Raw genomic sequence first — 56418 nt, 5'->3', positions numbered from 1 at the left:
GGCTACCGCCACCAGCTCCTGCATGTCGGCCGCATAGGCTTCGCGGTAAAAGATGCCGCTGGACAGGCCCAGCGCGCCGGCCTGCATGGCCTCTTGCATGTCCTCGGCCATGGCCTCGCGCTCGGCCGCATTGGCTGGGCGGCTCAGATCGGCCATGTGCTTGATGCGCAAGGAGGTGTGGCCCAAGAGCGCCGCAATGTTGATGGAGGGTTGCGCGGCATCCACGGCCGCTGCGTAATCCTGCATGCTGCCAAAGCGGAACTGCTGGTCGCCCAGCAGCGACAAGGGTGCGGGCGGGTGTGCGGTCACCACCGGGGCCAGCGATATGCCGCAGTTACCGGCGATCACCGTCGTCACCCCTTGCGAGAGCTTGGGCAGCATGGCCGGGCTATTCAACGCGGCGGCATCGTCATGGGTGTGCACATCGATAAAGCCCGGTGCAACCACCTTGGCCGTGCAGTCAATGTGCAGCGGGTCTTGCGCCTTCCAGTTTTCCAACGCGGCTTGCTGGGCGGCATCCGCCGCGCCATCGCGGGCAAACACGCCCACAATGCGCCCGCCCTGCAGCCAGACATCCCCGACAAACTCCGACAGGCCGGTGCCATCCACCACCGTGCCATTGCTCAACCACACTCTGCGTTCCATTGCTTCATCTCCAGGCGCTGCTACCGGCTGCCATCAGTCGGCGGTTGGGCCTTGTTGCTGGGCGGGGGCCGTTGCATCCGGCGCGGGCCCCCCTTTGCGCTGCTGCGCGGGCTGCTGAAAGCCCATGTATTCATAACTGTCAAAACCATGGGTCTCCAGCAGCCGCTTGTACTGCTGCATGCCGGTAACCACGCGCGGCCCCAGAATCTGCGCCAGGCGCACCATCATGATTTCGATCACCACCAGGTGGGCCAGGTAGGCCTCGGTGCCCACGCGCATCACCGCATCCTGGGGCACGGTCACCGCCAACACATGGTCGGCCATCTCGGCCAGCGGTGTGTCGGGCTGGGTCAGGGCCACCACGGTGGCGCCTTGCTGTTTGGCAAACTGCGCCGCCTCCAGGGTGTAGGGCATGCGCCCCACATGCGAGATCACAAAGGCCACCCCGCTTTTGCCCAGGGTCGAGGCCGACACCAGCTGCTGGTGGGCATCAAAGATGGCGTTGGAGGTGAGGCCCAGGCGAAACAAGCGGCTTTGCAGCTCTTGGGCCATAAAGGACGAGGCCGCTCCGACGGAGTAGCAATCGATGCGCGAGGCGTTCGCCATCTTGGTAGCCACCTCGTCGATCAGCGCTGCATCCAGCCGTTGGCCCAAGGTGGCAATGGCACCGGCGGCGGCATGCACGATCTTGCTGACCACCTCGGCGGTAGAGTCGTCCTGCTGCACGCTGCGGTGTAGGTGCGAGCCCGAGACCGCCAAGGTCTGCGCCAGCGCCACCATGAAATCGCGCACCGAGGCATAGCCAAAGCGGCGGCACATGCGCACGATGGTGGGCATGGACACATGGGCCTGCAGCGCCAGCTGCTCGACCGTCGCCAGCACGGCCGCGCCCGGGTCGCGCAGGATCACATCGATCACCTGGCGCTGGGCCAGCGGCAGCGCGGCCTGCTGCTGCTGCAGCCACTGCAGGCTCAAAACCGAGCGATTCATCACCATGCTCCCCATGGATGGCCTAGCCACTGCTTGGAGCAGTGCCCAAGCGCGGGCAGCCGAGCAAGGGCCGGAGCGGGCCGCGCCGCCCCGCAGCGAGGGCTGCGTCCCTCTTCCCATGCGAAGCATGAGAGAAGGGGGAAGGCGCACAGCGCCTCAGGGGGTTGTGCTCTAAGCATTCAGAACCTTGTCTCAATCGCATCGACCAGGTTCCAAGCATCGTCCACCACCGGAATCCAGCGCCACTTGTCAAACGTGGTGCAAGGGTGGGAGATGCCCAGCGCAATGCGGTCGCCCACCGCTGGTGTGCCTTGCGCGGGATCAAAACGCAGATAGGCATGCTGGTCGTTGAGGGCCGAGATGGTCCAGCCCGCAGGGGCCGGTTGTGCCTCTTGGCTGCCGCGTGGGGCATGGCGTTGCACGGAGGGCATTTCCAGGTCGTAGGAGATATCGCGGCGGCCGCAGGTGAGCAAGGCCAGGCCCGGCTCGGGGACAGACTGCACCATGGCCCAGACCTCCAGCGCGGCCTGCAGAGAATCCGGCACGCCCTCGCGCTGCTCAACCAGCTTGAGCAGGCGACGGTAGTTGCCATGGTCATGCGTGATGTAGCAGCCCGAGCGCAGCACGCCGGTAAAGGGGCGTGACAGGCCCGCGCCCTGCAGCAGCGGCACGACCAGGTCAAAAATAGCCGAGCCGCCCGCGCTCAAGATCGGCGCCTCATCGGGCAGCAGGCCCTGGGCATCGCAGGCCTTGGCAATCTCGACCACGCGGCGCACCAGCTCGGCCACGGCGGGGATGTCATGGGCGCTGTCGCACTGGGTCAGGCCCCCTTCATAGCATTCGATGCCACCCAACTGGGCGCTGCTGCTGGCGTGGATGGCCTGGGCCAGCGCCAGCGCCTCTTCATGGCTGCGCACGCCGGTGCGCTGGCCGGGGATTCCCACCTCGATCAGCACCTCAAAGCGGCGGGCACTGTTGCGCGCGCGGCTCCAGTCCTCGATGCAGCGCAGCTGGCTGATCGAGTCGACCAGGAACCAGACACGCAGATCCGCGTGCCGGGTCAGCAAGGCATCCAGCCCCTCCAGATCGGCGGGCGCCACCACCTGGTTGGCGATGATGGCGCGGCGCGCACCGGCCTCCACACCCACGGCCAGCTGGAAGATGGTCGCAAAGGTGAGGCCCCAGGCGCCGCCCTTCAGCTGCAAATCAAACAGCTGGGGCGACATGGTGGTCTTGCCATGGGGCGCAAACTGGATCTGGCGGCGTGCCGCATAGTCCTGCATCCAGCGGGCGTTGTGCGCCAGCGCCGACTGGCGGATGACGGCCAGCGGGTACGGCAGGTCATCGCGCAGCACGTTCCAGCCGCGTGCGGCCAGGTTAGAGGCCTGGGTGGGGGCAGCGGCCAGCGGGTAGCTCTTGCTGTGCGCGTCAATCAAAAAATCGGGTTGCATGGTTCACTCTCTCAATCTTGGACTTTCCAGCAGGCTTGCAGATGGCCTTCGCCCACCATGCGCAGCTGCATGTCGGCCTGGGCGCAACGCGCCTCGGCCTGCGGGCATCGGGTACGAAAAACGCAACCACTGGGTGGGTTCTTGGGGCTGGGCAGGTCTCCCGAGAGCAGCGGGATTGTGCGCCGCTGGGCCGGATCGGGCACCGGTGCGGCTGCCAGCAAGGCCTGGGTATAAGGGTGACGCGGCCGGGCATACAAGGCCTCGGTCGGTGCCACCTCTACCACGCGGCCCAGATACAGGACCACCACGCGATCGCAGAGGTATTCCACCACATCCAAATCGTGCGAAATGAACAGCAGGGTCAAACCAAGGCGGTCTTTGAGGTCGCCCAGCAAATTGACCACCTGCGCCTGGATGGAGACGTCGAGCGCCGACAGCGGCTCATCGGCCACGATAAAGCGCGGCTGCACCGCCAAGGCCCGGGCAATGCCGATGCGCTGGCGCTGCCCGCCCGAGAACTCATGCGGAAAGCGCTCGGCATGCTCGGGCCTGAGGCCCACCTGGTCCAGCAGCTCGGCAATGCGCTGCTGGCGGGCTGCGCCGGTGGCCATGCCGTGGGTGGATAGCGCCTCGCCCAGCACGTCGCGGATGCGCATGCGCGGGTTCAGGCTGGCATAGGGGTCTTGAAAGATGATCTGGATATCGGCGCGCAGCGGGCGCATGGCGCTCGCACCCAGGTGCGCCAGGTCCACCGTCTCGCCGCCCTGCTTGCGAAAATGCAGTTCGCCGCCCGTCGGCTCGATCAGCCGGGTCAGCAGCCGGCCGATGGTGCTTTTGCCCGAGCCGGACTCGCCCACCAGGCCCAGGGTCTCGCCAGGGAAGATGTCGAAAGAGACGTCTTGCACCGCGCGCACCGGGTGCGGGCCGCTGCCAAACTGCTTGCTCAAATGCTGGATGCGTACCAGCGGCTCGGTCTGCGCCGCAGCCGGCGCGGCCACATTGGCCAAGCGCTCCAGGGTGTCGGTCATGCTCATGCGGCTTCTCCTGCGCGAATGCAGCGCACCTGGCGCTCGGTGGCGGGGGCATCCGTGCCGCTGCGCCATGTCTCCAGGCCAGGCATGGCCTGCTCGCAGGCATTCAGGCGCTTGCTGCAGCGCGGCGCAAAGGCGCAGCCGGGCGGCGGGCTCAAGGGGCTGGAGACCTGGCCGGGGATGGCATCCAAGCGGCGTCGGCCCACAAAGGCGGGCTTGCCACCGGCGCGCAGCGCCGCGGCCTCAGCCAGCTCGCGCTGGCGCGCCATGCCGGGCAGGCAGCCCAGCAGGCCTTGGGTGTAGGGGTGCTGGGGCGCGGCAAACAGCGCATGCACACTGGCCGTCTCCACAATGCGGCCGGCATACATCACGGCAATCGCATCGGCGTACTGCGCCACCACACCCAGGTTGTGGGTCACAAACAGAATGCTCATGCCCGTCTCCTTTTGCAGCCGGCCCATCAAGGCCAGGATCTGCGCCTGGATGGTCACATCCAGCGCGGTGGTGGGCTCGTCGGCAATCAGCAGGCTCGGGTCGCAGGCCATGGCCAGCGCAATCATCACCCGCTGGCGCATGCCGCCAGACAGCTGGTGCGGGTACTCATGCACGCGCTGGGCGGCTGCGGGTATCTCCACCAGCTCCAGCATGCGCTGGGCATGGGCCAGGGCCGCTGCCTTGCCCAGGCCCTTGTGCAGGCGCACCGATTCGGCAATCTGCTCGCCCACGGTCAGCACCGGGTTCAGGCTGGTCATCGGCTCCTGGAAGACCATGGCCAGCTCATTGCCGCGCAGTGCGCGCAAGGATTTGGCATCGAGCGACAGCAGATCGACGGTGCGGCCATCGCGCTGCACAAACTGGGCCTGGCCCTGCACCTGGGCCTGCGAGGTCTTGGCATGCAGGCCCATCAGCGACAGGCTGGTCACCGACTTGCCTGAGCCCGACTCGCCCACCAGGGCCAGGGTCTGGCCCGGCAGAATCTGAAAGCTCACATCGGAGACGCTCTGGATGCGCCCGCCTTCGGTGGCGAACGAGGTGGACAGCGAGCGCACATCCAGCCGGGGCGCAACCAGGGTGGCGGCTGCTGCGGGGGTGGCGGTGTTCATCATGATTTGTTCTTCAGCTTGGGGTCGAGCAGATCGCGCACACCGTCGCCCAGCAGTTGCAGCGACAGCGCCGTCAGCACAATCGCCACGCCCGGGGTCAAGATGGTCCAGAAGGCCTTGTCGGCATACTCCAGGCTGCCAGCAATCATCGTGCCCCAGGTGGGGATATCGGGCGGCACGCCCACGCCCAGAAAGGACAGGCCTGCCTCGGCCAGGATGGCATAGGCAAAGATAAAGGTGACCTGCACCAGCACCGGCGAGAGCAGGTTGGGCAGGATATGGCGCCACAGAATCAGCGGGGTGCGCACACCCAGCGCCTTGGCGGCATCGACAAACAGCAGCTCGCGCAGCACCAAGGTGGAGGCGCGCACCACGCGGGCCACGCGCGGCGTGTAGACGATGGTCAGCGCCAGAATCACATTCCACAGCGATGCGCCCAAAATCGACACCAGGGCAATGCCCAGCAAGATATCGGGGAAGGCCATCATCGCATCGACCAGGCGCATCAGTGGCGCATCGAGCCGGCGAAAGTAACCGGCCAGCATGCCCAGCAAGGTGCCCAGCACCACAGCGCCCAGCGCGGTGAAAAAGCCGATCATCAGCGAGTAGCGCGCGCCGTAGATGATGCGCGCCATCACATCGCGGCCCAGCTCATCGTTGCCGGCCCAGTGCGCCCAGGAAGGGGCTTGCAGGCGCATGCTGATGTTCATGCCATTGGGGTCGGAGTCGGTAAACAGCGGGTAGAGCACGGCGGTGGCCGTGATCAAGAACAGCACCAGGGCGCTGACCAGCACCACCTTGCGCGCAAACAGGCGGCGCAGGGTTTTGAACCAGGGGGACTGGGCCCAGCTGCTGCGCGCGGGCAGCGGCAATGCCGTGGGGGAGGCGTTCATCATTGGCCCTCCAGACGAATGCGGGGATCCACCACCGTGTAGAGCAGGTCGATCGCGAGGTTGATGAAAACGTAGATGGCGGCAATCACCAGCAAGGTGCCCTGGATGACGGGATAGTCGCGCCGCAGCACGGCACGCACCACCAGGTTGCCCACGCCGGGCAGGTTGAACACGGTCTCGGTCACCACGGTGCCGCCAATCATCAAGGCCAGGGTCAGACCCAGCACGGTCACGACCGGCACCAGCGCATTGCGCAGCACATGCTTGACCAGCACCACCGACTCGCCCAGGCCCTTGGCCCGGGCCGTGCGCACATAGTCCTCGCCCAGAATGTCGAGCACCGAGGCGCGGGTAAAGCGGATGATCAATGCCGAGTTGAGCACGCCCAGCACCAGGGCGGGCAGCAGCAAATGCTGCAGGCGGGTGCCAAAGCTGGCGTCCGGGTCGCCATAGCCCGAGGCCGGGAACCAGCCCAGGTGCACGGCAAACACCTGGATCAGGATCAGGCCAAACCAGAAGCTGGGAATGCTGGCGCCCAGCATCGCAATCGTGCTCAGCACCTGGTCGATCCAGCTGCCGCGCCACACGGCAGCGGCCATGCCGCAGGGCACGCCGATCAAGGCGGCAATCGACACCGCAAACAGCGCCAAAAACAAGGTGGGCTCGGCACGCTCAAACAGCGCCTGGGTGACGGGCATTTGCAAAAACAGCGACTGGCCCAGGTTGCCTTGCAGCACCTGGCCAATCCACAGCACAAACTGGGTGGTCAGGGGCTTGTCCAGCCCATACTGCACGCGCGCGGCAGCAATATCGGCGGCGGTGGCCTGGTCACCCAGCAGCAGCGCTACCGGATCGCCCGATGCCAGGCGCGTGAGCAGGAACACCAGCACGGCGACCAGGGCGAGCACCACCACCGCGCCGCCCAGGCGCTTGAGTAAAAAATGCAGCATGGCTGAACTCGGCAGACGCTAGGGCTTACTGGCTCAGCGAGGTGTTCCAGAAGAAAGGCCAAGGCATGGGGGTGTAGCCCTGCAGCTTGGACGAGCGTGCCGACAGCGCATTGAACTTGCCGACTTCGACAAAGGGCACCTCGTCATAGACGAGGGCCTGCACCTTGCCCCAGAGCGGGCCGCGCTTGGCCACATCGGGCTCGCCATTGAAGGCGGCAAGCGCAGCCTTCTTCGTCTCGGTCTCCCACCAGCCGGGCGCGCCGCTGCCCATTTGGGGTGGCGACAGCATCGGCTCGGGGAACAGGCCCGAGTGCGTCATGTACACATCCCAGAGCTTGGCATCGTTGCGGCGCTGCACCAGGGTGGCCCAGTCCACCACCTGCAGCTCGGTCTTGAAGCCGGCGCGCTTCAAGTGCTCGGCCATCACCAGCGCCATGTTGTAGTGGAACTCATACTGGCGGCTGGCCATGATGCGGATGGGCTCGGACTTGTAGCCGGCCTTGGCCGCCTGGTCCTTGGCCAGCTGCGGGTTCTTCTGGTTGTACTGCTTGGCACCCGCGTCCGAGTAGTACGGCGTGCCCTTGGCAAAAAAGTTGGGTTCGGCGGCAAAAAAGCGCTTGTCGCCAAAGCCGGCCTGCAGCATCTCGGCCGGGCCCATGGCGGTCTGTACGGCCTGGCGCAGCTCCTTCTTGGCCAGCACACCTTCCTTGGTGTTGAAGACGATGTAGGGGAAGCCAAAGTTTTGCGTCACGATCGGCACCACGTTGGGCGCAGCCTTCTCCAGGCGGCCCACCGATTCGACCTGCAGCAAATCGGCGTACTGGAACTGGCCCGAGAGCACGCCCTCAACCCGCGTGGTGGCATTGGGCACCGGCACAAAGCGCAGCTCATCGAGCTGGGCCTCGCGCTTGCCGGCGTAGCCGCTGGCGGGCTCGCTGCGCGCGGCGTACTGGTCAAAACGCGCCAGCACGGTGAACTGGTCCGGCTTGCGCTCCTTCAGTTTGTAGGGGCCGGTGCCAATGAAATCCTTGAGCACCGGTGCCACCACCTCCTTGGGCATGATGCCCGCCATGCCGCTGGGCATGGCCAGGTGGGCCAGCAGCGGGGCATACACCGCCTTGAGCTTGATCTCTACCGTCTGCGGGTTCTTGGCGGTCATGCTGGCAATCTCTTGGCCCACGGCCTTGCCGCGTGCCGATACGTCCATCCAGCGCTGCAGCGAGGCGACCACATCATCGGCCACCATGTCCTTGCCGTTGTGGAACTTGACGCCCTTGCGCAGGGTGATGGTGTAGGTCAGCCCATCGGCAGAGATGACCGGCATGGCCTGGGCCAGCATCGGCTGGATGTTCCACTGGGCATCAAAGGTGAAAAGCGGCTCGTACACATGCTGCATGATGGTGCCCACCAAGTCGGTGGAGCTGACCATCGGGTCCAGACTTTGGGGCTCGCCAATCATGGCCAGGTTGGCCGCCCCGCCCTTGTGGGCAGCCTGGGCCCAGGCGCTGCCTGCAGGCAGCCCTGCGCAACCGGCAGCCAACAAGGCTGCGGCAAGCAGTTGGCGACGGGAGGTGCGGACACGCGAGGCAAGGGCGTTCATGGGGCAGGCTTTCATCGAAGGGTGAAGAAATTTTTTTACACCACAACCGCTAAAAACTGCCTTCAAATCGTTTTATTGACAGATTTATGGGTTGTTGATGTAATATCTTTACATACAGGAGCCCCACCACATGACAGTAATTACCCTAGGCCAACCCCCTCTCGCATCCGACCGCCTGGCCCGCCCCCTCTCGCCCGCCGTGCGCGCTGGTGACTTTGTTTTTGTCTCGGGCACCGTGCCCACCGATGACCAAGGCCAGGTCGTACCCGGCGGCATCGAGGCGCAGACGCGCGCGGTGTTCAAGCGCCTGGAAGAGGCCTTGGCCCTGGGCGGCTGCACCTTGGCCGATGTTGCCAAGGTCAATGTCTGGCTGGATGACCCGCGTGATTTCGGCAGCTTCAACCGCGTCTACATGGAGTGCTTTGGCGAGCACCGCCCGGCCCGCTCCACCGTGGAATCGCGCCTGATGATCGACGCCAAGGTCGAGATCGATGTGACGGCCTACAAGCCGCTGTAAACACACCGGCGCGCAGGCGCAGCGGGCGCGTGCAGCGGGCGCGTGCAGCGGGCGCGACAGCTGCCCGCTTCAGGCGCTTCTACAATGGCCCGCGCAGACTTGGTCTGCGCTTTTTTTGGCCCCTACCCACCGCCCATGCCCAAGCCTCCGACCTTTTCCGCCCGCGCGCCGGGAGACCCACGCCCCCGCATGATTGCCATCGACTGGGGCACCACCTCGCTGAGGGGCGTGCGCATCAATGCGCAGGGCCACATCACTGACCAGCGCGCGCTGCCCCAAGGCATCTTGCAAGTGGCGCCAGGCGGCTTTGCCGACGCCTTTGCACAGCACTTTGGTGACTGGCTGGCCGAAGGGCCCCAGCTGTGCCTGCTGTCGGGTATGGTGGGCAGCCGCCAGGGCTGGCAGGAAGCGCCTTACTGCCCCTGCCCGGCCGATTTTGCTGCGCTCTGCAGCCAGCTGCTCTGGCTGGATAACCCCCAGGGCGTACCCACGGCCATCGTGCCGGGCATGAGCAGCCTGGCGCAACACCAGGTCGATGCCGTGAACGGCGTGCCCGATGTGATGCGCGGCGAGGAAATCCAGGTCATCGGCGCGCTGCGGCTGATGGGCAGCCGCGACGGCCTGTTTCTGCTGCCGGGCACGCACAGCAAATGGGTGCAGGCGCAAGGCGGCACCATCACCGGCTTCAAAACCTTTATGACCGGCGAGCTGTTTGCACTGCTGGCCCAGCACTCCATCCTGGGCAAGACCTTGGACAGCAGCGCCGCGCTGGATGAGGCCGCCTTTATCCAGGGGCTGGAGCGGGCCCAAAGCCCTGACAGCCTGAGCCACCTGCTGTTTGGCACGCGCGCGCTGTCGCTGTTTGGCGCGCTCGACCCGGCCCAGTCGGCCAGCTACCTCTCGGGCCTGCTGATTGGCCAGGAGCTGCACACCATGCCCGCGCCCGCCGGCAGCCGCGTGGCGGTGATCGGCTCCAGCACCCTGGTGCAGCGCTACAGCCTGGCGCTGCGCCATGTGGGCTGCGAAGCCATCGCCTTTGGCGACGAGGCCACCTGGGCCGGCCACCACGCCATTTACGACCACCTGACCCAGACCACCACCTCAACCTCGCAATCACCGCCATGAACCTGATCCAACAATTCCAGGCCCTGCAGGCCAAGCTGCCGCTGATCGCCATCCTGCGCGGCCTGACCCCAAGCGAGGCCGTACCCGTGGGCGCTGCCTTGCAATCGGCCGGTTTTGGCCTGTGGGAAGTACCGCTGAACTCGCCCGAGCCGCTGCAGAGCATCGCCGCCATGCGCGAGGCCTACCCGGATGTGCTGGTGGGCGCAGGCACGGTGCTAACACCGCAGCAAGTGCGCGATGTGCATGCCGCAGGCGGCCAACTCATCATCTCGCCCAACTGCAACCCGGCCGTGATCGACGAGAGCGTCAAGCTCGGCCTGATCAGCCTGCCCGGCGTCTTCACCCCCACGGAGGCATTCATGGCGCTGGAGCACGGCGCGCACGGCCTCAAGATCTTCCCAGCCGAGCTGGCCTCGCCCGCGGTCGTCAAGGCCCTGCTGGCCGTGCTGCCCAAGGGTAGCAATATCTACCCCGTGGGTGGCATTGCCCCCGACAACATGGCCCCTTGGCTGCAAGCCGGCGCGGCAGGCTTTGGCCTGGGCTCGGCGCTGTTCAAGCCCGGCAAGACGGCAGCGCAGGTGCGTGTGGATGCGTTGGCGTTTGCAGAGAACTACCGCGCAGTGAAGAACGCTTGATCCACTGATTTCCGCGCCATAAAAAGGCCTGCACCCCGTCAAGGGTGCAGGCCTTTGTTTTTAGCAAAAACGACGGCTTATTGCATCTGCTGCAGATTGCCGATGCGCACCAGCATCTCGGTAAACATCTGCATATCGGCTTGCAGATCCGGCACTTCCTTGTACTCCAGCGCGTTGTGCGCGGTGTACTTCTTGCCGGGCATGGCAGGGCCAAAGTTGATGGCATTGGGCATCAGCTTGGCGGTGGTGCTGCCGGCGGTGGGCACGGGCTTGGCATCGAGGCCAGTGGTGTCGCCAAAGATGTTCAGCAGGGTCGAGAGCCAGGCGCCCTTGGGGTCACGGGCCATCCAGTTGCCTTGGGTGTAGTCGATCTTGACGGGCACCTGGGCGGCAGCGCTCCAGTTGGCGATGCCCTTTTCCACTTCGGCCTTGAGCTGCTCGGGCGATTTGCCGCGTGGCATGCGCGCATTGGCCGTCACCTCCAGCTGGCCATTGCCGGGCTTGATCAGGTTGGGCGAGATGGTCAGCGGGCCCATGAAATCATCGCCATAGGCCACATTCAGGCCCTTGCCAAAGTAATCCAGCCCATACACGCCGTTGATGTAGCGCAGGGCTTCGCTGTACTGGTTCTGTTGCAGCAGCGCCTGGCCCTGGGCGGGCATCAGCGCCGTTTGCAGCAGCAGCGCCAGGCGCGGCACGGGGTTCACGCCTTCTTCGGGGCGCGAGCCGTGGGCGGAGGTGCCGGTCACCTTGATGTCGATCTTGTTGGCGCTGCTCACCAGGTCCACGCTGAACTTGCCAAACTGCTGGTTGCTGGCCACAAAGCTGTCTTTGGCGGCTTGCAGTTGCTGGGCTACGGCCGCCAAGGCTGCGGCATTGCCGGCTTCAATCGTCGCCGTGGCGGTCTGGGCAATCGCATTGGCCGATGCGGCGCCCGCCATCGCGGTGATGGCGGGTTGCTGCGGGTCGGTCTTCACATCGGCAAAGCTGGCCTTGATGGCGCCCGTGCCTTTTTCTGCCACCACCGCCGGGTACTTGCTGTCGAGCACGATGTTGTACTCGGGCAGCTTGGTCTTGTCGCGGTAGTACTTCATCGCGTCGCCCCCGGTCTCTTCGGTGGTCTCGATCATCAGGCGGATGCCGCGCTGCAACGGCAGCTTGGATTGCTTGACGGCCTTCATCGCATACAGCACCGTGGCGATGGAGCCCTTGTCGTCAATGGTGCCGCGCCCGTAGAGCTTGTCGCCCACGCGGGTGACCTTGAAGGGGTCGAGCTGCTGGCCATCCACCACCCATTCGGCGGGCACCACCGGCACCACATCCGCATGGGTGAGGATGCCGAACTCTTCTCCGCTCGTGCCTGGCAAGGTCACCTCAAAAATGCGGTTGTCCACATTGCGGTACTGCAGGCCAAAATCCTGGGCCATCTTTTCCACCATGCGGCCAAAGTCGACGATCGCCGGGCTCTCGTGCGGTGGCACCTTGGGGTCGCGCACCGTCGGCAAGGCCACCATCTGCGTAATGCTGCTGAGCACCTGGTGCTCTTGCGTCAGACGCGTGTACAGGCCCAGCAGGCGCGCCACATTGGCCAGGTCATCGCCCTGCAGCGCCTGGCCTTGCGTGTAGCGCTGCACCGCAGGGGCCAGGCGGGCATCCTGCTTGGCGGCGTTCTGCAAAAACTGCGCAAAGGTGGCAGGCGTCTTCACCGCCTCGGCGGCAATCGCATCAAGCGCCGGCTTTTGCAGCAGCTGGGCCTGGGCGCTGGCAGCGGCCAAAGCAATACCCAAGGCGATGGCGGTGTGGCGGAATACGGTCTTCATGGCAAACCTCGGTCTCTTATTTTGGAAAGACGAAAGAATAGCCGTTTTCCGCCTCGCCCAGCGCCAGATAACTTCGCCAGCGCCACACAGAACTTGCCGAACCTGCCCGCTAGGTTGCGGATGCGGACAGCCAGCTTGCGGCACCCGCTGCCAGCCGCTGTGATCCGCCTGGATCAAGCGTATTTCTTGGCCCCCGCCACGCAGACCACGGCCACCAGGGTGACGACCAGCATCGACCAGCTGACCTGCTCATGCAGCAACACTGCAGCCAGCGCCAACCCCATAAAAGGCTGCAGCAGCTGCAGCTGGCCGACGGCAGCAATGCCGCCTTGTGCAAGGCCCCGGTACCAAAACACAAAGCCGATGAGCTGGCTAAAAACCGCCACATAGACAAAGCTGAGCCAGGTGGACGCGCTGAGATGGGCCAGCGTTGCAGGCGCCAGCCACAGCGCCAAAGGCAGCATCAAGGGCAAAGACAGCATGAGCGCCCAGCTGATGACCTGCCAGCCGCCCAGCCTGCGTGACAGGCGAGCGCCCTCTGCATAGCCCATGCCGCAGACCAGTACGGCAGCCAGCATCAGCAGATCGCCGCTGAGCGAGCTTTGCCCACCCCCGATGGCGGCATAACCCGCCACCACACCAGCCCCTGCCAGCGAAAACACCCAAAACAGCCCCCTGGGCCGCTCACCCCCACGCAGCACCGCAAAAATGGCGGTGCACAGCGGCAGCAAGCCAACGAACACGATGGAGTAGGCAGAGGTCATGCGCTGCAGCGCCAAAGCCGTCAGCAGCGGGAAGCCCACGACAACGCCGGCTGCCGCTATGGCCAACGACGGCACATCCGCCAACGCTGGCCGCTGCGCACGCTGGGCCAGCAAAAAGGCGCCCGCCAGCAGCGCGGCCACCGCTGCGCGTGCACAGGTTAAAAAGCTGGGGTTCAAATCTGCCACCGCAATGCGGGTGGCCGGAAGCGAACCGGCAAAAATGGCCACCCCTAGCAAGCCATTCGCCCATCCGCTGGTACTTTTTTCCATGCAAGCCTCCTTGATCGAGGCTGGAGTACACCACGCAGGCCAAGCGGCGCGCCAGACACAGTGCAGTACAGTTTAAAGAAACTGTTCTCAATAAATAGCAGTACAGGCCACGGCTTTCCTTGCCGTTCTACGCTGCTGACGGGTGGCGCATCGCCCGGGCCAGCACTGCAAAAACACGCTCATCCGCGCACTGCGATACGTTGAAGCGTAAAAAATCACCGGCCGACTGCGACTGGCTGAACGCATTGCCCGGCGCCAGCACCACGCCTTCTTCTAAACAGGCACGCGCCACTGCAGCTGCATCTACGCCTGGGGGCAAACGGCACCACAAAAACATGCCCGCTTGCGGCATCAAGGCCGGCTCCAAGCGCAGCTTGCGCAGCCGGGTGGCCACTTTTTCCATGTTCAGGGCCAGGCGCTGGCGTACCGTGTCCATGTGCTTGCGGTAGCCACTATCGGTGAGGATTTTCAAGATCAGGTCCTGCGCCAGCCTTCCTGCACCAAAGGTGGTGGCCAGCTTCAGGTCCACCAGGCTGTCCATCCACTCAGGCCGTGCCGCCAGGTAGCCGCAGCGCACAGAGGCCGAGACCGTTTTGGAAAAGCTGCCGATCTGGATCACGCGCGCCAGCCCGTCAAACGCGGCCAGCCGGGGCGCATGCTGGTGCTCGAAGTCGGCAAAGATATCGTCCTCCACAATCACCAGCTCCGAGCCCTCTACCAGCTTGAGCAGCCGGTGCGCCACCAGCGGCGAGAGCGCCGCGCCCGTGGGGTTGTGGATGCCGGCATTGGTGATGTAGAGCCGAGGCTGGTGCGCTTGCAGGGCCTTGTCAAACAGCTGCACATCGGGGCCCTGCGGCGTGTAGGGCACGCCCACCGCCTGCACCTGGTGCGCCTTGAGCAGCGCATGGAAGTTGAAATAACAAGGGTCATCGACCAGCACCGTGTCGCCAGGCTTGAGCAAAAAGCGGCACACCAGGTCGATGGCCTGGGTGCCCGATTCCGTCAGCATCACCTGCGCGGGCGAAACCTCCACGCCCGTGGCCGCCATGCGCCTGGCCAGCAGCTGGCGCAGCCCCGGGCTGCCCAGCGGCGTCGCATACTCCGTCAACTCCCCCAGCGGCCCCCGCGCCTGCGCGCGCAGCGCCCGCCGCACGCCCTCTTCAAACATCCATTCAGGTGGCAGCCAGCCGCAGCCCGGCCGCAAGGTGGCATGGTCACTCTCCAAGGATTGGCGCGACACCCACAGCGGATCCACCACCCGGTCGAGCTTGGGCCCCAGCGCCAGCAGCGCCAGCGGTGCCACCGGCCCGTTGACATAAAAGCCCGCCCCCGGCCGCGCCACCACCAGGCCCTCTGCCGCCAGCCGCTCGTAAGCCTCCACCACCGTCGACACCGACATGCCCAGCAGCCCCGCCTGCTGCCGCACCGACGGCAGCCGCGTACCCGGCAAGTAGCTGCGCGAGGCAATCCCTGCACGCACATGCGCCATCACCTGCTGAATTAGGGTACCGTTGCGTGCCATGGCTACCTCCACTGTTCTGGTAAAAATTCCATAACGGTGGAGCTTAATTGTTATTGGGTGAGATGGCCAGGCGTTGCGATGGCATGAGGCTCTGTCGGCAATAGCAATGTGTTCACTCACAGAACATGGCACGACGCTAGGCTGCGTACTTGCTTGCCTACCTTCGACCATAAGCGCTAGACACAGCTGCGGATAGATATAGTCTGCTGAACCTTAGATTTTTTGAGCAGCCGTTTATAAACTCGTCCCCAATGACCTCTCCACCGCTCACGACTCGCGAATACGCTTACTTCCACATCACCGGGCCCGGGACGCATGAACACGTCACCGCACTCCTTGGCGTTAAGCCTTCTGAGGCCTGGAATGCCGGAGACATCAGTCCACGCACGGGAAAGCCACGCAAATTCATGAGTTGGCGCTTACGCAGTGGACTTGATGACACACATCCGCTTGCGGAACATATCGCACAAATCCTGCAGTCGCTACGCCCGAAGGCTGATGCGCTCAGGCAACTCTGGGCAGAGCATGACCTCACATTGCAATGCGTCGGCTACTTTCCGCCTAGCGGCCACGGCATGCATTTCGACCGAGAGCAAGTCAGGCAGGCCTCCATGTTGGGCTTGGCATTAGATCTCGACTTTTACTATGTGGATGACTACGAGCACGAAATCTAAGCGCCTATTCGTCTAAAACTACAACGACGACGGACTTCCGTGCTGAACTACCTGAGCGTGTACAAGCTCAATTGCTTGTCCGGCCCACCAAGCAAGGATGCCCCGGCAGCACCTCCAGCAAATAGTCCACAAAACTGCGCACCTTGGCGGGCACATACTGGCGGTCGCGAAAGCAGGCAAAAAAGTCCAGGGTGACATCCTCCAGCTGCAGCTGGCCCGCTGGCGTTTTGCGGCCTTTGCGTGCGGGCTGCAGCACCAGCGGCACCAGCCGCCCTTCCTGCACATGGCGCTGGGTGATAAAGCTGCCGGCCCAGACCAGGCCGCCGCCAGCGGCTGCCAACTCCACCAGCGCATCGATATCGCTGCCGATGGCGGCAATGCGCAGGGCGGGGTCTACCCGCTGGCCATCGCGCACAAAGGGCCAGCGCATCAGGCGCCCGTCCCGCTCGCGGCGGTACATCAGGCAGGCATGCTGCAGCAGATCCTCGGCCACCTGCGGGCGGCCATGCGCTTCCAGATAGGCGGGAGACGCATACAGCAAGCGGGGCATGGCCGCCAGGGGCCGCACCGACATGCCGGGCTCCAGCACATCACGGTAGCGGATGCTGACATCTACATCCTCCTTGAGCACATCAACATCGCGGTCCGTCACCAGCAGCTCCAGCGCCAGCTGCGGATGGCGCGCCTGGAACGCTGGCAGCAAAGGGGCCAGCACATGGCGGCCAAAGGCAGCCATGCAGGCCACGCGCAAGCGCCCTTGCACAACGCCATGGACGAGAGACACATCGGCCTGCGCCCGCGCCAGCTCACCCAGCACCGGCGCCACCCGGGCCAGGTAGCGCTCCCCCGCTTCGGTCAGCGCCATCGAGCGCGTGGTGCGCGTCAGCAAGCGCGTGCCCAGCTCGCGCTCCAGCCGCGCAATGTTTTGGCTGGCCGCCGCCGGGGAGATGCCCAGCTGGCGAGCGGCCGAGGCAATGGATCCCCCTTCCAGGGCTTTGACAAAGATATCGATGGCGCGCAGATTCATCATGTTTACGACTGTATCGCCAAACCTATTCGTAAATATAAATTACGAGTTCTGCAAGCTTTCGCCCTCTACCGGAAAGGCTGCCGCCTGCGTACAGTCGGCCTTTAAGGTGCTCGGCCATCAGGCCCCACCGCGATTGATTTTGGAGCCAGCTATGCAGAATGTGATTGAGGCCGTGACGCCGCAGGGCGATGTGATTTTTCGGGCAGTGGATGGGAGCTATATCGTCGCCCAGCAGATCGATGCCAAGCCCTTGCAGCAGGCACAGGTTTTGGAAGGTGCGCTGGAAACCATCGGCATTGAAAGCGCAACGGACGTAGCTACCGGCACCACGTATGAGTTCTTCATTGCCGGCTATGGACTGTCGCGTGAAGGGGCCTTTGGGGCGCCGGAATGAGCTGATAGCCTCCACACGTCTTCGGTGACGCACTGCCCCATTCCCGCGGGCATGCGCCAAGCTAAATCTTTTGCCGTCTCAGGGTGAGGATGGCATGAATCCAGCTATTTGCCGCTATTTACCAGCAGCACCGCAAACCGCATTGCGCCCCGTCACTCCCCACCCAACGGCGCCAGCTGCTCCCGCAAAGTGGCCAAAATCTCTTCCGACAAAGCAGGGTTGCCCGCCGCTGTGGCACGGGCCAGCAGCAATGCACCCACCATGCTGCTCAGGGTCACGATGGTCTGGGCCCGCTTGCTAGGCTCTTCTCCCTGCACGACCTCCATAAAGCGCTGGATATTGCGCTCCACCCCTTGGGCAAACACCTCGGACATTTCCGGCCCCGCCCTGGCTGCATCGGTGGCCAAGGCGGCAGCGGGGCAGCCTTCACCGGGGTCATCGCGGTGATTTTCCGACAGGTAAGCATGCACCAGTGCGCGCAGTCTGCTGGCAGGGTCGTCATCAGCGCCTGCTGTATCCAGGCCCTCCAGCGGCGTAATCGTCCAATCAAAGGCGCGCAAACAAGCTTCTCTGGCCAGCGCATCCTTGGAGGCAAAGTGCCGGTAGAGCCCGCCATGCGTCAAGCCCGCGTCGCGCGTGATCTCGGCCACGCCCACGCCACCGAGGCCTTTTTCTCGGTAAAGGCGCGCAGCGGCATCGACGATTCCTTCGCGGTGCTCGGCCGCTTGTGCTTTGCTGACTTTCATGCGTTAGATGATACCCATCATCAAAACTCATTTATGATGACGACCATCATCAATAAGGCTTGATTCTGCGCTTTTGTAGAGAGGCAGTCCAGCCGCGAAAGGTGCAATATGGTTCGTCGCGTCGTCATCACCGGTTTGGGCCTGGTGTCTCCTCTGGGCTGCAATGTAGAGCTGGCTTGGCAGCGCCTGCTGGCGGGGCAATCGGGCGTGCGCGCACTGGCCGCCGAGGTCGGTGCAGGCACCGGCGTCACGGTCGCAGGGCGCGTACCCAGTTTGGAAGAAGACCCGCAAGCGGGTTGGGATGCGGAGGCCACCATCTCCGCCAAAGAGCTGCGCCGCATGGACCGCTTTATCGCCTTTGCGCTGGGCGCGGCAGACCAGGCACTGGCGCATGCCCAGTGGGCGCAGCCCAGTGCCGCGCAGCAAGAGCGGGCAGCCACTATCATCGGCTCGGGCGTGGGGGGCTTTAGCACCATCACCGAAGCGGTGCGCACCACCGATGGCAAAGGGCCCCAGCGCCTTTCGCCCTTTACCGTGCCGGCTTTTTTGGCCAATCTGGCCGCCGGCCAAGTCTCCATCCGCCACCAACTCAAGGGCCCGCTGGGCGCACCCGTAACGGCTTGCGCCGCCAGCATCCAGGCCATTGGCGATGCGGCACGGTTGATTCGCAACAATGAGGCCGACATGGCGCTGTGCGGTGGCAGCGAAGCCACCATTGATCGGGTGGCCCTTGGCAGCTTTGCCGCCGCCAAAGCCGTGGCGACCGGCGGTGACAGCCACCCAGGCCAGGTGTCCCGGCCATTTGATATGGCGCGGCACGGCTTTGTGATGGCCGAAGGTGCCGGTTTGCTGGTGCTGGAGGCGTTGGACCATGCGCTGGCGCGCGGCGCCACCCCACTGGCCGAAGTGCTGGGGTATGGCACCTCGGCCGATGCCTACCATGTCACCTCGGGACCAGAGGATGGATCGGGCGCAGCCCGCTCAATGCGTGCCGCCCTGCGCCAGGCACAGCTGCAACCCGGCGATATCCAGCACCTGAATGCCCATGCCACCTCCACCCCTGTCGGAGACCGGGGGGAGCTGGCAGCCATTCGCCAGGTGTTTGGTGCGGGCCAGGGCCCCTCCATCACCGCCACAAAATCCGCGCTGGGCCATATGCTGGGCGCCGCCGGCGGGGCCGCAGCGGTCTTCACCGTCTTGGCCCTGCGCGACCAGATCGCACCGCCCTTGCTCAACCTGGAGAACCCCGACCCCTTGGCCGATGGCCTGGATCTGATTCGCGCCAGTGCACGCGCCCATGCCATAGAGCACGCCATGCTCAACGGCTTTGGTTTTGGCGGGGTGAATGCGTCCTTGGTGCTGAAGCGGTTTGGGGGCTGAGATACGCTTGCGCCATGGTGAGTCATGGATAGAGGCAGCAATATGCAGATCAGCGTGCGCACGTTTGTAGAGGCCGACCGGGAGGCCCTGCGCCAGCTATTTGTGGTGGCACGCGATGCCGCTTTCTCGTGGGCCGGCGCTGGCGCCCACCAGCTGGAAGACTTCGATGTGGGCACCGCCGGTGAGCAGATTTTGGTGGCAGCGCATGCACACCAGCCCATCGGCTTTGCGTCTATATGGTTGGAAGACAGCTTTCTGCACCATTTGTTTGTGCACCCTCGGCACCAGGGGCTCGGCGTAGGCAAGATGCTGTTGGCGGGCTGCGAGCCGTACTTTTCCGGTGTGCCTACCCTGAAATGCCTGACCGCGAATGCGCGTGCCCAGCAGTTCTACCAGGCGCAGGGCTGGCGCGTGCGCAGCCAGGCTGAGGGCCCGGAAGGCGCGTATGTGCTGATGGAGAGAACCCAGGCGTTCGCGCCCCATCTGCCAGTCGATAGCGTCCATACAGCGTAAACCGACTGCCCACGCCCGCCATCAGAGGCTGAACAGACACGCGTTCTCAAATTTCATAGATATAGGTGCAACGGAGCTCCGCCCCTTTTAACGCGGCTGTAAAGGGTTCAGGTGCCTCTTTGAGGATGGCGCCAAAGCTGGCGTGGAGTTTGCCAGCGCCCATGCTGCCTTTGTGCTTGATGCCCTTGGGCTTGGCTTGCAGCTGGAGCTTGTTTGATGCAGAGAGCGCCGCCTCCAACTTAAAGATGCCACGGCGGAAATCAGTGCGCTCCGAGGTTCTGGCTTCGGGCGAAGCCAGGACTATGGTTTGCCCCCGGTAGGAGAGTTGGAGATTGACCTCCACGATGGAGGCCGGCATATCGCCCACCAAGCTAATCACATGCCCGGCGTGATTGCCGCTGCAGTTCAGTTGTGCCGTATTGGCTCCTGCAATGGCCTGGCCGGCGAAGGCGATTGGCAGCACGAGGGCGCAGAGTGAAAACATTTTTCTCATATCGCCTCCATGGGGCGAACGCCATGCATGGCGTACAAGCTGTGAGACAAGTTGGGCGACATCAATAGTCTGGTCATGGCCTTCTCCACAAAAAATCTTCTTCAACCGAGGCGCAGGGCCCTCTGTAAAAGTCCCTGATCGGCGGGGTTAGCGAAACCTGTCACGACATCATGCATGATGCTCAGTCCTTTTTGCTGTTAGCCTTCCATGGCCGGCAGCCGCACTGCCAGCCAACCTCGGCCATCGCGCCCCTTCTGAAAAGTGAATTCTCTATGACCAGCCCGCTGTACACCGCCTCCATTCCCGTCATGCAGCAGATGTTGCGTGCCCTGTCCGATGTGCTCAAGAAGGCCGAAGACCACGCGGCGCAACGCAATATCGATCCCAATGCGCTGCTGCAGGCACGGCTATTTCCCGACATGTTTCCGCTCGTACGTCAGGTACAGATCGCCTCAGACTTCTCCAAGGGCATTGCCTCCCGCCTGGCGGGTGCCGAAGTGCCCTCTTGGCCCGACTCGGAGACCAGCTTTGCCGACCTTCAAGCCTTGATCGCCAAGGCGCTGGCGCATCTTGACTCCTTCCAACCCGCGCAATTTGATCTCAGCGAAAGCCGCGACATCGTATTGCGCCCCGGCACGCCCAAGGAAAAGAAGCTGACCGCCAGTGCCTATCTTCTGCACTATGGTCTGCCGCAGTTCTTCTTCCATGTGACCACCGCCTATGCGATCCTGCGCCACAACGGTGTTGAGGTCGGCAAGCGCGACTATATGGGTGCCTACTAACCCCAGTGGCAGCACTCGGTCACGGCTGACCGATAGCAACCCGCACCTTCATGGCTACGCGATGCCAGCGAACGGCCAATGGGGGAGCCCTTGGCCCACCATGGCTCCAGCCTCAAAAGCAGTTGTCAGGGGTGCAGCGGCTCTTGGCGAGCGAGCAGGCCCATGAGATACAGGACTTGCGCCCTATCGGCTCATGGATAGCTATTCATGTGCAGTCAATGCAAACGTCGAAAGCGGTAGCAACCCTTGGCCATGCGCCCCCAAAACTTTTTCGAGATGCCTACTTTTCATGATGGATAAATGCTTGGTGCAGCAGCAGGTGATGGAACGGCTCGCTGCGGACTTGCTGCAAGTCGAGCAGGCGGTGAGGGCTGCGCATGAAGCGGCGACCCATGAGGAGAACATTGCCGAAAACAAGTACGACACCTTGGGTCTGGAAGCCGCCTACTTGGCCAGTGGCCAAGCACTCCGAGCAGAGGCCATCCGCCAATCGTTGGCCCATTGGCGACTCTTTTACCCGCAGCCCTATAACGCCAGCAAAGGCATACAGCTTGGTGCGCTGGTCTGCCTGCTGGATTCGGACGGCAAGCAACAACAGCTCTTTCTCGGCCCGGATGGCGGGAACATGAAGTTGGTCATCGGCGCTGAATCCATCCAGGTCATCAGCAGCAAAGCCCCCTTAGGCCATGCGCTCTTGGGCAAGGGTGAAGGTGATGAAGTATCGATAGAAGTTGCGCAAAACAGGCAGCAGTTTGAGGTGCTGTGGGTGCGTTAAGAGCCGCTCAGCAGCCAGCATGTTCATGCGGAATCGAGCAGAAGTTATACGTCCACCACCTTTGGGTTCTTCTATCCGGCAGGCAGCGGACGATATACATTCACCGGGCAGGCATTTGAGGCGAGCGCCAAATCATCCTGCGCCTGGTTTCGGGAACCCATGAAATTGGCGCTTACAGGTACACACTACCTGCATCTCCTAAAACCAGATCGACATCTCAATGCACACACTCAGCACTGGCGCATTTGCGCTGCTCATTGGGGCAGCATTCAGCGCTGTCGCCGCCTTGGCCCACTTGGCATGTATCGCGATAGGTCCGAAAGCCTATCGGTTCATGGGCGCGGGCGAGCGCATGGCCCAAGCGGCTGAAGCGAAGTACCTCAGGCCCAGCCTTGTGACGCTTTCCCTAGCAGGCGTACTTTTTCTTTGGACAGTCTTTGCGTTGTCCGGCGCAGGGGTTCTAGAGCAACGGCTTCCGCTGACCAAATGGGCCTTGCTTGGCATCAGCACGGTCTACCTAGCCAGGTCTGTGGCCTCGCCCTTTCTGAAGGCGAAGTTTCCCGAGAACTCAACGGCGTTTTGGCTCATCTCGTCTGGTATTTGCGGCTGTATCGGTCTGCTGCATGCCTATGGAACCTGGTCACTCTGGCCTACTCTCTAGTACCTATTCCCCGATGACTGCTGCTTCGCCCAGACCGTGAGCGGGTATCGGACTGCAGGCCTTGCTCCCCCAGCGCTGCAGCCAAGCGGGGATACTGGACTTACGCCCGCCCTCCTCTTACCGTGAAAGTGTTGCCATGACAATGCGCCGGATGCCCCCTCTCCACCTGTTTGACACCTACCTCCATCGTTGGAATGCACAGGTCGCTGGCAGTCCTTTCGCCACGCATACCAGCGACCTGCTGCCTGTCACTCTCACAGGGACATGGGCCGATTGCCCTGCAATGATCAAAATCGCACGGGATCTTGATGAGCAGATCGGTGGCCAGGTGCTGCAATGGTGGGGAGGCCATGGTGCGGCGCACGTCTATGCCTACGACCCCGATACGGGAGCGCTGCTGATGGAGCGTGCAACCGGTTCAAGGCATTTACTGCGCATGGCTTTAGCGGACGAGGATGATGCGGCGACGCGCTTTATCTGCCACACCATCCGTCAACTGCATTCGAAAAGATCCTCGGCTCCTCCTGAAAAACTACGCTCCCTCACGCATTTTTTTAAGTCGCTAGCGCCTATGGCGCAGAAGCAAGGGGGATTGATGGCCGAATGCGCGTCAGTGGCAAGGGCGCTACTGAGCGAGCAACGCGAGCAAGTCGTTCTGCACGGCGATGCGCACCATAGCAACATCCTCGATTTCAACCAGCGTGGATGGCTCGCAATAGATCCCAAGCGCGTCACAGGTGAGCGCTACTACGACTACGTCAATGTGCTGTGCAATCCTGACCTGAAGACCTGCACGGACCCTGAGCGCTTCAGGCGGCAGCTCGCCTTGGTCGTCACGCTCACAGGGCTAGATCGTCAGCGTTTGCTCAAATGGGTGATGGCTCAGGCCGCTTTGTCAGCGGCTTGGTTTCTGGAGGACGAAGCGGTCACGAAGGCCAACGAGCAATTAGCGCTTGCGCATCTCGCCCGAGAAGCCATGGATTAAATCCAAACGGAGAGGCGTCCTGGCCCATAGCCAGAAGGCCAGCGGGGCCAGCAGGGCCAGGGCCGTTCCGCTCCGTTCAAGCGCCCTGCAGCATATCCACCACCAGTTTGCCCTGTGCCGTACCGGCCTTGAGAACCCGATAGGCCTCGCACACCGAGTCGACGACGAAGCGCCTGGGGTCCAGCTGGGCAGCGAGCTGGCCTGCGCGCGCCATGCGTGCGGCCTCGCGCAGGATCTCGCCATGGTGCTCGCCGCCTTCGCCGGTGAGCATGGGCAGCAAGGTGAACACGCCTGAATAGGTGGCCGCGCGAAAGGACAGCGGCGCCAGCGCATGGCTGCCCCAGCCCAGGCAGCTCACGACATGGCCAAAGCGGCGCACGGCCTGGAAGGACGCGTCGAGCGTTGCGCCGCCAACCGTGTCATAGACGGTATCGAAACCCAGGCCCGCCGTGTGCTGCGCCACGTACGCGTCCACGGTCTGCGCGCGGTAGTCGATGGCAGTCGCGCCCAGGCTTTCGATAAAGGCGCGCTGCTCGGCGGTGCCAGTCGCGAAGACGTCGGCGCCCCGGGCCCGGGCAATCTGGATGGCGATATGCCCCACGCCACCGGCGCCGCCATGCACCAACACCTTCTGCCCGGCGCTCACACTGGCGCGGTCGACCAAGCCTTCCCAGGCGGTGATGAAGACCAGCGGCAGTGCAGCGGCCTCGCGCATCGACAGGTGCTCAGGCATCGGCGCGAGCAAGGCGGCGTCGACTGCCGCGTACTCCGCCAGCGAGCCCTGCAAGCCGGCGACGCCGCCCGTCATGCCAAACACGCGCTCGCCCACCACAAAGCCCGTCACCCCTGCGCCCACGGCGGCCACGGTGCCTGCCAGGTCGATACCCAGCACAGCGGGCAGCGGATGGCGCGCATGGGGCGCTTCGCCCGCGTGGATCTTCGTGTCGAGTGGGTTGACCGCGCTGGCGTGGATGCGCACCAGCACCTGCCCGGCGCCGGGCTGCGGACGTGCAATGGAGGCAATGCGAAAGGCGCTGCCGTGGGTATCAAGCAGCGCGGCGGTCATGGAGAGAGAGGGGGTCATGCAAGCTTCCTTGGGGATAAGAGATACGCCATTGTTGGACCTACTCAAACGTTTGAAAATAGACAATACTGACGTCTATTCATTCACTTTTGAAGGGACTGCCATGCAGATGGAATGGAGCGACCTGCGCGTGTTCCTGGCGATTGCGCGCACCGGCACGCTGGGTGGCGCGGCACGCAGCAGCGGCCAGAGCCAGCCGACCATGGGCCGGCGGCTCCACGCCCTGGAGCGGGCCTTGGGGCAGACGCTGTTCCAGCGCACCCGAGACGGCTTTGTACTGACCGACGAAGGCACGGCCGTGCTCGCGCATGCTGAGCGCATGGAGGAAGAGGTGCATGGACTGGAGCGCAAACTCTCCGGGCGCGACGGCCATCTCGAAGGCATGCTCCGGCTCTCGTCCTCCGACTGGTTTGGTGCGCATCTTCTGGCCCCTGTGCTGGCCGAATTCGCGCAGCTGCAGCCGCGCGTCACTGTCGAGTTGCTGACCAGCGCCACCCATTTCAGCCTGCCCCGGCGCGAGGCCGACATGGTCTTTCGCATTCAGCCCTTTGACGAGCCCGAGGTGGTCTCGCGCAAGCTCATGCACATCGACTACGGCGCCTACCTGCACGCCGAGCGTGAGGCACCGCAGGCCGGCGACGGCTCCGGCACATCGCTGATCACCATGGACACCGCTTTTGGCGCTATGCCCGATGCCCTGTGGCTGAAGAAGATGCTGCCCAACGCACAGATCGTGTCCCGCAGCAACAACCGCGATGTGCAGGCGCGGATGTGCGCGCTCGGTGCCGGCGTCGCGGTGCTACCCCGCCCGCTGGGCGATGCGCTGGCTGGCGTGCGACGGCTCGATCTCGGGGAAATACCACCCGGGCGCAACACCTGGGTCGGCTACCACCGTGATCTGCGCCGGCAGGCACGCCTGCGTGCCCTGCTCGATCTCGTGGTGGCCCGCCTGGGCAGTTGATACGCAAACCGGCCTGAGCGATGCACAGGCTAGCCGTGGCGCTATACGCCCCCACAAGAACATCGCCGAGGTCTACCTTCCGCTGCTGACTGAACGCAGGATCCGACAGGTAGATCGCTCGGCGATGTGATGGCTGTCTTGGACGCCAGGGAAGACAAGCAGCGCCCAAGAACCGGTTCAAAGGGGCAGGCCTATTTCTTGCCCCCACCTCGCAGCAACCGCAGCCCATTGAACACCACCAACAAACTCGCCCCCATATCGGCAAACACCGCCATCCACATCGAGGCATTGCCAAACACGGCCAGCGCAAAGAACACGGCCTTGATGCCCAGCGCGAAGATGATGTTTTGCCAGAGGATGGCGTAGGTGCGCTTGGACAGCAGCACGGTCTCGGGCACCCGGCGCAGGTCGTCGTTCATGATGAGGATATCGGCGGCCTCCTTGGCGATGTCGGTGCCGGCGCCGCCCATCGAGAAGCCGATGGAGGCAGCAGCCAGGCTGGGCGAGTCGTTGACGCCATCGCCCACCATGCCGGTCGGCTGCTGGGCTACCAGCGCGTTGATGACCTGGAGCTTGTCCTCGGGCAGCAGGTTGGCCTTGACCTCGTCGATGCCCACCTGGGCGGCAATGGCGCGGGCAGTGGCTTCGTTGTCTCCCGTCAGCATCACCGTGCGTATGCCCAGCGCCTTCAGCTCGGCAATGGCCTGCTTGCTTGATTCCTTGGTGGTGTCGGCCACCGCAAACAGGCCCAGCACGCCTTGTTCGCTGGCCAGCACCGAGACGGTCTGCCCCTGCTGCTCCATCGCCAGCATCAACGCCTCCACCTCGGCAGAGCACTGGCCGCGCTCATGGATCCAGCGGTGGTTGCCCAGCACATAGCTTTGGCCGGCGATATCGCCCTTGACGCCTCGGCCCAGCTCGGCGGCAAAGTTGTCGACCTCCAGCGCTTCGGCGTCAATGCCGGTGGCAACGGCCTTGGATACCGGGTGGTCCGAGCGGGCGGCCAGGCTTTTGGCGATGCGCTCGATCTGCGCGGCATCTGTACTGGTCGACAGCATGCGGGTCTGCACCAGCTGAGGGGTGCCAGCGGTGATGGTGCCGGTTTTGTCCAGGGCCACCACACGCAGTTTGCGGGCTTCCTCCAGGTAGGCGCCGCCCTTGACCAGGATGCCTCGGCGGGCCGCTGCCGACAGACCGCTGACAACGGTCACCGGCGTGGAGATGACCAGCGCACAAGGGCAGGCAATCACCAACAGCACCAAGGCCTTGTAGATGGCGGTCAGCCAGGGCCAGTCCAGCATCAACGGAGGCAGCACGGCCACTGCCACGGCCAGCACAAACACAGCGGGCGTGTAGATGCGGGCAAAGCGGTCGACAAAGCGCTGCGTGGGTGCGCGCTGGCCCTGCGCCTCTTCCACCGCATGGATGATGCGGGCCAGCACGGTGTCAGTGGACAGCTTGGTGACCTTGAACTCCAGCGAGCCGCTTTGGTTGATGGTGCCGGCAAACACGGCATCACCCGGCGCTTTGTCTACCGGAATGCTCTCTCCGGTGACGGAGGATTGGTCCACCGCGCTTTGGCCGCTGGTCACCTCGCCATCCAGCGCAAAGCGCTCGCCGGGTTTGACCCGCGCCAAGGTGCCGACTGCCACCGTTTTGGCATCCTGGCTCTGCCAGCTGCCATCGGCTTGCTTGGCCTCGATCTGCGGGGGTGACAGCGCCAGCAGCTGGGCAATCGCATTGCGGGCGCGGTCTACCGAGCGCGCTTCAATCAACTCGGCCAGCGAGTACAGCGCCATCACCATGGCCGCCTCGGGCCACTGGCCGATCACAAAGGCGCCGATCACCGCCACGCTCATCAACGCATTGATGCCCAGCTGGCCGCGCAAGAGCGCAGACAAGCCTTTCTTGAACACGCCTAGGCCGGACAACGCAATGGCCACGGCGGCCACCGCCATACCGACCATGCGCCAGACCGATGTCTCGGGCGTCAGCAGGTGCAGCAGCTCGGCCGTGGCTGCCACCACCAAGGCGGCAATCAGGCGGAACAGCTCACGGCGCTGCGCCTTCTGCACATCGGCAACGGACGGGGGCGCTGACAAGGTCTCGGTGCTGAAGCCGGCGGACTGGATCTTCTCGGTCACTGCCGCCCATTCTTGCGGGTCGGCCTCCACCCGCAAGGTGCGGGCAGGCAGGTCAAACTGCAGCAGCTTGACGCCGGCTGCCCCTTCCAGAATCTGGCGGATCTGCCCCTCTTCTACCGGGCAGTCCATCGCGGGAATGCGCAGCAGCAAGGCCCCGTCATCGGCCTTCAAGGCCGAGCTGGCCTGGGCAGCGGGGCCCAGGTCGGGGGTGCAGCAGTCGGTATGCACATGCGCCGCTGCGGGGGCATGGGAATGCGTGTGATCGTGACCATGGCTGTGGTCGTGATCCTGTCCGTGATCGTGTTCGTGACTCTGGTCACGTCCATTGGCGGCCACGGCGGTGGATGGCTGGCCCTTGCCTGCGCAGCAGGATGCCTCTGCGTGGTTGTGGTGCTGCACGGTGTCGGAATGGGCCGTATCTGGTTTGGAATTTGTTGGGGTCATAAAGCGTGTTTCCCTGTTGCATCGATTAGAAACCCTGTAGTAACTACAATGTCAAGCGCTTAACGCTAGACTCCATGTGGACATGAAAGCAATGCCATGAAAATCGGTGAACTCGCTACGGCCTCGGCAACCCCGGTGGAAACCATCCGCTACTACGAGCGCGAAGGCCTGCTGCCGCACCCCACGCGCACGGCCAGCAACTACCGCGTGTATGAAGCGCAACACCTGGAGCGCCTGCAGTTCATCCGCAACTGCCGGGGGCTGCAAATGTCGCTCGATGAAGTGCGCGAGCTGCTGCGCTACAAAGACGAACCCGCCCAGGACTGCGCTGAAACCGTCGACAAGCTGCTCGAAGCCCATATCGGCCATGTGGCGCTGCGCATCCAGGAGCTGCGTGGGCTGGAGGCCCAGCTGATTGCGCTCAGAGATCGCTGCCGAGGCACCGAGGATGTCGAGCACTGCGGCATTCTGGCCGGCCTGGCCGAGGCGCCTACTGCCGCCCCTGTGAAGCAACAGCTGCATGTGCGCTAGGCACCAGGCACTAGGCGCTGGGCTGCTGCAGCACGAGGGGCGCAACAAAAAAGGTGGCTACATGGGCCACCTTCTTGCGCCTGCAGGGCTTAGCCCCGGAACATTTGCAGGCGTGCCTTGCGTTGCGCCGGCGTTTCGCTGGTGTACTCATCCATCACCTGCTGGCGCGTCTTGGTCGATCCCGAGGTATCGGGCATGGGCGGGTAGTTGCTGCTGCGCAAGGCGTTCGGGCCGCGTTTGCTGAGCGCCTGGGCGGTCTCGGCCTGCACTTGGGCGCGGCTCTTGCCGGGCTGGGCATGCTCGGGGACAACCGTATAGCCTTTTTCGGTAGGGGCAGAGTGCAAGGTGCTGCTGGCCGAAGCGGGGTTCAGCATGCCCAGCGACAGGGCGGCGAAAGCCAGGGACAACAGGGTGGAGGTACGCGTGTTTTGCATGGTTGCAATGCCTTTCGGTGAGGTGGAAATACTCTCGATGCGCTTGCATTCGAGATGGCTCCATTGTTGAAAAAACACGCTGACCAAAGGCACACAGCAAGATGACATTGCTGCAATGCGCGCTGCGCGCATGGGGCAGAAGCCACAAAGCCATGGCAGCGGGCCATGGCTTTGTGTTCCGTGCCTGCCGGCCCCTTAGGCCGGGTGCGGCGCAGCGCCCTCGGCGGTCTTGCGCTCCTCCAGCTCGTCCTCGGAGAGATCACGCCGGTGCACCAGCCGGTACAACAGCGGCAGCACCAGCAAGGTCAACACCGTCGACGACAGAATGCCGCCAATCACCACGGTGGCCAGCGGGCGCTGCACCTCGGCCCCGGTGCCGGTGGCAATGGCCATCGGCACAAAGCCCAGTGATGCGACCAGCGCCGTCATCAGCACCGGCCGCAGGCGCGAGAGGGCACCCGTGTGCACAGCATCGGGCACGGCCATGCCGCCTTCTCGCAGCGCGCGGATCGACGAGATCATCACCAAGCCGTTCAGCACAGCCACCCCGGACAGCGCGATAAAACCGATGGCCGCAGAAATCGACAGCGGAATATCGCGCAGCCACAGTGCCAGAATGCCGCCGGTCAGCGCAAACGGGATGCCGGTAAAGACGATCAGGCCATCGCGCACGTTGTTGAACATGGCAAACAACAGGGTGAACACCAGCAGCAGCGCCACGGGCACCACAATCTGCAGCCGCTGCTGGGCGGACTGCATGTTTTCAAAGGTGCCGCCCCAGCGCGTCCAGTAGCCGCTGGGCAGGGCCATCGCGCCCAGCTCCTGCTGTGCCTGCTCAACGAAGGAGCCGATATCGCGGCCCCGCACATTGGCGCTCACCACAATGCGGCGCTTGCCGTCCTCCCGGCTGACCTGGTTGGGCCCGGGCGACAGCGCAAAGCTGGCCACGGACGACAAGGGCACAAAACCCAGGCGGCTGCCCTCTTGCTGCGGCAGCGCAATGGGCAGGCGCTCCAGCGCGGCCAGGTCGCTGCGCAGCGCCTCAGGCAAGCGCACCTGTATGTCAAAGCGCCGGTCGCCTTCAAACACCGTGCCCGCCTCCTGCCCGCCCACGGCCGTGGCAATGGTCTGCTGCACATCGCCCATGTTCAGGCCATAGCGCGATGCCTTTTCCCGGTCCACCTGCACGGTGAGCATGGGCAGGCCCGTGGTCTGCTCTACCTTCACTTCCGATGCGCCTGGCACTTTTTGCAGCATCGCGGCAATGGACTGCGCCGTGCGCTCCAGCACCTGCATGTCATCGCCAAACACCTTGACCGCCACATCGCTGCGCACGCCCGATATCAGCTCGTTAAAGCGCAGCTGGATGGGCTGCGAGAACTCGTAGTTGCTGCCCGGTATCGCCTCGACCACCTCCTGCACCTGGGCCAGCAGGTCCTCGCGGCTGCGCTTTGGATCGGGCCATTGCGCACGCGGCTTGAGCATGATGTAGCCGTCCGAGATGTTGGGCGGCATCGGGTCCGAGGCAATCTCGGCCGTGCCGGTGCGGGCAAACACGCGCTCGATCTCGGGCACCTGGTCCTTGAGCGCGCGCTCGATCTGCATCTGCATCTCCAGCGATTGCGTCAGGCTGGTGCCCGGCACGCGCAAGGCCTGGATCGCGAAGTCCCCCTCGTTCAGATTGGGCGCAAACTCGCTGCCCAGGCGCGATGCCAGCAGCAGGCTCAGGGCCACGGCCACCACGGCCGCCGTCAGCACCACCACCGGCATGCGCATCACCCGCGAGAGCAAAGGCTCGTAGGCCTTGCGCGCCCAGGTCATCAGGCGGTTTTCCTTCTCGCCCACCTTGCTGCCGATGAACAGGGCAATCGCCGCCGGGATAAAGGTGATGGACAGAATCATCGCGCCCACCAAGGCCAGCACCACGGTCAAGGCCATGGGGTGGAACATCTTGCCCTCCACGCCCGTCAGCGCAAAGATTGGCAGGTAGACCACCATGATGATGAGCTGGCCGAACAGCAGCGGCCGGCGGGATTCCTTGGCGGCGGCAAACACATCATGAAAGCGCTCGCTGCGCGAGAGTGGGCCGCCCTTGCGCTCTTGCGCATGCGCCAGGCGCCGCACGCAGTTCTCCACAATCACCACCGCGCCGTCAATGATGATGCCGAAATCCAGCGCGCCCAGGCTCATCAGGTTGGCACTGATGCCGTACTTCACCATGCCGCTGAAGGTGAAAAGCATCGACAGCGGAATGATCAGCGCCGTGATCAGCGCAGCGCGGATATTGCCCAGAAACAGAAACAGCACCACCACCACCAGCGCCGCCCCTTCGACCAGGTTTTTCTTCACCGTCGCAATGGCTTTTTCCACCAAGGTGGTGCGGTCGTAGACGGTCACGATCTTCACCCCCTCGGGCAGGGTTTTGCGGATGGACTCCATGCGCGCATCCACCGCCTTGGAGACGATGCGGCTGTTCTCGCCGATCAGCATGAACACGGTGCCCAGCACCACTTCGCGGCCGTTGTCGGTGGCAGCGCCCGTGCGCAGCTCGCGGCCCAGGCTCACCTCGGCCAGGTCGCGCACGCGCACGGGCTGGCCTTGGGTGCTGCCCACTATCACTTCCTGGATGTCCGCAATGCCCTTGACCTGGCCGGGCGCGCGGATCAGGTACTGCTCGCCATCGCGCTCGATGTAGCCCGCGCCCACATTGGTGTTGTTGCTCTGCAGCGCTGCCACCAGCTTGTCCATCGAGATGCCATAGGAGGCGAGCTTGTCCGGCCTGGGCGCCACCAGGTACTCCTTGGCAAAGCCGCCGATGGAGTTGATCTCGGTCACGCCGGGCACATTGCGCAGCTGGGGCTTGATGACCCAGTCCTGGATCTCGCGCAGGTCCATGGGGGTGTAGGGCGTGCCATCGGGCTTTTTGGCGCCCTCCTCGGCCTCCACGGTCCAGAGGTAGATTTCGCCCAGGCCGGTGGAGATGGGACCGATGCTCGGCGCAATACCGGGCGGCAGCTTCTCGCGCGCTTCCTGGATGCGCTCATTGACCAGCTGGCGGGCAAAGTAGATGTCGGTGCCGTCCTTGAAAATCACCGTCACCTGCGACAGCCCATAGCGCGACAGCGAACGGGTTTGCTCCAGATTGGGCAGGCCCGCCATCACCGTCTCAATGGGGTAGGTGATGCGCTGCTCGGTCTCCAGCGGGGAGTAGCCCGGCGCCTGGGTGTTGATCTGCACCTGCACATTGGTGATGTCGGGCACGGCATCGATGGACAGGCGCTGGTAGCTGAAAACGCCAAGTGCCGCCATGGCAAAAACTGCCAGGATGACCAGCCAGCGCTGCTCGATGGAAAAACGGATGATGCGTTCAAACATGCAGACTCCCGATCAATGCGCGTGCTCGGCAGAGGCCTTGCCCAGCTCAGCCCGCAGCAGGAAGGAGCCCTCCCGGACATAGGCCTGCCCCGCCTGCAGGCCGGACAGCACCTGGGTGGTCTTGCCGTCGCTGGCGCCCAACTGCACCAGCTGGGCCTTGTAGCCGCCCTCGGCCGGGACAAACACCACGCTGTCCTTGCCATCCGGGCGCTGAATGGCCTTGGCATCCACCGCAATGGGGACGGGCGATTCAGATGCGAGCACTTCCACATCCACAAACAGGCCAGGCCGCCACACCCCTTGCGGGTTGGCCAGCGCCACGCGGGCCGGTGCCGTGCGGGTTTGCGCGCCAATCAACGCACCCACATAGGCAATCCGGCCTTCGGCCTGGGAGTCAAACGCCGTGGCACGCACCACCACCGGCGCGCCCATGCGCACATCGGGCAGCTGCGGGGCGGCCACGCTGATCTCGGCCCAGACCGAGCGCAGATCTGACACGGTGAACGAGGCGGTGCTGTCGGTGACCGACTCGCCCACGGTCAGGTGCTTCTCCACCACCATGCCGGCCAGCGGCGCGCGCAGCTCATAGCGGCTGGAGCCAGCCGCGCCAGCCCCAATGGCCGTGAGTTTTTGCGAGGCATTGGCCACGGCGATTTCTGCCTCCTGCAGCGCTTGGCGGGCCGCCTGGTAATCCTGCTCGGCAGATATCCGCTCCTGCCACAGCTGCTTCTCGCGCGCGTAATTGCTCTGGGCAAAAGACAGCCGCCTTTGCGCCGTTTGCAGCTCGCTGCGCTGGTCCGACACTGCCGGGCTTTGGATGACGGCCAGCAACTGCCCCTTGGCCACCTGCTCGCCCAGCTGGGCGTGGACGGAGGCCACCACCCCTGCCACACGCGGCACCACGTGCGCGGTGCGGTCTTCATCAAAACGGATCTCGCCGGGCAGCAACACCTGCTTCTTGATCGATGCCGGGCCCGCCTGGGCCAGCACCACGCCAGCCGTTTTGGCCTGCGCCGCACTGAGCTTGACCAGACCCTCGGCCTCTTCTTCGCCTTCGGAATGTTGCCCACCTGCGGCGTCGGCATGTCCATCTTGGCTGCCAGCCTCGGCCTTTTCATCGTGGTGCTCCCCATCGGCATGTTGGTCCGACTCCTGGTGCGCCCCCTCCTTGGCAGCGGCTTCGCCATGGTGCTCGCCATCCTTGTGGGACTGGGCATCGGCATGGCCCGATGCCGCTGCAGCCGGCGCGGCCGCCGTGCCAGGGCCCCGCAACAAATAGGCGCCACCGGCAACGCCGGCGACAGCAAGCACCCCTGCCGCAATCCACTGTTTGGACGACGAGAGCGAGGTATCGAATGTGGTTTTCTCGGACATGGGTTCAGATTCCTGTAGCGGCAGCGGCCAGTGCTGGCGTGCCAAAGATGCGTTCAATCTCAGCACGGGCCCGGTGCGATGCCATCAGCTGGTCCAGCAGTTGGCGCTGGCTGTCAAACAAGCTGCGCTGGGCGTCGAGCACCTCCAAAAAGCCAAACTTGCCCAGCGAGAACCCGCGCACGGCCAGGTCATAGGCCGACTGCGCCGTGGGAATGACCTGGCTTTGCAGCAGCGCCACCTGCTGGTTGCTGCTGAGCCACTGCTGACGCGCGGCAAACACCTGCGCCTGCAGCTGCAGCCGTTGGTCCTGCAGTTGCTGCTCGGCCTGGTCCACCTTGCGCAGTGCCTGCAGCTGGTTGCCGGCATTGCTGTCAAACAGCGGCAGGGGAATGCTCACCCCGACAAACACCTGGTTGCGCCCTACATCCCGGGCGCGTTTGACGCCCAGGCTCAGGGTCGGGTCCTGCACGCGCTTGGCGCGCTCCACCGCAGAGGCGGCGTGGCTTTGCTCCAGCGCGCGCCGTGCCAGCAGCATCGCAGGCGCATCGTCCAGGCGCTGGTCCAGCTGCTCGGCCGTGGGGGCCTGCACGGTGGCCGAGAAATCACCACTGGCCAGCCCCAGCTCTGCACCGCGCCCGCCCCAGAGCGAGGCCAGGTTCTGCTGCGCCACCCCTGTCAATGAGCGGGCCTGCGCCAGCTCCAGGGCAGCATTGGCCTGCGCCACTTGCGCACGGCTGGCCTCCAGCGGCGGCACCTTGCCTGCCTGCACGCGCTTGTTGGCGGCATCCAGCGCCTGCGTGGCCAGCGCATGGGTTTTGGTCGCAAAGTCCACCCGCTGCTGCGCCAGCAGCAACTCGTTGAAGTTGACCAGCACCTGGTAGCGCAATGCCGCCTGGCTGGCCACTACGGTCGCCTGCGCTGCCGCCTTCTCGCTGTCGGCCAGCTGCATGCGCGCCTCGCGCTTGCCGCCCAGCTCAATCCGCTGGCTGATCTGCACGGTGTTGGTACGCGTCTCGGGACGGGTGTCTTCGACGTTGACAGAGACCTCGGGGTTGGGGCGTGCCTGGCTTTGCAGGACCAGGCCCTCGGCCGCAGCCGCGCCGAAGCGGGCGGCCTGCAAACCCGGGTTGGCCGCCAGGGCCTTGTCCCAAGCAGCGGCCAGCGTGATAGCGGGTGTCGCCCCGGCAGGCAGGGTGGTGGTCGCCGTGGCTGGGCCTGGCACAGGTATCGGCTCTGCATGGGCCAGGGGCCCCAAGGCGCTGGCCAAGGCCGCAGCCAGCAACCATGCGGGCCAGGCAGGCCCGAGCGGCCGTGGAGGATGGGTGCCAGCCCGCGTGGGGCCCGGCAACGGGGTGGTCATAGCTGCTTCTCCTGTGGTGGCAGGTAACGCCCAGGACGGCCTTGGCAGTGCCGGGCCAAACAGGGGCGGCCAGCACCGCAGCGGCCCCCATGCAGGCGGTATCCATATGCGATGCAACGGACTGTAGAAAGCAGCAACGAACACAATGCCGTCGGGAAAATGACAAATTTGTAATCGCCGCCAGCCGGCACCATCAGGGACAATGGCGGCCATGAGACTGCTGCTGATTGAAGACGAAGCCAAGCTCGGCGAGTACCTGCGCAAAGGTCTGGCCGAGGAGAGCTACACGGTCGATGTCGCCACCAACGGCATCGATGGCCTGCACCTGGCCATGGAGCTGGACTACGACCTGATCGTGCTCGATGGCATGCTCCCGGGCATCGATGGCTTTGCCGTGCTGGCCGCGCTGCGCCAGTCCAAATCCACCCCGGTGCTGATGCTGACGGCCCGCAGCGATGTGCAGGACCGGGTGCGCGGCCTGCAAAGCGGCGCCGATGATTACCTGATCAAGCCCTTTGCTTTCTCCGAGCTGGTGGCCCGCATCCAGGTGCTGCTGCGCCGCACGCAGGCGCACCCGGCATCGCCCGAGCCCACGGTGCTGCGCCAGGCCGATCTGGAGCTGGACCTGATCCGCCGCAAGGCCGTGCGCGCCGGTGTGCGGCTGGACCTGACGGCCAAGGAGTTCAACCTGCTGGCCTTGCTGCTGCGCCGCCAGGGTGAGGTGCTGTCCCGCACCGAGCTGGCCTCGCAGGTCTGGGATATGAACTTTGACAGCGAAACCAATGTGGTCGAGGTCGCCGTGCGGCGCCTGCGCATGAAGGTGGACCAGCCTTTTGCATCGCCGCTGATCCACACCGTGCGCGGCATGGGCTATGTGCTGGAGAGCCGGGCCCAGCCATGAACCCAGCGCAAGCCGTACCGCACCTGGGGCGCCGGCTCTCGCGCTGGATGGCCCTGCTGTCCATGCTGGGCCTGGGCGCTGTGAGCCTGGTGGTGTTTCTGGTGTTTGACAGCACCTTGTCGGCCCGCCAAAAGGAGATGCTCGACCAAAAGCAGCAGTCCTTGGTGCATGTGCTGCGCGATGACAGCAGCGCGCACCGGGACAAGGCGCTGGACCATCTGCTGACCGACTTTCTGGCCGGCCATGGCGACTACGCCATCCGCGTGGTGGACAACCAGGGCCATGTGCTGTTTGACAACGTCCCAGCGGACTGGAGCAACGACCACACCCTCAGGCGCAGTTTTGCCGTCGGTATCACCGCCCCGCAGTACCACCAGGCACGCGCGGCCACCGCCACCTTGGTGATGGACCTGCGGCCCGACGAGGCCTTGCTGCGCGGACTGGGCTGGACCTTGTTTGCCGCCATGGTGGCGGGCTCCTTGCTGCTGGCCTTGTTTGGCGGCCTGCTGGTGCAGCGCAGCCTGCGGCCCATCGCGTCGCTGGTCTCGCAAATCAGCATGCTGTCGGCCCGGGATTTTGAGCGCCGTCTTGACGGCAGCGGCCTGCCCCAGGAGCTGCTGCCCATCGTGACGCAGTTCAACGCCTTGCTCGATCGCCTGGCCGACGCCTACCGCCAGCTGGAATCGTTCAACGCCGATGTGGCACACGAGCTCAACACGCCGCTGGCCACCCTGATCTCCAGCACCGAAGTGGTCTTGCGCAAACCCCGCACGGTCGAGGACATGCGCGAGGTGCTGGAGTCCAACCTGGAGGACCTGCGCCGCATGGCCGCGATGGTGGGCGACATGCTCTTTCTCTCGCGGGCCGACCAGGGCGTGGGTGCGCGCGAGACCGGGGTGGTCAGCCTCGCCGCCGTGGCCCAGGATGTGGTCGAGTTCTATGAAGCGGTTGCGCTGGAGGCCGACCTGCGGCTGGAAGTGGTGGGCGACGCGCAGGCCCAGGTCGATGCGCCGCTGATGCGCCGCGCCCTGTCCAACCTGCTGAGCAATGCCACCCGCTACGCCCTGCCAGGCTCCAGCATCCGCATCGATATCCGCAACCGCTGGCAGCACGAGCATGCCCATGCCGTTATCTCCGTCACCAACATCGGGGCCGACATCGCAGCCCAGCACCTGCGCCATCTGTTTGACCGCTTTTACCGCGCTGATGCCTCGCGCCATAACTCCGAGCGCAACCACGGCCTGGGCCTGGCCATTGTCAAAGCCATCGCCAAGATGCATGGTGGCTCGGTCTTTGCCCAATCGCAGGGGGGCGCCACCACCTTTGGGCTGATTCTGCCGGTAGCAGCGCTGGATTGACGGCGGCTGGCGCTACCAGCGCTGCAGCGCTTTGTGACCCACCCCCAAAACCAGTAAGCCGAGTGCTGCGCCCATCAGCACCAGCTTGATGGTGTGGAGTGGCAGGGCCCGAGGCGGGTCCGGATCCGGCTGCGCAGCTGTGACGCCCAGGCTGGGGGAGGCACGGCGCGAGCCCATGTCGTTGGCAGTTGTAAAACCGGCGGCGCTATGGTCCCACATGGTGGATTGACCTGCGCCCCTTTGAAGCAGCACAAAATCCTGGAGCCCCGATACCCATGCATATTCAGCGCCCCCTTGCCTGAGCGCCGCCCACTGGGATGGGTGCCGGCTCGAACGCAGCGCAAAGGGTAATTTGCAGTCGATCTCTGTCGTGATGGGCAAGGCGGACAAGGCCGGGGATCTACCCAAGCCTTGCACCGAACACGGCGGTGAATATGGCAAAGAATGGCCTGCGGAACCATCCGATATCCGCTGCGCAGATACCTGCTGCATCCCCAGCAACAGAAAAAAGGCCAACCCCGACAGCTTGACGAAAAACAATAGGCTTTTCATGGCTTTCTCCTTGAGACCTTCTGCATATTCCCCACCTCAGTATCGATGCGGGTAATCTGTATCTTTCTCTATGGTCAGCGATCTGATAACAGCCTTTGAATTCATTGATCCCGGCATAACCACCACGGGGATATGTTTCAAGACAGAAAATAAAGACAAAATTGTCACCACGCACCGGTCAGCATGCCTCACTCAATGCCAAATCGCTGATAATTTTCGGCTTTGCTTGCGAGAGCTCACTATGCGCCAGCCTTGCCACAAAGAAAAATATTAATTCCAAAACTTATTATTAATTAATCCAATAAATAAGCCTTCATCAAGCCCGCATCTATGAGTCCCCATAAAAATTATCGCCAGGGATTTCCATCATTTTCCGCAGGTATCCCTGCAAGTCTTCCCACCTGGCCCATCAGCGGCAGCGAACGATTCCGGTGACAAAGAAACAGAAATATCAAAATCCCACAACCAATATTTTCTTTTGGCGAAGCGGTTGGCTTCCGCATCCGCCCAGTCGCAGGGATACGGCACGCAGACGAAGGCCGAAGCTCCAGGGGAGACACACGCAGCGGATTGACAGCCCACCGTCGTGTATATAATTAGCCACCTTACTATCAGCCGCCACCATGCAACTCGCTCAAAAGTACAACGCCCTGCTGGACGAAGCCCAGCGGCGCGGCATGCCCGATGTGGCAGGGATTCGCCTCTGCTTCCAGACCCTGTCGCTGGCAGCGGATATTGACCGAGACTGCGCCCGCTTGCTGGCGCCGCATGGCCTGTCGGAAGGGCGCTTTGTGCTGCTGTTCCTCCTGGACGCGGCACCCGATGGCCTGGCGCCCAACATGCTGGCCGAGCGTGCAGGCGTGACCCGCGCCACCGTCACCGGCCTGCTCGATGGCTTGGAACGCGAAGGCCTGGTCGCCCGCCATGCCGAGGCCAGCGATCGCCGTGCCTTGCGCATACGGCTCACGCGCAAAGGCCAGCAAGTGGCACAACAGGTGTTTGCCCAGCACAGCCACTGGATCGCAGGGCTGTACGGCGGGCTGTCTGCCAGCGAGCGCCAGCAGCTGGCCACGCTGCTGGACAAGGTGGCCGCCAACCTGGGGCGCCCAGCGCCATGAGCACTGCCCGCAAAGGCGCCAACCGCGCTGCCGATATCCCCGCCGATGTGCTGCAAGCGCTGTCCAACGGCGAGATCGCCACCGCCACCTTGGCCGAATGCACGGCGCTGGACCAGGCGCAGCTGCTGCGCAAAGTCTTTCCAGACCTCTCTGCCCAGACCCTGCAACAGGCCGATGCGGCTTGTTCGTTGGGCATTCTGGCGCGCATGGGCCGCATGGGCGCGCTGCTGCTGCCTGCGCTGGGCCCCGAAGGCATCGCAAAATGCCGCAGCCAGCGGGCGGATACGGTGCGCGGCTGGGCCTGCTTTATGGTCGGCGCCCAGCCCGGGCTGGCATTGCCAGCGCGCCTCGCCGCCATCCGCAGCTTGGCGGACGATGGGCATTTTGGAGTGCGCGAATGGGCCTGGATGGCCTTGCGCCCCCACCTGGCGCTCGACTTGGACAACGCCCTTGCGCAGCTGACGCCCTGGACCGCCTCAGCATCAGAGCGCCTGCGCCGCTTCGCTTGCGAGGCGCTGCGCCCGCGCGGCGTCTGGTGCGCCCATATCCCCGCCCTCAAGCAAGCGCCGGAGCAAGCCCTGCCCCTGCTGCAGGCGCTGCGCGCAGACCCATCCGTCTATGTGCAGGACTCGGTGGCCAACTGGCTCAACGACGCCGCCAAGGACCAGCCCGACTGGGTGCGCCAGCTGTGCCGCCAATGGCTGCGCGATGCGCCCCCGCCCAGCACCCAACGCATCTGCCAACGCGCGCTGCGCAGCCTTTGCTGAAAGAAGCCCAAGCCATGTCCTGCTACCTTGTCGAACTCTATACCCCCAACGCCGCCTGGCAGGCGCTGCCCGCCGCGCAGCGCCTGTCGTTTCTGGCCGCTATCGGCCAGGGCCTGGGCCAGCTCTCCAGCCTGGGCATCGAGCTGCTGTCTCTGGCAGAAACGGATACCGCCATTGCACAAGCCAGCCAGCACCAGTTCCTGGGCATCTGGCGCTTTCCCCACCCGCAGGCGCGCGATGCCTTGCTCGCAGCCATCGAGGCCAGCGGTTGGTACCAGTACTTTGCACATCTGAATGCGGCCAGCAGTGCAGGTGCGGTGGACACCCACCTGGCAGCGCTGGCGGCGGTCTGACGCGGGTGTTGTGCGTCCTGGTTGCGAACACCATCGTGGGTATGGAGAGCAGCCAAAAGAAAAGCCCGCCTCCTATACAGCGCCCCGTCTGAATCAGCATCCAGGCGGAGGCTACACACGAGGCGAGCCATAGAGCGGTTCAACAAGCCGAGGGACCCTCTGCAAAACTCCCTGCCGTGGTCTGAACGCGGGCTCGGGCGATCCGCTGCGTTGTCTTCCTTGTCAATAGCTACAGCTCGACTGCAAAAGACGCCTTGCGTCTCATCCCGATCCGCGTCCATCCCGCTTGGCGAGGGTTATGCAGAGGGTCCCTAGGACTTGCTGACCTCTGCGCCGTTAACGTCGGCTGTTCGCTTTCAGCCCCTCAGCGGCGCTGTGCGCGGCGCACCGCCAGCATGCCCAGCAGCGCCATGGCGGCCATCATCAGCAGCAGCTTGAAGGTATCCAGCGCAGGCACCGCAGCGGGCACCACCGGCGCGGTACGCACAAGGGTGTTGACGAAGGAGGCGGTATTGCCCGTGGCGGCAGTCACCAAACTCACCGGGGCGGGCAAGCTGCTGCTCCAGGCATAGCCGGCCGGGGCGGCCGGCATCGCAGGCGCCTCGCTCACGGTGCAGCTCGCACCCTGGGGCACATTGGTGATGGCGATCGCACCCGCGTTGCTGCCGCTCAAGGTTACGGCCGTCGTGAAGCTGCCGTCTGCACCGCAGTTGGCGGTAAAGCTGAAGCTGCCGGTAACGCCCGCTGCCGGGCCGCCTGCCACGCTCTTGCTGATCGTAATGTCGGTATTGGCGCGCGCCAGGGTGTTGACCAGCTGCACGCTGTTGGCAGCTGGAGGCGCCGCCATGGTGGCTGTGGCGCTGGGCGCAGGGTCTTCCACCCAGATATGGTTGGCCGGAGGCGCAGGGCGTGTCCCCTCGGTCGCCACACAGCTGCCGCTGGAGATCACGGGCGTGACGGAGACGCTGCCGGTGGTGGGCGTGGTCAAGGTGATGGACGTGTTGATGGCGGGCAGCGCAATGCCATCGCTGCCGGTGCAAGCGACAGAGACCGGGAAGCTAGTGCCCGTCAAGTCAACCGGCGTCACGTTAGCCGGCCAGACCACTTGCTTGGCGATGCTCAGCTGCGCGGCATGGCAGGCGAGTGAAGCCGTGGCAGGGATATTGACCTGGCCAGTGGGCGACACAAAGTCGGTGCCCGGAGTGATGGTGTTGGTCACCGAGGGGGTATTGATGCAAGCCTGGCGGCCGGCATCGGTATTGGGCCATTGCACAGGCACGGTGATGGTGCAACCGCCCGAGGGGATGGTAAAGCCGCTGTTACTGATGGCATTGCTGCCGACTGCGGCGCTGAGGTTGCCTGCCAAACAGGTGTTGCCCACCGCACCTGCAGCCACTACCAGAGGAGCGGGCAGGTTGTCGCTCAGGTTGACGTTGGGGATGGGGTTCGGGGTGCCGTTGGACAGAGAGATGGTCAGCAGCGTGCTGTTGTCGCTGCCGCCCAGGTAGACATCGGTCTTGTCAAAGCTCTTGCTGACCTTGGGCAGGCCGCAGGCGCCGGTCTCGGAGGTGGCGGCGCTCAGGAAGGCTGGACCTACCTTGCCTCGATTCGCCGTCCAAGACTGGTACTGAGCAACGTCAATGAAGGGAGAAACGTCTACCACGGCAAAAACACATGCGCCTTGGCCTGCATTGGACTGCACCGTAGGAATCAGAAGACCGTATACGTTACTCGTAGGGGTTGCGCCAGCAGGAGGAAAGCTAGCTGGTGGTGTCCCCGCCGCCAAATAAAGCGCATTGTTGGCGGGAACATTGTTGATATAAGTAATTGCAGCGCCCGTAAATGGATTCAACCCGGTGAAGGATGGTGAAAAGGGGGAATTGGTATTGAGGGGGAACTGTGTATTATTTTCTGGAGGGCTGATACCCAAGGCAAATGTAGATCCGGTGCCTGCATTCAACCTCGCCACCATCTTGGCGGCATTTCCGGTATTCAGTGCTTCGCAGCAGCCATCCATGAAAAAGACGACGGTGTTGGCCCAACGGTTGGCCACCGCATTCTGGATAACCGCCCAATTGCTGTCGTCGATAGGACTGTAGGTGCCAGCAACAATAACGATGTCATAAGGGCCAGGGGCCGCCGTGAACGTGGTCTGCGAGATGGCATTGGCGTTCCCCAACACAGACATACGCGTGAGGTTGGCTGCGCCCACCACCGCTTCGAACTCAGCCTGCATGTTCTCGTAGGCCGCAATGGCATCTGATCGCTCGACATTCGTCCCCGCAATATTGGTGGTCAGCATCAGAACCTTCTGCGCCATGGCCTGCTGTGCACCTGCGCACAGCAGAAAAGCCGCCATCAGCAGCCTGAAAAACACCAAGAGATTTCTCATTTCATTCCCCATTGAATCTGGTAAGCCACGAGTCGGATGCGCAGGTATCTTCTTTGGAGAGATGGCCAGCATCCGTTTAATCGCATCAAAATGCATCAAAGCTCACAGGCAGGGCGTGCCCCATTCACATCCCCAAGGCTTTGCTTCTCTGAGTGGCATGGCATTGCTCAATGGAATGTCAATTATTGTTATGAGCTATTTTATTTTGACTATGCAAATATAAATGCTATTGACTTATCGATCGTATCTTTTGCACCAAGCAGCCCCAGGGCGTTGCAAATAATTGTCACTTCGGGGGGGAGGTGCTGGCGTTGGGCCAATCGCGTGCAGTGGGCTCAGGGTCCGCAAGCTGCGCAGGGGAAGTTGTCGGGGGGGGGGTTGCAGATACTCCGGCCACCGGGCGGCCAGGCCCGGTGTGCCAACGCGTCTGTTTTGGACCGATTCCCGTTAAAGAGGGCCGCGCCCCTGCCCCGGGGTGCAGCCTTGGTCCGTCAGGCGTAAGCGAGTCGGTCCTGGTCCGTGATGGCCCGCAGCACCCGCGCCGGATTGCCCGCGCTGACCACGCCTTCGGGGACATCCTTGGTGACGACCGCGCCTGCGGCAATGACGCTGCCTGCGCCAATACGGACACCGGGCAGAATCTGCGCGCCCGCGCCGATCCAGACGTTGTCGCCAATGGTGATGGGGAATGCGTACTCCAGGCCCTGGTTGCGCCGCTCGGCATCCAGCGGATGCCCGGAGGTATAGAGCCCGACATTGGGCGCAATAAAGACGTTGTTGCCGATGCAAACCTTGGCGGCATCGAGGATGACCAGGTTCACATTGGTGTAGAAGTGGTCGCCGATCTCGATGTTGAAGCCGTAGTCGCAGACAAAGGCGCCATCGAACACCGGGTTGCGGCCCAGCTTGCCCAGCAGGCTGCGCAGAATCACTTCGCGCTCGGCACGCCGGTGCGCGCCAATTTGCTGAAAGGCAAACAGCTTTTCCTTGGCCGCATCGCGCAGCTGCAGCACGCTGGGGTCATGGTTGGCGTCATACAGCAGGCCGGCTGCGGCTTTTTCCATCTCGGTCATGGGGGTCTCTTGTACAGGCAATGACAGCGTGGCTGGGGGTGGCGGCCTTCAGGCCTGCGCTGCGGCTGCAGCTGCCGGGGGGATGCGCAGCGGAATCGTTACCGGTCCGTCGTTCATCAGGTAGACCTTCATGTCGGCGCCAAAGCGGCCCGTCGCCACCTCCGGGTGCAGCAGGCGTGCCTGCGCCACCACATAGTCGTACAGGCGCTCGCCCTCGGCCGGGGGCGCGGCCTGGGTAAAGCTGGGGCGGTTGCCGCCGCTGGTATCTGCGGCCAGAGTGAACTGGCTCACGATCAGCAGGCCACCGGCTACATCGACTACGCTTTTGTTCATCTTGCCGGCCTCGTCCTGGAAGATGCGCAGCTTGAGCATCTTGGCCAAGAGCTTGTCGGCTTCGGCCTGGCTGTCGCCGCGCTCGGCACAGACCAGGGCCAGCAGGCCATGGCCAATCTGGCCAATCACCTGGCCGTCGACTTCGACGCGCGCTTCACGCACGCGTTGCAATAGGCTGATCATGGGGTGTGGATGTCCGCGCTAGAGGCTGCAATGCAGCAGGTTGTTAGGGTGCTGCGTCGCCAGCATTCTGAGACGCAGTCTCGGTCTGGGTTTGCACGCCCAGGGGCAGCACTTCCATGCTGATGCGCGCTTGGGGCAGCTCGCGCAGCAAGGCCGCTTCGAGGGCCATGCGCAGCTGGGTGGCATGGGCCAGGGTCCAGTCGCCAGGCATGTGCAAATGCATGTCGATAAAGTGCAGGGCACCGGCGCGGCGGGTGCTAAGCTTGTCGCAGTGCACGGCACCACCGGTTTGCGCTTCGAAGCCGCGCACGCAGGCCTCGATGCTCGCCAGCGTTTGCGCATCAATGGCCTCGTCCATCAGCCCTTGCGACGAGCGCCAGACCAGTTGGCCGCCCTCTTTGCAGATATGCAGTGCCACGGCAATGCCCAGCACCGCATCCACCCAGTGCCAGCCCGTGAGCATGGCCAGCAGCAAGCCCACGACGACGCCCAGCGAGGTCCAGACATCGGTCATCAGATGGCGGCCATCGCCTTCCAGCGCTATCGAGCGGTGCGCGCGCGCCGCCCGCAGCATGACCCAGGCCAGCCCGCCGTTGAGCGCCGTGCTGAACATTGACAGCGCAATGCCCCAGCCCAGCTGCTCCAGCGGCTGGGGGTGGATGAGGCGATCCACCGAGGCCCAAAGAATGGCCATGGCCGCGCCAAAGATCAGCAGGCCCTCAAAGCCGGCCGAGAAGTACTCGGCCTTGGAGTGCCCGTAAGGATGGCCCTCGTCCGCCGGGCGCTTGGCAATGGTCACCATGCCCAGCGCAAACAAGGCGCCCACCAGGTTGACCAGGGATTCCAGCGCATCGGACAGCAGGCCCACCGAGCCGCTGACGGCCCAGGCGGTGGTCTTGAGGGCGATGGTGGCAATGGCCACCACCACCGAGATGCGCAGCAGGTTCTCGGGCGTGGTCCAGCGGCTATGCGTTGCAGGGGCTGCGGTGGGGCTCATCGGGTGCCGTGTTGTGGGCGTTTAATTAGAGCAAGCGCGCCTTCACGCTCTTGCCCTTGACCCGGCCGCTGTTGAGCCGGTCCACCGCCTGGTGGGCAATGTCGCGGCTCACGGCGACATAGGTCGAGAAGTCGTTCACATTGATCTTGCCGATCTGCTCTTTGGTGTAGCCAAAGTCGCGCGTCATCGCGCCCAGCACATCGCCGGCGCGGATTTTTTCCTTGCGCCCGCCAATGATCTGGATGGTGCGCATCGCCGGCACCATGGGCTGGTTGGATGCGGGGGTCAGCTCGCTCAGCGGGTGCCACTGCGACTCGCGCCCTTGCAACACTTCGATCTTGCCGACCGAGCCCATCTCGTCCATGCTGGCCAGGCTCAGCGCCAGGCCTTCGGCATCGCCCCGGCCGGTGCGGCCAATGCGGTGGATGTGGACTTCGGCATCGGGTGTGGTGTCCACATTGATGACGGCGGCCAGGTTGGCGATATCGAGGCCGCGCGCGGCCACATCGGTGGCCACCAGCACGCTGCAGCTGCGGTTGGCAAATTGCACCAGCACCTCGTCGCGCTCACGCTGCTCCAGCTCGCCAAACAGCGCCAAGGCGCTCACGCCCTGGGCCTGCAATACCTCGACCAGGTCGCGGCACTGCTGCTTGGTGTTGCAAAAGGCGATGGATGATTCAGGCCGGAAATGCGCCAGCAGCTGGGAGACGGCATGCAGGCGCTCGGATTCCTTGACCTCGTACCAGCGCTGTTCGATCTTGTGGGCGCTGTGCTGCGAGGCGACCTTCACCGTTTGCGGATCGCGCATAAAGCGCTCAGCCAACTGGGCAATGCCCTCGGGATAGGTGGCCGAGAACAGCAGGGTCTGGCGCTCGGCCGGGCACTGGCTGGCGACGGTGACGATATCGCCGTAAAAGCCCATGTCCAGCATGCGGTCGGCCTCGTCCAGCACCAGGCTGTTGAGGGCAGCCAGGTCGATCGCGCCGCGCTCCATCAGGTCCATCACCCGGCCGGGGGTGCCAACGATGATGTGGGCGCCGTTTTCCAGGCTGGCAATCTGGTTGCGCGAAGGCACACCGCCATAGACGGTGACCACCTTGATGTTCTCTTCGGCGCGCGCCAGGCGGCGGATCTCGGTGGCGACCTGGTCGGCCAGCTCGCGGGTGGGGCAGAGCACCAGCGATTGCACGGCAAACCAGCGCGGGTTCAGGCGGGCGAGCAAGGCCAGGCCAAAGGCGGCCGTCTTGCCGCTGCCGGTGCTGGCCTGGGCAATGACATCCTTGCCTTGCAGCGCAAAGGGCAGGCTGGCCGCCTGGATCGCCGTCATCTGCGTGTAGCCCAGCTGCTGCAGATTGGCCTGCATGGTCTGGCCCAGAGGCAGTTGGCTGAAAGAGCTGGCGTCCGCTGCGTTGGCGGTGGTGTTGGTTGCGTTCATGGCGCAATTATCCCGCGCCCGGCCTGGCAGCCGCTGGCGGCCCTGCGGGTACCCCTGAATCCGGCCTTGACGCAGCCCGCCACCCGTGCCGACCGCCAGCAACACCGGGCCTTGATTTGTCACGCCAGGGCCCAAAAGCAGATGCACAATGGTGCATGACCTTTACCAAACCTGCTTTTACCGCACCGACCAGCCACCGCACGGCTTCCTCCGCGCTGGCGCAGGTCCAGGCCATTTATGCCGAGCAAATCGGCTTTCTGCGCCAGGCCATGCAACGCTTTGTGGCCGGCGAAACCCCAGCCGCCCCTTACCGCGCCTGCTACCCCTTTGTGCGCCTGCACACCCGCACGGTGGCCCGGGCCGACAGCAAGCTCGCCTATGGCTTTGTCGAAGGCCCCGGCCACTACGAGACCACGCTCACCCGCCCCGACCTGTTTGCCGGCTACTACGCCGAGCAGTTCCGGCTGCTGATCGAGAACCACGGCGTAGAGCTGGAAGTGGGCACCAGCAACCAGCCCATTCCCATCCATTTCTCGTTTGCCGACAACGACCATATCGAAGGCCAGCTGAGCGCCGAGCGCCGCATGCTGATGCGCGATGTGTTTGACCTGCCCGATCTGCATGCGATGGACGACGGCATCGCCAACGGCACCTGGGAGCCCAAGCCGGGCGAGGCGCAGCCGCTGTCGCTGTTTACCGCGCCGCGCATGGACTATTCGCTCCAGCGCCTGCGCCACTACACCGGCACCCTGCCCGAGTGGTTCCAAAACTTTGTGCTGTTCACCAACTACCAGTTCTATATTGACGAGTTCATCCGCCTGGGCCGCGCCGAGATGGCCAAGCCCGACAGCGAGTACATCGCCTTTATCGAGCCGGGCAATGTCGTCACCCGCCGCCAGGGCCTGGCGCCCGAAGCGGTGGACGCGCTGGGCAACCCGCCGCCACGCCTGCCGCAAATGCCCGCCTACCACCTGGTGCGCGCCGACCAGTCGGGCACCACCATGGTCAACATCGGCGTGGGCCCGGCCAATGCCAAGACCATCACCGACCACATCGCCGTGCTGCGCCCCCACGCCTGGATGATGCTGGGCCACTGCGCCGGCCTGCGCAACAGCCAGCAACTGGGCGACTATGTGCTGGCCCACGCCTATGTGCGCGAGGACCATGTGCTGGACGAAGAGCTGCCGCTGTGGGTGCCCATCCCGGCGCTGGCCGAGATCCAGGTCGCCCTGCAGCAGGCGGTGGCCGATGTGACCCAGGTGCCCGAGGACGACCTCAAGCGCTTTATGCGCACCGGCACTGTGGCCAGCACCGACAACCGCAACTGGGAGCTGCTGCCCGACAACACGCCCCAGCGCCGCTTTAGCCAGAGCCGGGCCGTGGCGCTGGACATGGAAAGCGCCACCATTGCGGCCAATGGCTTTCGCTTCCGTGTGCCCTACGGCACTTTGCTGTGCGTGAGCGACAAACCCCTGCATGGCGAGATCAAGCTGCCCGGCATGGCCAACCACTTCTACCGCGAGCGGGTGGACCAGCACTTGCGCATCGGCATGCGGGCGGTCAACATCCTGCGCGAAGGCGGTGTGGACCGCTTGCACAGCCGCAAGCTGCGCAGCTTTGCCGAGGTGGCATTCCAATAAGTTGCGCTCCCCAGCGGCGCTTCGCACCGCCCCCTACTCCAATGCCAGCACGACCGTGCTGGCTTTTTTACTTATGGGGAACTACCTAACTGCAAACCCTGTGGATAACTGGGCGCCTCACTTCCACAATGGTCGGCGGGCCGTAAAGAAGCCTTTGCGCCCGCACCATAACAACCAGGAGACACAGTGACAACAGCCATCCTCCCTTCACTCAGGCGCCTGATCCCCCTCACCGCCGTTGCCAGCGCCGCCCTCACCCTGGCCGCCTGCGGCAGCGGCGGCTCCCACAGCTTTAACTTTGACGAGGCCAGCCAGGCGCTGGCCAAGCAGCAGGTGGCCGCCAGCCAGATCGGCCTGCCCACCAGCGGCGCCACGGTGACCTCGACCGAAACGCCGAGCGCCGCCACGGGCGCCCAGCCCCCCGCATCGGTGCGGGCCAATATCTCCATCGCCCCGGTTGACCCTGGCGCCCCCGCCATCAAGATGGGCCTGCTCTTGCCCAAGGAATGGAACGGCAAGGTGGTGATGGTGGGCGGTGGCGGCTACAACGGCGTGATGCCCAGCCTCTACAGCTACCCCGCAGCCCCCGCCAGCCAAGGCGCCTATCCGCTGCTGAACCAGGGCTATGCGGTGTTTGCGAGTGATTCCGGCCACCAGGCGGGTGCGGCCGGCAGCCGCGATGGCAGCTTTGGCACGAATGACGAGGCCGTCGCCAACTTCTCGGGCGCTGCGCTCAAAAAGGTCAGCGATGTGGCCGATGTGCTGGTCACCCGCTTTTACGGCAAAAAGCCGGACAAGCGCTACTTTATGGGCGGCTCCACCGGCGGGCGCGAGGCGCTGGCCGTGGCCCAGAAATGGCCGTCCGAATGGGATGGCGTGGTGGCCTGGTACCCGGCCTGGAACGCCGCCAGCCTGGATCTGCAGTTTGGCCGCATCAGCCGCGCCTTTGCCCAGCCCGGCGCCTACCCCAGCCTGGGCCAGCGCAAGCTGCTGCGCCAGGCGGCGCTGGAGAAGTGCGATGCGCTCGACGGCGTGCAAGACGGCGTGGTCAGCAATGTGGCCGCCTGCAACAGCCAGTTTGACCCGGCCACTGCCACCGTAGGCGGCCAGCCGCTGCGCTGCGCCGGCGGCGCCAGCCAGGACGGCTGCCTGTCCGACGCGATGATCAGCGCGCTCAAAACCTACAACAGCGAAATCCGCTTCAGCGCCCCGCTGGGCAGCGGCGAGACGCAGTACCCCGGCTTCAACGTCTGGGGCTCGGAGCTGGGTGAGGAAGGCAGCAGCCCGCTGCAGCCCACCGTCAACCTGCTGGCGATGAACACCACCGCCCCGGCCAGCCCCGCGCCGCTCACCGCCCCGTACTGGGCGGTGTTCTGGGACCAGTGGGTGCGCTACTTCGTCACCCGCGATGCCAACTTTGATGCGCTGTCGCTGGACCCGCAAAACCCCGGCCCCTGGACCGACCGTATCAACCAGCTCACCAAGCTGCAGGACATCAACAGCACCGACCTCTCCGCCTTCAACAAGCGCGGCGGCAAGCTGCTGATGGCGCATGGCACCGCCGATGTACTCGTCAGCACCCGTGCCACCGCGCAGTACTGGCAGCGCCTGGAGCAAACCATGGGCGCCCCTGCCGTTAAAAGCTTTGCGCGCTACTACGAAGTGCCCGGTTATGGCCACGCGGCCAGCACCGCCTTCAATGCCAACTGGGATTCGCTCAAGGCACTGGACCAGTGGGTGACCGCCGGCACCGCCCCGGGTGCCCAGGTGGTCAGCGACACGGCCGGCGTGCCAGGCCGCACCCGGCCGCTGTGCGAGTACCCGACCTGGCCGCGCTACAAGGGCAGTGGTGATGTGAACCTGGCCGACAGCTACAGCTGCCAAACCAACTAAAGCAAAGTAAGTAAGCAAGCCAGCAAAACAAAAGCATCTGGACGCCCTTCTTCAGGGCAGCCAGATGCTTTTTTATCGAATAAATCCAACGCGGTGCTGAGCGGTCGCTCAGCAGCCGCTTACTCCGCCACGCGGGGCTTGACCAGCGCAGCCGCCTTTTTGGCATTGTCACGCGCCGCATCGGTATCGGCCGCACGCGCCAGCGCCACACCCATGCGGCGGCGCACAAAGCTCTCGGGCTTGCCAAACAGGCGGACTTCTGTGCCGGGGATCTGCAAGGCCGCATCGACACCGTCAAACACAATGCCTTGCGCATCCACACCGCCATAGATCACGGCGCTGGCGCCAGCCGTCTTCAGGCTGGTGTCCACTGGCAGGCCCAAAATGGCGCGGGCATGCAGCTCGAACTCGTTTTGCCACTGGGTGATCATCGTCACCATGCCGGTGTCATGCGGGCGGGGACTCACTTCGCTGAACCAGACCTGGTCGCCCTTGACGAACAGCTCCACCCCAAACAGGCCCAGGCCGGCGGGCTCGCCGTTCAGGCCGGTGCCCAGGTCGCTGGTGATGGCGCGGGCGATATCTTGCGACAAGGTCAGCGCGGCAGGCGCCATGCGCGCGGGCTGCCAACTCTCCACATAATCGCCCTGCACCTGCACATGGCCGATGGGATCGCAGAAATGGGTCTCAATCTGGCCAGCGGCATTCTTGGCGCGCACCGTCAGCAAGGTGATTTCGTAGTCAAAGTCGATAAAGCCCTCGACGATGATGCGCCCGCCCTGCACCCGGCCGCCTGCCATCGCGTAGTCCCAGGCCTTTTCCACATCGGCCGGGCCATCGATCTTGCTCTGGCCCTTGCCCGAGCTGCTCATCACCGGCTTGACCACGCAGGGGTAGCCAATGCCGCCATCGATGGCCGCTTGCAGCTCGGCCAGGCTGTCGCAGAACTGGTAGGGGCTGGTGGGCAGGCCCAGGGTTTCGGCCGCCAGGCGGCGGATGCCTTCGCGGTCCATCGTCAACCGGGTGGCGCGGGCCGTGGGCACCACGCGCACGGTGCCGGCCGCCTCCAGCGCCTGCAGTGCGGGCGTGGCAATGGCTTCGATCTCGGGCACCACCAGGTCGGGCTTTTCGGCCTCAATCAGCGCCGCCAGTTGGGCGGGATCGCTCATCGTGATGCTGCGGGCATGGTGGGCCACTTGGTGACCGGGTGCGTTGTCATAGCGGTCCACCGCCACCGTCTCCACGCCCAGGCGCTGCAAGGCAATCAGCACCTCCTTGCCCAGCTCGCCGCTGCCCAGCAGCATGACTTTGGTTGCGTTTTTGGTGAGCGGAGTGCCGAAGGTGGTCATATCAGGTCTTGTCAACAAAGGGGCTGCGGCGCAGCGATGGGGGGCATTTTAGAACCCCCGCCTATCCCCCCGCAGCGTGTCACCGAGTTTGTGTGGCAGTGCACCACCTGCCGCTATGATCCTGCCACCGGGCTTGCCGATAGGCACTGCAGGGCGGATGCAGGCCAGCCCCTCTCCCAGCAACAGGACCCAAGGAAGACAGATGACGATCCAGACCGTAGGCGTAATTGGTGCAGGCACCATGGGCAACGGCATTGCGCAGACCTGCGCAGTGGCGGGGCTGAATGTGGTGATGGTGGACATTTCGGAAGCCGCCGTGCAAAAGGGCTTGGCAACGGTGGGCAGCAGCCTGGACCGCCTGATCAAGAAAGAAAAGATCACTGAGGCCGACAAGGCCGCCGCGCTGGCCCGCATCCAGGGCAGCACCCGCTATGAAGACCTGCAAAAGGCCCAGCTGGTGATTGAGGCGGCCACCGAGAACTACGAGCTCAAGCTCAAGATCCTGCAGCAGGTCGATGCGCTGCTCGACCCTTCGGTGATGCTGGCCTCGAACACCTCGTCAATCTCGATCACCCAGCTGGCAGCGGCCACCAAGCGCGCGGACAAGTTCATCGGCATGCACTTTTTCAACCCCGTGCCGATGATGGCGCTGGTGGAAGTGATCCGGGGCCTGCAGACCAGCGATGCCACGCATGACGCGGTCAAGGCGCTGGCCGAGGGCCTGGGCAAGTCGCCGATCAGCGTGAAGAACTCGCCCGGTTTTGTAGTCAACCGCATTCTGGTGCCGATGATCAACGAGGCCTTCTATGTGCTGGCCGAAGGCATTGCCTCGGCGCAGGATATCGATGACGGCATGAAGCTGGGCTGCAGCCACCCGATTGGCCCGCTGGCTCTGGCCGACATGATTGGCCTGGATGTCTGCCTGGCTGTGATGGAGGTTTACCTGAAGGACTTTGGCGACAGCAAGTACCGCCCCTGCCCGCTGCTCAAGGAAATGGTCGCCGCCGGCCAGCTGGGCCGCAAGACCGGCAAGGGCGTTTACAGCTACGCCTAAACGCAGGCTCCCGCGCCACCCAGCGATTTCTGGCCCATGCCCGCGCTACGCAGCACCCCGATCTGGAAAAAGGCCTTGCCGGTAACTGCACTAGTGCTGGCCTTGGTGGCCTGTATGGCGGGCTTTCGCATCTGGAAGCAAAACCTCGAAGACGCGCCGGTCGATGCGCTTTACCGCGACTACCTGGCCTATGTGGCCGCAAGGGTGCCCGCCGCTGATTTGCACCTCAAGCGCTACTACCAGCGCTACGGGCGCGACACGGTGGCGGCCAAGCACTTCAAGCCCCTCTGCCGCAGCGTGACGGCCATGGCAGACCAGCAAGCGCTAGACCTGGGCGCCAGCGAGTGGCACACCCTGGCCGGGAGCTGCCGCAGGCCGCTGGCCCAGGAAGAAATCCATATCCTGCCCTGACGGCACCACCATCACACACACAACACAGAGACAAGCATGCCAACACCCAACCTCTTCAAAAAAGCCATGGCCGCTGGCCAGGCCCAGATCGGCCTGTGGTCGGCCTTCCCCTCGCCCTATATCACCGAGCTGCTGGCCGGCAGCGGCTACGACTGGATCATGCTCGACACCGAGCATTCGCCCAACGATGTGCCCCAGGTGCTGCAGCAGCTGCAGGCGGTGGAGGCCGCTTTGCAGCCCCGCCCCACCAGCGCCGTGGTGCGCCCGGCCTGGAATGACCCGGTGCTCATCAAGCGCTACCTGGACATTGGTGCCCAGACCATTCTGATCCCCTTTGTGCAAAACGCCGACGAGGCCCGCGCCGCTGTGCAGGCCATGCGCTATGCACCCCAGGGCATTCGCGGCATGGGCGGCTCGATGCGCGCCAGCAACTTTGGCCGTGATCTGCAGTATGTGGACGATGCTGACAAGGAACTGTGCCTGCTGGTGCAGGTAGAAACCGCGCAGGCGCTGGACCAGATCGAGGCCATCGCAGCCGTCGATGGGGTGGACGGCATCTTCATCGGCCCGGCAGACTTGTCGGCCAGCATGGGCTACCCCGGCCAGCCGCGCCACCCGGTGGTCAATGCCGCCATTGACGACGCCATCACCCGCATCCGCGCGGCCGGCAAGGCGCCCGGCATCCTGATGGTGGACGAGGCCCGCGCCCGTGAATGCCTGGCGCTGGGCGCGCAGTTTGTCGCCGTCTCCATGGACCTGATCCTGCTGCGCACGGCCGCCGATGCGGTGGCGGCCAAGTTCAAGGACAGCAGCGGCCAGGTGGTGCAGACCGCCTACTGATGCAGCGGGCTGCATGCGGGCCGAGAGCGCGTCTGCGCAGGCAGACCGCAGGTGCAGGCTGCGCCGCCAGCAGCAGCGGCACCGCCCAAGGCTGGGCCTATCACCCCCATTATTCAAATGGGTTTTCGCTCTCCCCCTCCGTTCAATTTACAACAGCAGCCCGTCCATGCCTGATGCTGCAGCCCATCACGGCGCACATCGCGCTGATGCTGGCCCTGCGGCTGTTTTGCGGGGTGTGCCAACACCGGGTTATGGGCCAGGTTGTACAACCTCTTACTTGAACATTTGGGTTTGTCATTCACCTGCGCTGGTGCTGTTGGTACTATGGGGGCGCGATGACTGAATGATTTAAAACTATTGGAATAGACGACACGATAGCTAATTTGAACGTCGTGTGCGTGTACGTTTGACCGATACCGGCCTGTAGCTGCAGCTGCAGGTAGCCACCATCCCCGCATGCATGCTGGAGCTCAGCCACTGCACGCTGGAGATGCAGCCAATGACCCGACAGATCCACCAGCTGCGTGGCCCCCTGGCCGCAACGCTACCCGCCGCTTCTAGCCGAAGCACGTTTAACCTACCCTCAACCAGGATCTAAATATGACTACTCTCGAAAAAGTTCTGTACACGGCCAACGCACACACCACTGGCGGACGTGACGGCGCATCGCGCACCGATGATGGCCGTCTGAATGTGCAACTGAGCTCCCCCGGCACCAGCGGCCAGGGCACCAACCCAGAGCAGTTGTTCGCTGCAGGCTATTCCGCCTGCTTCATCGGCGCCATGAAGGCCGTCGCAGGCAAGCAAAACCTGGCACTGCCCGATGGCCTGTCCATTGACGCCGAAATCGACCTGGGCCCCATCCCCAATGCCTACGGCATTGCCGCACGCCTGAAGATCAACCTGCCTGGCATGGACAAGGCCGTTGCAGACAAGTTGGTGCACGACGCCGACCTGGTCTGCCCCTACTCCAACGCTACCCGCGGCAACATCGATAAGACCCTGACCGTGGTGGTGTAAGCCTCCTTGCTGATCGACTGACCAGCTCCAGTACGGCCGGCGCATGCCCTGCATGCCCGGCCTTTTTTTGCGCCCCCAGGTTCAAATGGGGCGTCACAGGAAGGGCGCACAATGGCAGCTATGCAAGACATTGACGACCATCCGCCCGGCCCGCAGGCCGACCACGCCTACGCCGCACTCACCCCCGATGTGGTGCTCGATGCCCTCGCCTCCGTGGGCCTGTGGGGCGATGGACGCTTGAACCCCCTGTCCTCTTACGAAAACCGCGTCTACCAGGTCTGGCTGGAGGACGGCAGCAAGGTGGTCTGCAAGTTCTACCGCCCTGGCCGCTGGAGCGACGAGGCCATCGCTGAGGAGCACCAGTTCTCGCAGCAGCTGGCCGATGCTGAAGTGCCCGTAGTCGCGCCCCTGCAGCTGGGCGGCCACAGCCTGCTGCAGCATGGCGGTTTTCGCTTTTCGGTATCGCCCTGGCGGGGCGGGCGCCAGCCCGATCTGGACGATTGGGAAGTGCTCGAATGGGTGGGCCGCTTTCTGGCCCGCATCCACACCGTCGGCGAGGCCCAGCCCTTTGCGCACCGCCCCAGCATCAACGCCCAGGACTTTGCCCGTGAGCCCCATGACTGGCTGATGCAGCACGAGTGCATTCCGCTTGGCCAGCGCAGCGCCTGGAGCGATGCCTGCCGCCGCGCCACCGACAAGCTCTGCCAGATCATCGACCCGGACAGCGCCAGCGGCCATTTTGCAGCGGGCAGCTACCGCAGCCTGCGCCTGCATGGCGACTGCCACCCGGGCAATGTGCTGTGGGTGCCGCCCGAGCACCAAGGCGGCGGCCCGCATTTTGTCGACCTGGATGACACCCGCAGCGGCCCAGCGGTGCAAGACCTGTGGATGCTGCTGTCGGGCGACCGCCAGCAGCAAAGCGCGCAGCTGTCGACCTTGGTGGAAGGCTATGAACAGTTCCGCCCCTTTGACCGGCGCGAGCTGCTGCTGATCGAGCCACTGCGCACGCTGCGCCTGATCCACTACAGCGCCTGGCTGGCGCGGCGCTTTGACGACCCGATCTTTCCGATGCACTTTCCCTGGTTTGGCAGCGAGGCCTACTGGCAGGAGCAAACCCAGATGCTGCAGGCGCAGATCATCGCCATGGATGAGGCGCCGCTCTCCGTTTGATCGATGGTGCCTAGGGATCCTCTGCATCACCCTCGCCAAGCGGGATGGACGCGGATCGGGATGAGACGTAAGGCGTCTTTTGCAGTCGAGCTGTAGCTATTGACAAGGAAGACAACGCAGCGG

At 64.2% G+C, this 56418-nt stretch carries 53 protein-coding genes (1 of these 53 only partly in view); 26 read left to right on the top strand and 27 right to left on the bottom strand.

The annotated features are described in order from the left end of the window. The 8 genes from M2375_RS21790 to M2375_RS21755 all read right to left on the bottom strand — a co-directional run. A protein-coding gene (locus M2375_RS21790; RefSeq protein WP_259170361.1) for an amidohydrolase family protein crosses the window boundary here: on the bottom strand, window positions 1-645 show its 5' end (the start). It extends 837 nt beyond the left edge of the window; the window shows 645 of its 1482 coding nt (coding positions 1-645); its start codon is at window positions 643-645; the stop codon falls past the left edge of the window. Window positions 646-678: 33 nt separating this feature from the next. Next, a complete protein-coding gene (locus M2375_RS21785) occupies window positions 679-1635 on the bottom strand; it encodes a MurR/RpiR family transcriptional regulator (protein ID WP_259170360.1) in 957 nt (318 codons plus the stop codon). A 179-nt stretch (window positions 1636-1814) separates the two neighbouring features. Further along, entirely contained in the window at window positions 1815-3086 is a 1272-nt protein-coding gene (locus tag M2375_RS21780; RefSeq protein ID WP_259170359.1) for an amino acid deaminase, read from the bottom strand. A gap of 11 nt (window positions 3087-3097) precedes the next feature. Continuing rightward, window positions 3098-4114, bottom strand: coding sequence for an ABC transporter ATP-binding protein (locus tag M2375_RS21775; RefSeq protein ID WP_259170369.1), 1017 nt, complete (start codon window positions 4112-4114; stop codon window positions 3098-3100). A 2-nt stretch (window positions 4115-4116) separates the two neighbouring features. Next, window positions 4117-5220, bottom strand: coding sequence for an ABC transporter ATP-binding protein (locus tag M2375_RS21770; RefSeq protein ID WP_259170368.1), 1104 nt, complete (start codon window positions 5218-5220; stop codon window positions 4117-4119). After that, entirely contained in the window at window positions 5220-6113 is an 894-nt protein-coding gene (locus M2375_RS21765; protein WP_259170357.1) for an ABC transporter permease, read from the bottom strand. The genes M2375_RS21770 and M2375_RS21765 overlap by 1 nt, the downstream gene beginning before the upstream one ends. Next, the gene (locus tag M2375_RS21760) at window positions 6113-7063 is read right to left on the bottom strand and encodes an ABC transporter permease (RefSeq protein ID WP_259170355.1); all 951 of its coding nucleotides are present in this window, start codon (window positions 7061-7063) and stop codon (window positions 6113-6115) included. Before M2375_RS21760 ends, M2375_RS21765 begins: the two co-directional genes overlap by 1 nt. 25 nt (window positions 7064-7088) lie before the next feature. Continuing rightward, window positions 7089-8663, bottom strand: a complete 1575-nt coding sequence (locus M2375_RS21755) for an ABC transporter substrate-binding protein (protein WP_259170353.1) — start codon at window positions 8661-8663, stop codon at window positions 7089-7091. Window positions 8664-8793: 130 nt separating this feature from the next. Here M2375_RS21755 and M2375_RS21750 point away from each other — a divergent pair, with 130 nt between their 5' ends. From M2375_RS21750 to M2375_RS21740, 3 genes are all read left to right on the top strand, one after another. Then, on the top strand, window positions 8794-9180 hold the full coding sequence (locus M2375_RS21750) for a RidA family protein (RefSeq protein ID WP_259170352.1): 387 nt from the start codon (window positions 8794-8796) through the stop codon (window positions 9178-9180). Window positions 9181-9315: 135 nt separating this feature from the next. Next, window positions 9316-10305: a 2-dehydro-3-deoxygalactonokinase gene (locus M2375_RS21745; protein ID WP_259170351.1), complete on the top strand. Its 990-nt coding sequence runs from the start codon at window positions 9316-9318 to the stop codon at window positions 10303-10305. Beyond that, window positions 10302-10940: a 2-dehydro-3-deoxy-6-phosphogalactonate aldolase gene (locus tag M2375_RS21740; RefSeq protein WP_259170350.1), complete on the top strand. Its 639-nt coding sequence runs from the start codon at window positions 10302-10304 to the stop codon at window positions 10938-10940. The genes M2375_RS21745 and M2375_RS21740 overlap by 4 nt, the downstream gene beginning before the upstream one ends. Before the next feature lie 77 nt (window positions 10941-11017). Here the strand turns inward: M2375_RS21740 and M2375_RS21735 are convergent, their stop codons facing one another. The 3 genes from M2375_RS21735 to M2375_RS21725 form a co-directional block, all read right to left on the bottom strand. Then, complete coding sequence (locus tag M2375_RS21735; protein WP_259170349.1) at window positions 11018-12760, bottom strand: dipeptidase; 1743 nt, start codon at window positions 12758-12760, stop codon at window positions 11018-11020. Between the two features lie 173 nt (window positions 12761-12933). Further along, window positions 12934-13794 (bottom strand): DMT family transporter, encoded by an 861-nt coding sequence (locus M2375_RS21730; protein ID WP_259170348.1) that lies wholly within the window; start codon window positions 13792-13794, stop codon window positions 12934-12936. Window positions 13795-13921: 127 nt separating this feature from the next. Then, window positions 13922-15316 carry a PLP-dependent aminotransferase family protein gene (locus M2375_RS21725; RefSeq protein WP_259170346.1) on the bottom strand — a complete coding sequence of 465 codons (1395 nt, stop codon included), beginning with the start codon at window positions 15314-15316 and terminating at the stop codon, window positions 13922-13924. A 251-nt stretch (window positions 15317-15567) separates the two neighbouring features. On the opposite strand from M2375_RS21725, the gene M2375_RS21720 reads away from it, so the two are divergent. Beyond that, window positions 15568-15990: a DUF4279 domain-containing protein gene (locus tag M2375_RS21720; RefSeq protein WP_259170344.1), complete on the top strand. Its 423-nt coding sequence runs from the start codon at window positions 15568-15570 to the stop codon at window positions 15988-15990. Window positions 15991-16057: 67 nt separating this feature from the next. On the opposite strand, the gene M2375_RS21715 is transcribed toward M2375_RS21720, so the two are convergent. After that, window positions 16058-17020 carry a LysR family transcriptional regulator gene (locus M2375_RS21715; protein ID WP_259170343.1) on the bottom strand — a complete coding sequence of 321 codons (963 nt, stop codon included), beginning with the start codon at window positions 17018-17020 and terminating at the stop codon, window positions 16058-16060. A 151-nt stretch (window positions 17021-17171) separates the two neighbouring features. On the opposite strand from M2375_RS21715, the gene M2375_RS21710 reads away from it, so the two are divergent. Then, window positions 17172-17414 (top strand): hypothetical protein, encoded by a 243-nt coding sequence (locus M2375_RS21710; RefSeq protein WP_259170342.1) that lies wholly within the window; start codon window positions 17172-17174, stop codon window positions 17412-17414. A 152-nt stretch (window positions 17415-17566) separates the two neighbouring features. On the opposite strand, the gene M2375_RS21705 is transcribed toward M2375_RS21710, so the two are convergent. Next, window positions 17567-18160, bottom strand: a complete 594-nt coding sequence (locus tag M2375_RS21705) for a TetR/AcrR family transcriptional regulator (protein WP_259170340.1) — start codon at window positions 18158-18160, stop codon at window positions 17567-17569. Window positions 18161-18268: 108 nt separating this feature from the next. On the opposite strand from M2375_RS21705, the gene M2375_RS21700 reads away from it, so the two are divergent. Both M2375_RS21700 and M2375_RS21695 read left to right on the top strand, forming a co-directional pair. Beyond that, window positions 18269-19540: a beta-ketoacyl-[acyl-carrier-protein] synthase II gene (locus M2375_RS21700; protein WP_259170339.1), complete on the top strand. Its 1272-nt coding sequence runs from the start codon at window positions 18269-18271 to the stop codon at window positions 19538-19540. A 54-nt stretch (window positions 19541-19594) separates the two neighbouring features. Then, a complete protein-coding gene (locus M2375_RS21695; protein ID WP_259170338.1) occupies window positions 19595-20053 on the top strand; it encodes a GNAT family N-acetyltransferase in 459 nt (152 codons plus the stop codon). Between the two features lie 46 nt (window positions 20054-20099). Here M2375_RS21695 and M2375_RS21690 read toward each other — a convergent pair whose 3' ends face one another. After that, window positions 20100-20546 (bottom strand): hypothetical protein, encoded by a 447-nt coding sequence (locus tag M2375_RS21690; RefSeq protein WP_259170337.1) that lies wholly within the window; start codon window positions 20544-20546, stop codon window positions 20100-20102. 272 nt (window positions 20547-20818) lie between these two features. Here M2375_RS21690 and M2375_RS21685 point away from each other — a divergent pair, with 272 nt between their 5' ends. The 4 genes from M2375_RS21685 (at window position 20819) to M2375_RS21670 (ending at window position 23749) form a co-directional block, all read left to right on the top strand. Then, window positions 20819-21328, top strand: a complete 510-nt coding sequence (locus tag M2375_RS21685) for a DUF1993 family protein (protein ID WP_259170336.1) — start codon at window positions 20819-20821, stop codon at window positions 21326-21328. A gap of 292 nt (window positions 21329-21620) precedes the next feature. After that, on the top strand, window positions 21621-22103 hold the full coding sequence (locus tag M2375_RS21680; protein ID WP_259170367.1) for a GreA/GreB family elongation factor: 483 nt from the start codon (window positions 21621-21623) through the stop codon (window positions 22101-22103). 220 nt (window positions 22104-22323) lie between these two features. Next, on the top strand, window positions 22324-22764 hold the full coding sequence (locus M2375_RS21675) for a hypothetical protein (RefSeq protein WP_259170335.1): 441 nt from the start codon (window positions 22324-22326) through the stop codon (window positions 22762-22764). Between the two features lie 136 nt (window positions 22765-22900). Next, complete coding sequence (locus M2375_RS21670) at window positions 22901-23749, top strand: aminoglycoside phosphotransferase family protein (RefSeq protein ID WP_310473195.1); 849 nt, start codon at window positions 22901-22903, stop codon at window positions 23747-23749. Between the two features lie 76 nt (window positions 23750-23825). Here M2375_RS21670 and M2375_RS21665 read toward each other — a convergent pair whose 3' ends face one another. After that, window positions 23826-24833: a zinc-dependent alcohol dehydrogenase family protein gene (locus M2375_RS21665; RefSeq protein WP_259170334.1), complete on the bottom strand. Its 1008-nt coding sequence runs from the start codon at window positions 24831-24833 to the stop codon at window positions 23826-23828. A gap of 109 nt (window positions 24834-24942) precedes the next feature. Here M2375_RS21665 and M2375_RS21660 point away from each other — a divergent pair, with 109 nt between their 5' ends. After that, window positions 24943-25794 (top strand): LysR family transcriptional regulator, encoded by an 852-nt coding sequence (locus M2375_RS21660; protein ID WP_259170364.1) that lies wholly within the window; start codon window positions 24943-24945, stop codon window positions 25792-25794. Between the two features lie 191 nt (window positions 25795-25985). On the opposite strand, the gene M2375_RS21655 is transcribed toward M2375_RS21660, so the two are convergent. Further along, the gene (locus tag M2375_RS21655; RefSeq protein WP_404979365.1) at window positions 25986-28382 is read right to left on the bottom strand and encodes a heavy metal translocating P-type ATPase; all 2397 of its coding nucleotides are present in this window, start codon (window positions 28380-28382) and stop codon (window positions 25986-25988) included. Between the two features lie 96 nt (window positions 28383-28478). Between M2375_RS21655 and cadR the strand changes: the two genes are divergently transcribed. Beyond that, on the top strand, window positions 28479-28913 hold the full coding sequence (gene cadR, locus M2375_RS21650; RefSeq protein ID WP_259170333.1) for a Cd(II)/Pb(II)-responsive transcriptional regulator: 435 nt from the start codon (window positions 28479-28481) through the stop codon (window positions 28911-28913). Between the two features lie 89 nt (window positions 28914-29002). On the opposite strand, the gene M2375_RS21645 is transcribed toward cadR, so the two are convergent. From M2375_RS21645 to M2375_RS21630, 4 genes are all read right to left on the bottom strand, one after another. Then, on the bottom strand, window positions 29003-29347 hold the full coding sequence (locus M2375_RS21645) for a DUF4148 domain-containing protein (RefSeq protein WP_259170332.1): 345 nt from the start codon (window positions 29345-29347) through the stop codon (window positions 29003-29005). 195 nt (window positions 29348-29542) lie between these two features. Next, entirely contained in the window at window positions 29543-32722 is a 3180-nt protein-coding gene (locus tag M2375_RS21640) for a CusA/CzcA family heavy metal efflux RND transporter (RefSeq protein ID WP_259170331.1), read from the bottom strand. 12 nt (window positions 32723-32734) lie between these two features. Continuing rightward, window positions 32735-34096 carry an efflux RND transporter periplasmic adaptor subunit gene (locus tag M2375_RS21635; RefSeq protein ID WP_259170329.1) on the bottom strand — a complete coding sequence of 454 codons (1362 nt, stop codon included), beginning with the start codon at window positions 34094-34096 and terminating at the stop codon, window positions 32735-32737. Between the two features lie 4 nt (window positions 34097-34100). After that, window positions 34101-35456, bottom strand: coding sequence for a TolC family protein (locus tag M2375_RS21630; RefSeq protein WP_259170328.1), 1356 nt, complete (start codon window positions 35454-35456; stop codon window positions 34101-34103). A 211-nt stretch (window positions 35457-35667) separates the two neighbouring features. On the opposite strand from M2375_RS21630, the gene M2375_RS21625 reads away from it, so the two are divergent. Next, window positions 35668-36357 (top strand): heavy metal response regulator transcription factor, encoded by a 690-nt coding sequence (locus tag M2375_RS21625; RefSeq protein ID WP_259170327.1) that lies wholly within the window; start codon window positions 35668-35670, stop codon window positions 36355-36357. Continuing rightward, complete coding sequence (locus tag M2375_RS21620) at window positions 36354-37715, top strand: heavy metal sensor histidine kinase (RefSeq protein WP_259170326.1); 1362 nt, start codon at window positions 36354-36356, stop codon at window positions 37713-37715. The genes M2375_RS21625 and M2375_RS21620 overlap by 4 nt, the downstream gene beginning before the upstream one ends. Before the next feature lie 12 nt (window positions 37716-37727). On the opposite strand, the gene M2375_RS21615 is transcribed toward M2375_RS21620, so the two are convergent. Continuing rightward, window positions 37728-38267 (bottom strand): hypothetical protein, encoded by a 540-nt coding sequence (locus tag M2375_RS21615; protein ID WP_259170325.1) that lies wholly within the window; start codon window positions 38265-38267, stop codon window positions 37728-37730. A 623-nt stretch (window positions 38268-38890) separates the two neighbouring features. Here M2375_RS21615 and M2375_RS21610 point away from each other — a divergent pair. From M2375_RS21610 to M2375_RS21600, 3 genes are read left to right on the top strand one after another with little or no spacing between them, the layout of a single operon-like run. Next, complete coding sequence (locus M2375_RS21610; RefSeq protein ID WP_259170324.1) at window positions 38891-39385, top strand: MarR family winged helix-turn-helix transcriptional regulator; 495 nt, start codon at window positions 38891-38893, stop codon at window positions 39383-39385. Then, complete coding sequence (locus M2375_RS21605) at window positions 39382-40152, top strand: DNA alkylation repair protein (protein WP_259170322.1); 771 nt, start codon at window positions 39382-39384, stop codon at window positions 40150-40152. The genes M2375_RS21610 and M2375_RS21605 overlap by 4 nt, the downstream gene beginning before the upstream one ends. A 14-nt stretch (window positions 40153-40166) precedes the next feature. Next, window positions 40167-40505, top strand: coding sequence for a DUF6616 family protein (locus M2375_RS21600; RefSeq protein ID WP_259170321.1), 339 nt, complete (start codon window positions 40167-40169; stop codon window positions 40503-40505). Between the two features lie 364 nt (window positions 40506-40869). Here the strand turns inward: M2375_RS21600 and M2375_RS21595 are convergent, their stop codons facing one another. Continuing rightward, complete coding sequence (locus M2375_RS21595; RefSeq protein WP_259170320.1) at window positions 40870-42168, bottom strand: DUF5979 domain-containing protein; 1299 nt, start codon at window positions 42166-42168, stop codon at window positions 40870-40872. A gap of 589 nt (window positions 42169-42757) precedes the next feature. Between M2375_RS21595 and M2375_RS21590 the strand changes: the two genes are divergently transcribed. Beyond that, on the top strand, window positions 42758-43120 hold the full coding sequence (locus M2375_RS21590; protein WP_259170319.1) for a hypothetical protein: 363 nt from the start codon (window positions 42758-42760) through the stop codon (window positions 43118-43120). 268 nt (window positions 43121-43388) lie between these two features. On the opposite strand, the gene M2375_RS22500 is transcribed toward M2375_RS21590, so the two are convergent. From M2375_RS22500 to dbpA, 4 genes are read right to left on the bottom strand one after another with little or no spacing between them, the layout of a single operon-like run. Then, window positions 43389-43970 (bottom strand): sugar O-acetyltransferase, encoded by a 582-nt coding sequence (locus M2375_RS22500; RefSeq protein ID WP_310473194.1) that lies wholly within the window; start codon window positions 43968-43970, stop codon window positions 43389-43391. Window positions 43971-44018: 48 nt separating this feature from the next. Continuing rightward, complete coding sequence (dtd, locus tag M2375_RS21575) at window positions 44019-44486, bottom strand: D-aminoacyl-tRNA deacylase (protein ID WP_259170318.1); 468 nt, start codon at window positions 44484-44486, stop codon at window positions 44019-44021. 43 nt (window positions 44487-44529) lie between these two features. Continuing rightward, complete coding sequence (locus tag M2375_RS21570) at window positions 44530-45483, bottom strand: cation diffusion facilitator family transporter (protein ID WP_259170317.1); 954 nt, start codon at window positions 45481-45483, stop codon at window positions 44530-44532. A gap of 25 nt (window positions 45484-45508) precedes the next feature. After that, window positions 45509-46918 carry an ATP-dependent RNA helicase DbpA gene (gene dbpA / locus M2375_RS21565; RefSeq protein WP_259170316.1) on the bottom strand — a complete coding sequence of 470 codons (1410 nt, stop codon included), beginning with the start codon at window positions 46916-46918 and terminating at the stop codon, window positions 45509-45511. A 155-nt stretch (window positions 46919-47073) separates the two neighbouring features. Here dbpA and M2375_RS21560 point away from each other — a divergent pair, with 155 nt between their 5' ends. Together M2375_RS21560 and M2375_RS21555 are read left to right on the top strand one after the other, a co-directional pair. Next, window positions 47074-48558, top strand: a complete 1485-nt coding sequence (locus M2375_RS21560; RefSeq protein WP_259170314.1) for an AMP nucleosidase — start codon at window positions 47074-47076, stop codon at window positions 48556-48558. Between the two features lie 186 nt (window positions 48559-48744). Continuing rightward, a complete protein-coding gene (locus M2375_RS21555; protein ID WP_259170313.1) occupies window positions 48745-50451 on the top strand; it encodes a tannase/feruloyl esterase family alpha/beta hydrolase in 1707 nt (568 codons plus the stop codon). Between the two features lie 119 nt (window positions 50452-50570). On the opposite strand, the gene purT is transcribed toward M2375_RS21555, so the two are convergent. Beyond that, window positions 50571-51800 (bottom strand): formate-dependent phosphoribosylglycinamide formyltransferase, encoded by a 1230-nt coding sequence (gene purT, locus M2375_RS21550; protein WP_259170312.1) that lies wholly within the window; start codon window positions 51798-51800, stop codon window positions 50571-50573. A gap of 157 nt (window positions 51801-51957) precedes the next feature. Between purT and M2375_RS21545 the strand changes: the two genes are divergently transcribed. The 5 genes from M2375_RS21545 to M2375_RS21525 all read left to right on the top strand — a co-directional run bounded on the left by M2375_RS21545 (window position 51958) and on the right by M2375_RS21525 (window position 56295). Beyond that, window positions 51958-52854 carry a 3-hydroxybutyryl-CoA dehydrogenase gene (locus M2375_RS21545; RefSeq protein WP_259170311.1) on the top strand — a complete coding sequence of 299 codons (897 nt, stop codon included), beginning with the start codon at window positions 51958-51960 and terminating at the stop codon, window positions 52852-52854. A gap of 36 nt (window positions 52855-52890) precedes the next feature. Next, complete coding sequence (locus tag M2375_RS21540) at window positions 52891-53265, top strand: hypothetical protein (protein WP_259170310.1); 375 nt, start codon at window positions 52891-52893, stop codon at window positions 53263-53265. Window positions 53266-53301: 36 nt separating this feature from the next. After that, the gene (locus M2375_RS21535; RefSeq protein ID WP_259170309.1) at window positions 53302-54105 is read left to right on the top strand and encodes an HpcH/HpaI aldolase/citrate lyase family protein; all 804 of its coding nucleotides are present in this window, start codon (window positions 53302-53304) and stop codon (window positions 54103-54105) included. A 600-nt stretch (window positions 54106-54705) separates the two neighbouring features. After that, window positions 54706-55125, top strand: a complete 420-nt coding sequence (locus M2375_RS21530) for an organic hydroperoxide resistance protein (protein WP_259170308.1) — start codon at window positions 54706-54708, stop codon at window positions 55123-55125. A gap of 111 nt (window positions 55126-55236) precedes the next feature. Beyond that, complete coding sequence (locus M2375_RS21525) at window positions 55237-56295, top strand: serine/threonine protein kinase (RefSeq protein ID WP_259170307.1); 1059 nt, start codon at window positions 55237-55239, stop codon at window positions 56293-56295. Window positions 56296-56418: the final 123 nt, after the last annotated feature.

Source organism: Comamonas sp. BIGb0152 (assembly GCF_024809975.1).
GTDB lineage: Bacteria > Pseudomonadota > Gammaproteobacteria > Burkholderiales > Burkholderiaceae_C > Comamonas.
The sequence above is the reverse complement of the archived record's forward strand: the minus strand, read 5'-3'. Positions and strand labels throughout refer to the sequence as shown.

Bases quoted from the DNA above. Each gene is read 5' to 3' on its own strand.
- M2375_RS21785 (WP_259170360.1), bottom strand. From the start codon at position 1,635: ATGAATCGCTCGGTTTTGAGCCTGCAGTGGCTGCAGCAGCAGCAGGCC.
- M2375_RS21780 (WP_259170359.1), bottom strand. From the start codon at position 3,086: ATGCAACCCGATTTTTTGATTGACGCGCACAGCAAGAGCTACCCGCTG.
- M2375_RS21775 (WP_259170369.1), bottom strand. From the start codon at position 4,114: ATGACCGACACCCTGGAGCGCTTGGCCAATGTGGCCGCGCCGGCTGCG.
- M2375_RS21770 (WP_259170368.1), bottom strand. From the start codon at position 5,220: ATGAACACCGCCACCCCCGCAGCAGCCGCCACCCTGGTTGCGCCCCGG.
- M2375_RS21765 (WP_259170357.1), bottom strand. From the start codon at position 6,113: ATGAACGCCTCCCCCACGGCATTGCCGCTGCCCGCGCGCAGCAGCTGG.
- M2375_RS21760 (WP_259170355.1), bottom strand. From the start codon at position 7,063: ATGCTGCATTTTTTACTCAAGCGCCTGGGCGGCGCGGTGGTGGTGCTC.
- M2375_RS21755 (WP_259170353.1), bottom strand. From the start codon at position 8,663: ATGAACGCCCTTGCCTCGCGTGTCCGCACCTCCCGTCGCCAACTGCTT.
- M2375_RS21750 (WP_259170352.1), top strand. From the start codon at position 8,794: ATGACAGTAATTACCCTAGGCCAACCCCCTCTCGCATCCGACCGCCTG.
- M2375_RS21745 (WP_259170351.1), top strand. From the start codon at position 9,316: ATGCCCAAGCCTCCGACCTTTTCCGCCCGCGCGCCGGGAGACCCACGC.
- M2375_RS21740 (WP_259170350.1), top strand. From the start codon at position 10,302: ATGAACCTGATCCAACAATTCCAGGCCCTGCAGGCCAAGCTGCCGCTG.
- M2375_RS21735 (WP_259170349.1), bottom strand. From the start codon at position 12,760: ATGAAGACCGTATTCCGCCACACCGCCATCGCCTTGGGTATTGCTTTG.
- M2375_RS21730 (WP_259170348.1), bottom strand. From the start codon at position 13,794: ATGGAAAAAAGTACCAGCGGATGGGCGAATGGCTTGCTAGGGGTGGCC.
- M2375_RS21725 (WP_259170346.1), bottom strand. From the start codon at position 15,316: ATGGCACGCAACGGTACCCTAATTCAGCAGGTGATGGCGCATGTGCGT.
- M2375_RS21720 (WP_259170344.1), top strand. From the start codon at position 15,568: ATGACCTCTCCACCGCTCACGACTCGCGAATACGCTTACTTCCACATC.
- M2375_RS21715 (WP_259170343.1), bottom strand. From the start codon at position 17,020: ATGATGAATCTGCGCGCCATCGATATCTTTGTCAAAGCCCTGGAAGGG.
- M2375_RS21710 (WP_259170342.1), top strand. From the start codon at position 17,172: ATGCAGAATGTGATTGAGGCCGTGACGCCGCAGGGCGATGTGATTTTT.
- M2375_RS21705 (WP_259170340.1), bottom strand. From the start codon at position 18,160: ATGAAAGTCAGCAAAGCACAAGCGGCCGAGCACCGCGAAGGAATCGTC.
- M2375_RS21700 (WP_259170339.1), top strand. From the start codon at position 18,269: ATGGTTCGTCGCGTCGTCATCACCGGTTTGGGCCTGGTGTCTCCTCTG.
- M2375_RS21690 (WP_259170337.1), bottom strand. From the start codon at position 20,546: ATGAGAAAAATGTTTTCACTCTGCGCCCTCGTGCTGCCAATCGCCTTC.
- M2375_RS21685 (WP_259170336.1), top strand. From the start codon at position 20,819: ATGACCAGCCCGCTGTACACCGCCTCCATTCCCGTCATGCAGCAGATG.
- M2375_RS21680 (WP_259170367.1), top strand. From the start codon at position 21,621: ATGGATAAATGCTTGGTGCAGCAGCAGGTGATGGAACGGCTCGCTGCG.
- M2375_RS21675 (WP_259170335.1), top strand. From the start codon at position 22,324: ATGCACACACTCAGCACTGGCGCATTTGCGCTGCTCATTGGGGCAGCA.
- M2375_RS21670 (WP_310473195.1), top strand. From the start codon at position 22,901: ATGACAATGCGCCGGATGCCCCCTCTCCACCTGTTTGACACCTACCTC.
- M2375_RS21665 (WP_259170334.1), bottom strand. From the start codon at position 24,833: ATGACCCCCTCTCTCTCCATGACCGCCGCGCTGCTTGATACCCACGGC.
- M2375_RS21660 (WP_259170364.1), top strand. From the start codon at position 24,943: ATGGAATGGAGCGACCTGCGCGTGTTCCTGGCGATTGCGCGCACCGGC.
- M2375_RS21655 (WP_404979365.1), bottom strand. From the start codon at position 28,382: ATGACCCCAACAAATTCCAAACCAGATACGGCCCATTCCGACACCGTG.
- cadR (WP_259170333.1), top strand. From the start codon at position 28,479: ATGAAAATCGGTGAACTCGCTACGGCCTCGGCAACCCCGGTGGAAACC.
- M2375_RS21645 (WP_259170332.1), bottom strand. From the start codon at position 29,347: ATGCAAAACACGCGTACCTCCACCCTGTTGTCCCTGGCTTTCGCCGCC.
- M2375_RS21640 (WP_259170331.1), bottom strand. From the start codon at position 32,722: ATGTTTGAACGCATCATCCGTTTTTCCATCGAGCAGCGCTGGCTGGTC.
- M2375_RS21635 (WP_259170329.1), bottom strand. From the start codon at position 34,096: ATGTCCGAGAAAACCACATTCGATACCTCGCTCTCGTCGTCCAAACAG.
- M2375_RS21630 (WP_259170328.1), bottom strand. From the start codon at position 35,456: ATGACCACCCCGTTGCCGGGCCCCACGCGGGCTGGCACCCATCCTCCA.
- M2375_RS21625 (WP_259170327.1), top strand. From the start codon at position 35,668: ATGAGACTGCTGCTGATTGAAGACGAAGCCAAGCTCGGCGAGTACCTG.
- M2375_RS21620 (WP_259170326.1), top strand. From the start codon at position 36,354: ATGAACCCAGCGCAAGCCGTACCGCACCTGGGGCGCCGGCTCTCGCGC.
- M2375_RS21615 (WP_259170325.1), bottom strand. From the start codon at position 38,267: ATGAAAAGCCTATTGTTTTTCGTCAAGCTGTCGGGGTTGGCCTTTTTT.
- M2375_RS21610 (WP_259170324.1), top strand. From the start codon at position 38,891: ATGCAACTCGCTCAAAAGTACAACGCCCTGCTGGACGAAGCCCAGCGG.
- M2375_RS21605 (WP_259170322.1), top strand. From the start codon at position 39,382: ATGAGCACTGCCCGCAAAGGCGCCAACCGCGCTGCCGATATCCCCGCC.
- M2375_RS21600 (WP_259170321.1), top strand. From the start codon at position 40,167: ATGTCCTGCTACCTTGTCGAACTCTATACCCCCAACGCCGCCTGGCAG.
- M2375_RS21590 (WP_259170319.1), top strand. From the start codon at position 42,758: ATGGCATCTGATCGCTCGACATTCGTCCCCGCAATATTGGTGGTCAGC.
- M2375_RS22500 (WP_310473194.1), bottom strand. From the start codon at position 43,970: ATGACCGAGATGGAAAAAGCCGCAGCCGGCCTGCTGTATGACGCCAAC.
- dtd (WP_259170318.1), bottom strand. From the start codon at position 44,486: ATGATCAGCCTATTGCAACGCGTGCGTGAAGCGCGCGTCGAAGTCGAC.
- M2375_RS21570 (WP_259170317.1), bottom strand. From the start codon at position 45,483: ATGAGCCCCACCGCAGCCCCTGCAACGCATAGCCGCTGGACCACGCCC.
- dbpA (WP_259170316.1), bottom strand. From the start codon at position 46,918: ATGAACGCAACCAACACCACCGCCAACGCAGCGGACGCCAGCTCTTTC.
- M2375_RS21560 (WP_259170314.1), top strand. From the start codon at position 47,074: ATGACCTTTACCAAACCTGCTTTTACCGCACCGACCAGCCACCGCACG.
- purT (WP_259170312.1), bottom strand. From the start codon at position 51,800: ATGACCACCTTCGGCACTCCGCTCACCAAAAACGCAACCAAAGTCATG.
- M2375_RS21545 (WP_259170311.1), top strand. From the start codon at position 51,958: ATGCAGGCCAGCCCCTCTCCCAGCAACAGGACCCAAGGAAGACAGATG.
- M2375_RS21540 (WP_259170310.1), top strand. From the start codon at position 52,891: ATGCCCGCGCTACGCAGCACCCCGATCTGGAAAAAGGCCTTGCCGGTA.
- M2375_RS21535 (WP_259170309.1), top strand. From the start codon at position 53,302: ATGCCAACACCCAACCTCTTCAAAAAAGCCATGGCCGCTGGCCAGGCC.
- M2375_RS21530 (WP_259170308.1), top strand. From the start codon at position 54,706: ATGACTACTCTCGAAAAAGTTCTGTACACGGCCAACGCACACACCACT.
- M2375_RS21525 (WP_259170307.1), top strand. From the start codon at position 55,237: ATGGCAGCTATGCAAGACATTGACGACCATCCGCCCGGCCCGCAGGCC.